Annotated in this window: 47 protein-coding genes (1 of these 47 cut by a window edge); 24 read left to right on the plus strand and 23 right to left on the minus strand. The window is 63.6% G+C overall.

Features of this window, described 5'->3' with window-relative positions:
• Window positions 1–1927: the 3' portion of a DNA topoisomerase IV subunit A gene (gene parC, locus PQQ51_RS19775; protein ID WP_408498500.1), read on the plus strand. 395 nt of this gene lie to the left of the window's left edge; only the last 1927 of its 2322 coding nucleotides appear in the window; its start codon lies off the left edge, out of view; the stop codon is at window positions 1925–1927.
• A 268-nt stretch (window positions 1928–2195) separates the two neighbouring features.
• A complete protein-coding gene (locus PQQ51_RS19780; RefSeq protein ID WP_408498501.1) occupies window positions 2196–2654 on the plus strand; it encodes a CopD family protein in 459 nt (152 codons plus the stop codon).
• A 29-nt stretch (window positions 2655–2683) separates the two neighbouring features.
• Here PQQ51_RS19780 and PQQ51_RS19785 read toward each other — a convergent pair whose 3' ends face one another.
• The 5 genes from PQQ51_RS19785 to PQQ51_RS19805 all read right to left on the minus strand — a co-directional run bounded on the left by PQQ51_RS19785 (window position 2684) and on the right by PQQ51_RS19805 (window position 9559).
• Complete coding sequence (locus PQQ51_RS19785) at window positions 2684–3892, minus strand: chromate transporter (RefSeq protein ID WP_408498502.1); 1209 nt, start codon at window positions 3890–3892, stop codon at window positions 2684–2686.
• Between the two features lie 120 nt (window positions 3893–4012).
• Window positions 4013–6355, minus strand: a complete 2343-nt coding sequence (locus PQQ51_RS19790) for a bifunctional diguanylate cyclase/phosphodiesterase (protein WP_408498503.1) — start codon at window positions 6353–6355, stop codon at window positions 4013–4015.
• A gap of 702 nt (window positions 6356–7057) precedes the next feature.
• Window positions 7058–7522 (minus strand): RidA family protein, encoded by a 465-nt coding sequence (locus PQQ51_RS19795; RefSeq protein ID WP_408498504.1) that lies wholly within the window; start codon window positions 7520–7522, stop codon window positions 7058–7060.
• Between the two features lie 76 nt (window positions 7523–7598).
• Window positions 7599–8795 (minus strand): aminotransferase-like domain-containing protein, encoded by a 1197-nt coding sequence (locus tag PQQ51_RS19800; RefSeq protein WP_408498505.1) that lies wholly within the window; start codon window positions 8793–8795, stop codon window positions 7599–7601.
• Between the two features lie 74 nt (window positions 8796–8869).
• On the minus strand, window positions 8870–9559 hold the full coding sequence (locus tag PQQ51_RS19805) for a VOC family protein (protein WP_408498506.1): 690 nt from the start codon (window positions 9557–9559) through the stop codon (window positions 8870–8872).
• A gap of 302 nt (window positions 9560–9861) precedes the next feature.
• Between PQQ51_RS19805 and PQQ51_RS19810 the strand changes: the two genes are divergently transcribed.
• Together PQQ51_RS19810 and htpG are read left to right on the plus strand one after the other, a co-directional pair.
• Entirely contained in the window at window positions 9862–11316 is a 1455-nt protein-coding gene (locus PQQ51_RS19810) for an aminotransferase-like domain-containing protein (protein WP_408498507.1), read from the plus strand.
• 206 nt (window positions 11317–11522) lie between these two features.
• Window positions 11523–13421: a molecular chaperone HtpG gene (htpG, locus tag PQQ51_RS19815; protein ID WP_408498508.1), complete on the plus strand. Its 1899-nt coding sequence runs from the start codon at window positions 11523–11525 to the stop codon at window positions 13419–13421.
• 151 nt (window positions 13422–13572) lie between these two features.
• Here htpG and PQQ51_RS19820 read toward each other — a convergent pair whose 3' ends face one another.
• Entirely contained in the window at window positions 13573–13833 is a 261-nt protein-coding gene (locus PQQ51_RS19820; protein WP_408498509.1) for a hypothetical protein, read from the minus strand.
• A gap of 371 nt (window positions 13834–14204) precedes the next feature.
• On the opposite strand from PQQ51_RS19820, the gene PQQ51_RS19825 reads away from it, so the two are divergent.
• The 6 genes from PQQ51_RS19825 to PQQ51_RS19850 all read left to right on the plus strand — a co-directional run bounded on the left by PQQ51_RS19825 (window position 14205) and on the right by PQQ51_RS19850 (window position 19734).
• Window positions 14205–14885 (plus strand): chorismate--pyruvate lyase family protein, encoded by a 681-nt coding sequence (locus PQQ51_RS19825; protein WP_408498510.1) that lies wholly within the window; start codon window positions 14205–14207, stop codon window positions 14883–14885.
• Window positions 14885–15361: a DNA-deoxyinosine glycosylase gene (locus PQQ51_RS19830; RefSeq protein WP_408498511.1), complete on the plus strand. Its 477-nt coding sequence runs from the start codon at window positions 14885–14887 to the stop codon at window positions 15359–15361. The genes PQQ51_RS19825 and PQQ51_RS19830 overlap by 1 nt, the downstream gene beginning before the upstream one ends.
• Complete coding sequence (locus tag PQQ51_RS19835; RefSeq protein WP_408498512.1) at window positions 15358–16296, plus strand: class I SAM-dependent methyltransferase; 939 nt, start codon at window positions 15358–15360, stop codon at window positions 16294–16296. Before PQQ51_RS19830 ends, PQQ51_RS19835 begins: the two co-directional genes overlap by 4 nt.
• A 285-nt stretch (window positions 16297–16581) precedes the next feature.
• Complete coding sequence (locus tag PQQ51_RS19840) at window positions 16582–16830, plus strand: DUF3311 domain-containing protein (protein WP_408498513.1); 249 nt, start codon at window positions 16582–16584, stop codon at window positions 16828–16830.
• Complete coding sequence (gene mctP, locus PQQ51_RS19845) at window positions 16830–18380, plus strand: monocarboxylate uptake permease MctP (RefSeq protein WP_408498514.1); 1551 nt, start codon at window positions 16830–16832, stop codon at window positions 18378–18380. The genes PQQ51_RS19840 and mctP overlap by 1 nt, the downstream gene beginning before the upstream one ends.
• A 283-nt stretch (window positions 18381–18663) precedes the next feature.
• The gene (locus PQQ51_RS19850; RefSeq protein WP_408498576.1) at window positions 18664–19734 is read left to right on the plus strand and encodes an FUSC family protein; all 1071 of its coding nucleotides are present in this window, start codon (window positions 18664–18666) and stop codon (window positions 19732–19734) included.
• A gap of 23 nt (window positions 19735–19757) precedes the next feature.
• Here PQQ51_RS19850 and PQQ51_RS19855 read toward each other — a convergent pair whose 3' ends face one another.
• From PQQ51_RS19855 to PQQ51_RS19875, 5 genes are all read right to left on the minus strand, one after another.
• Entirely contained in the window at window positions 19758–20174 is a 417-nt protein-coding gene (locus PQQ51_RS19855) for a VOC family protein (RefSeq protein WP_408498515.1), read from the minus strand.
• Between the two features lie 277 nt (window positions 20175–20451).
• Window positions 20452–21405 (minus strand): transaldolase, encoded by a 954-nt coding sequence (gene tal / locus PQQ51_RS19860; protein ID WP_408498516.1) that lies wholly within the window; start codon window positions 21403–21405, stop codon window positions 20452–20454.
• Window positions 21406–21678: 273 nt separating this feature from the next.
• Complete coding sequence (locus tag PQQ51_RS19865) at window positions 21679–22899, minus strand: benzoate/H(+) symporter BenE family transporter (protein ID WP_408498517.1); 1221 nt, start codon at window positions 22897–22899, stop codon at window positions 21679–21681.
• A 71-nt stretch (window positions 22900–22970) separates the two neighbouring features.
• Complete coding sequence (locus PQQ51_RS19870) at window positions 22971–24146, minus strand: vWA domain-containing protein (RefSeq protein ID WP_408498518.1); 1176 nt, start codon at window positions 24144–24146, stop codon at window positions 22971–22973.
• Window positions 24147–24239: 93 nt separating this feature from the next.
• Window positions 24240–25082 (minus strand): AAA family ATPase, encoded by an 843-nt coding sequence (locus PQQ51_RS19875; RefSeq protein ID WP_408498519.1) that lies wholly within the window; start codon window positions 25080–25082, stop codon window positions 24240–24242.
• A 266-nt stretch (window positions 25083–25348) separates the two neighbouring features.
• Here PQQ51_RS19875 and PQQ51_RS19880 point away from each other — a divergent pair, with 266 nt between their 5' ends.
• Both PQQ51_RS19880 and PQQ51_RS19885 read left to right on the plus strand, forming a co-directional pair.
• Window positions 25349–25717: a c-type cytochrome gene (locus PQQ51_RS19880; protein WP_408498520.1), complete on the plus strand. Its 369-nt coding sequence runs from the start codon at window positions 25349–25351 to the stop codon at window positions 25715–25717.
• A 58-nt stretch (window positions 25718–25775) separates the two neighbouring features.
• Window positions 25776–26159 carry a c-type cytochrome gene (locus PQQ51_RS19885; protein ID WP_408498521.1) on the plus strand — a complete coding sequence of 128 codons (384 nt, stop codon included), beginning with the start codon at window positions 25776–25778 and terminating at the stop codon, window positions 26157–26159.
• Between the two features lie 105 nt (window positions 26160–26264).
• Here the strand turns inward: PQQ51_RS19885 and PQQ51_RS19890 are convergent, their stop codons facing one another.
• The 3 genes from PQQ51_RS19890 to rsxB form a co-directional block, all read right to left on the minus strand.
• A complete protein-coding gene (locus PQQ51_RS19890; RefSeq protein WP_408498522.1) occupies window positions 26265–26699 on the minus strand; it encodes a DUF1841 family protein in 435 nt (144 codons plus the stop codon).
• A 172-nt stretch (window positions 26700–26871) separates the two neighbouring features.
• Complete coding sequence (nth, locus tag PQQ51_RS19895; RefSeq protein ID WP_408498523.1) at window positions 26872–27516, minus strand: endonuclease III; 645 nt, start codon at window positions 27514–27516, stop codon at window positions 26872–26874.
• Between the two features lie 40 nt (window positions 27517–27556).
• On the minus strand, window positions 27557–28447 hold the full coding sequence (gene rsxB, locus PQQ51_RS19900) for an electron transport complex subunit RsxB (protein ID WP_408498524.1): 891 nt from the start codon (window positions 28445–28447) through the stop codon (window positions 27557–27559).
• Window positions 28448–28894: 447 nt separating this feature from the next.
• On the opposite strand from rsxB, the gene PQQ51_RS19905 reads away from it, so the two are divergent.
• Window positions 28895–29527 carry a TetR/AcrR family transcriptional regulator gene (locus tag PQQ51_RS19905; protein WP_408498525.1) on the plus strand — a complete coding sequence of 211 codons (633 nt, stop codon included), beginning with the start codon at window positions 28895–28897 and terminating at the stop codon, window positions 29525–29527.
• A 118-nt stretch (window positions 29528–29645) separates the two neighbouring features.
• On the opposite strand, the gene PQQ51_RS19910 is transcribed toward PQQ51_RS19905, so the two are convergent.
• Together PQQ51_RS19910 and PQQ51_RS19915 are read right to left on the minus strand one after the other, a co-directional pair.
• A complete protein-coding gene (locus tag PQQ51_RS19910) occupies window positions 29646–30923 on the minus strand; it encodes a polyhydroxyalkanoate depolymerase (protein WP_408498526.1) in 1278 nt (425 codons plus the stop codon).
• Window positions 30924–31107: 184 nt separating this feature from the next.
• A complete protein-coding gene (locus PQQ51_RS19915) occupies window positions 31108–32988 on the minus strand; it encodes a glycoside hydrolase family 15 protein (RefSeq protein WP_408498527.1) in 1881 nt (626 codons plus the stop codon).
• Between the two features lie 260 nt (window positions 32989–33248).
• On the opposite strand from PQQ51_RS19915, the gene PQQ51_RS19920 reads away from it, so the two are divergent.
• A complete protein-coding gene (locus PQQ51_RS19920) occupies window positions 33249–33494 on the plus strand; it encodes a hypothetical protein (protein WP_408498528.1) in 246 nt (81 codons plus the stop codon).
• 258 nt (window positions 33495–33752) lie between these two features.
• Here PQQ51_RS19920 and PQQ51_RS19925 read toward each other — a convergent pair whose 3' ends face one another.
• Complete coding sequence (locus PQQ51_RS19925) at window positions 33753–33905, minus strand: DUF3096 domain-containing protein (RefSeq protein WP_007175701.1); 153 nt, start codon at window positions 33903–33905, stop codon at window positions 33753–33755.
• Window positions 33906–34131: 226 nt separating this feature from the next.
• On the opposite strand from PQQ51_RS19925, the gene PQQ51_RS19930 reads away from it, so the two are divergent.
• Complete coding sequence (locus PQQ51_RS19930) at window positions 34132–35448, plus strand: lactonase family protein (RefSeq protein ID WP_408498529.1); 1317 nt, start codon at window positions 34132–34134, stop codon at window positions 35446–35448.
• A gap of 117 nt (window positions 35449–35565) precedes the next feature.
• Here the strand turns inward: PQQ51_RS19930 and PQQ51_RS19935 are convergent, their stop codons facing one another.
• Window positions 35566–39435: an FtsK/SpoIIIE family DNA translocase gene (locus PQQ51_RS19935; RefSeq protein ID WP_408498531.1), complete on the minus strand. Its 3870-nt coding sequence runs from the start codon at window positions 39433–39435 to the stop codon at window positions 35566–35568.
• Between the two features lie 119 nt (window positions 39436–39554).
• Complete coding sequence (locus tag PQQ51_RS19940; protein WP_408498532.1) at window positions 39555–40094, minus strand: META domain-containing protein; 540 nt, start codon at window positions 40092–40094, stop codon at window positions 39555–39557.
• 196 nt (window positions 40095–40290) lie between these two features.
• Here PQQ51_RS19940 and purT point away from each other — a divergent pair, with 196 nt between their 5' ends.
• The 3 genes from purT (at window position 40291) to PQQ51_RS19955 (ending at window position 42238) form a co-directional block, all read left to right on the plus strand.
• Window positions 40291–41505: a formate-dependent phosphoribosylglycinamide formyltransferase gene (gene purT / locus PQQ51_RS19945; RefSeq protein ID WP_408498533.1), complete on the plus strand. Its 1215-nt coding sequence runs from the start codon at window positions 40291–40293 to the stop codon at window positions 41503–41505.
• 80 nt (window positions 41506–41585) lie between these two features.
• A complete protein-coding gene (locus tag PQQ51_RS19950) occupies window positions 41586–41798 on the plus strand; it encodes a DUF6726 family protein (protein ID WP_408498534.1) in 213 nt (70 codons plus the stop codon).
• A 71-nt stretch (window positions 41799–41869) separates the two neighbouring features.
• On the plus strand, window positions 41870–42238 hold the full coding sequence (locus PQQ51_RS19955) for an MliC family protein (protein ID WP_408498535.1): 369 nt from the start codon (window positions 41870–41872) through the stop codon (window positions 42236–42238).
• Between the two features lie 95 nt (window positions 42239–42333).
• On the opposite strand, the gene PQQ51_RS19960 is transcribed toward PQQ51_RS19955, so the two are convergent.
• On the minus strand, window positions 42334–42510 hold the full coding sequence (locus PQQ51_RS19960) for a hypothetical protein (protein WP_408498537.1): 177 nt from the start codon (window positions 42508–42510) through the stop codon (window positions 42334–42336).
• 15 nt (window positions 42511–42525) lie between these two features.
• Here PQQ51_RS19960 and PQQ51_RS19965 point away from each other — a divergent pair, with 15 nt between their 5' ends.
• From PQQ51_RS19965 to PQQ51_RS19975, 3 genes are all read left to right on the plus strand, one after another.
• Window positions 42526–44178: an acetolactate synthase large subunit gene (locus PQQ51_RS19965; protein WP_408498538.1), complete on the plus strand. Its 1653-nt coding sequence runs from the start codon at window positions 42526–42528 to the stop codon at window positions 44176–44178.
• A gap of 90 nt (window positions 44179–44268) precedes the next feature.
• Complete coding sequence (locus PQQ51_RS19970; protein WP_408498539.1) at window positions 44269–45705, plus strand: aldehyde dehydrogenase family protein; 1437 nt, start codon at window positions 44269–44271, stop codon at window positions 45703–45705.
• A gap of 402 nt (window positions 45706–46107) precedes the next feature.
• Entirely contained in the window at window positions 46108–47601 is a 1494-nt protein-coding gene (locus tag PQQ51_RS19975) for a DEAD/DEAH box helicase (RefSeq protein ID WP_408498540.1), read from the plus strand.
• Window positions 47602–47630: 29 nt separating this feature from the next.
• Here PQQ51_RS19975 and gluQRS read toward each other — a convergent pair whose 3' ends face one another.
• Both gluQRS and PQQ51_RS19985 read right to left on the minus strand, forming a co-directional pair.
• Entirely contained in the window at window positions 47631–48515 is an 885-nt protein-coding gene (gluQRS, locus tag PQQ51_RS19980; protein WP_408498541.1) for a tRNA glutamyl-Q(34) synthetase GluQRS, read from the minus strand.
• A 19-nt stretch (window positions 48516–48534) separates the two neighbouring features.
• The gene (locus PQQ51_RS19985) at window positions 48535–49398 is read right to left on the minus strand and encodes a sulfurtransferase (protein ID WP_408498542.1); all 864 of its coding nucleotides are present in this window, start codon (window positions 49396–49398) and stop codon (window positions 48535–48537) included.
• 348 nt (window positions 49399–49746) lie between these two features.
• Between PQQ51_RS19985 and dnaE the strand changes: the two genes are divergently transcribed.
• Window positions 49747–53322: a DNA polymerase III subunit alpha gene (gene dnaE, locus PQQ51_RS19990; RefSeq protein WP_408498543.1), complete on the plus strand. Its 3576-nt coding sequence runs from the start codon at window positions 49747–49749 to the stop codon at window positions 53320–53322.
• A gap of 56 nt (window positions 53323–53378) precedes the next feature.
• On the opposite strand, the gene PQQ51_RS19995 is transcribed toward dnaE, so the two are convergent.
• Window positions 53379–54140, minus strand: coding sequence for a glycosyltransferase family 2 protein (locus tag PQQ51_RS19995; protein ID WP_408498544.1), 762 nt, complete (start codon window positions 54138–54140; stop codon window positions 53379–53381).
• Window positions 54141–54403: 263 nt separating this feature from the next.
• Between PQQ51_RS19995 and msbA the strand changes: the two genes are divergently transcribed.
• On the plus strand, window positions 54404–56197 hold the full coding sequence (msbA, locus tag PQQ51_RS20000) for a lipid A export permease/ATP-binding protein MsbA (protein ID WP_408498545.1): 1794 nt from the start codon (window positions 54404–54406) through the stop codon (window positions 56195–56197).
• Between the two features lie 124 nt (window positions 56198–56321).
• Window positions 56322–57395, plus strand: a complete 1074-nt coding sequence (locus PQQ51_RS20005) for a glycosyltransferase family 4 protein (protein ID WP_408498546.1) — start codon at window positions 56322–56324, stop codon at window positions 57393–57395.
• The last annotated feature ends 80 nt before the right edge of the window (window positions 57396–57475 follow it).

The raw sequence follows: 57475 nt of genomic DNA on the forward strand, positions 1-57475 counted from the left end.
CACCGAAGCGCGCCTGACGCCGATCGCGAAGCTGCTGCTCGACGAGATCGACCAGGGCACGGTCGACTTCATGAAGAACTACGACGGCGAGTTCGACGAGCCGAGGCTGTTACCCGCGCGTCTGCCGTTCGTGTTGCTGAACGGTGCGTCGGGCATCGCGGTGGGACTGGCCACGGAAATCCCGTCGCACAATCTGCGCGAAGTCGCGGCCGCCGCGGTGGCGCTGATTCGCAATCCGAAGCTGCAGCATGCCGAATTGATGCAGCTCATCCCGGGCCCGGATTTCCCGGGCGGCGGCCAGATCATTTCGAGCGAAGCGGAAATCTCCGCGGCATACGAAAGCGGCCGCGGCAGCCTGAAGGTGCGCGCGCGCTGGAAGATCGAAGAACTCGCGCGCGGCCAGTGGCAACTGGTGATCACCGAACTGCCGCCGAACACGGCCGCGCAGAAGGTGCTCGAGGAAATCGAAGAGCAGACCAACCCGAAGATCAAGCTCGGCAAGAAGACGCTCACGCCTGAACAACTGCAGACCAAGCAGACCATGCTGGCGCTGCTCGACGCGGTGCGCGACGAATCGGGCAAAGACGCGCCGGTGCGTCTGGTGTTCGAGCCGAAGTCGAGCCGCATCGACCAGACCGATTTCGTCAATACGCTGCTCGCGCATACGAGCCTCGAATCGAACGCGTCGCTGAATCTGGTGATGGTGGGCGGCGACGGCCGTCCGCGTCAGAAGGGTCTGGGCGAAATCCTGCAAGAGTGGATCGCGTTCCGCTTCACAACGGTCACGCGCCGCACGCGGCATCGTTTGTCGAAGGTCGACGACCGGATTCACATCCTCGAAGGCCGGATGATCGTCTTTTTGAATATCGACGAAGTCATCCGCATCATCCGCGAATCCGACGAACCGAAGGTTGCGTTGATGGCCGCGTTCGGCCTGTCCGATCGCCAGGCCGAGGACATTCTCGAAATCCGTTTGCGTCAGTTGGCGCGGCTCGAGAAGATCAAGATCGAGAAGGAATTGTCCGAACTGCGCGACGAGAAGGCCAAGCTCGAAGAGTTGCTCGGCAGCGAATCGGCAATGAAGCGTCTGCTCATCAAGGAAATCGAAGGCGACGCAAAGCAATACGGCGACGAGCGCCGCACGCTGATCCAGCAGGAAAAACGCGCGACGTTCGAGGCGCGTGTGGTCGACGAACCGGTCACGGTGGTCGTTTCGCAGCGCGGCTGGGTTCGCGCGCTGAAGGGGCACGGTCTCGATACCGCCGGCTTCACGTTCAAGGCCGGCGACGGGTTGTATGCGGCGTTCCAGTGCCGCACGCCGGATACGCTGGTCGCGTGGGGCAGCAACGGGCGCGTCTATTCGGTCGCCGTGGCGCTGCTGCCGGGCGGCCGCGGCGACGGCGTGCCGGTCACGTCGCTGATCGAACTCGAGTCGGGTAGTCATCTGATGCACTACTACGCGGCCCCCGCCGATCAGGCATTGCTGCTCGCGTCGAGCAACGGCTTCGGTTTTGTCGCGAAGGTCGGCGATATGGTGAGCCGCGTGAAGGCCGGCAAGTCGTTCATGACCATCGACGCCGGCGCTGCACCGCTCGCGCCGATGCCGATGCTGCCGGCGGCGACGCATATCGCGTGTCTGTCGTCGGGCGGCCGGCTGCTGGTGTTCGGTCTCGACGAAATGAAGACGCTGTCGGGCGGCGGCCGCGGCGTCACGCTGATGGCGCTCGACGACAACGAAACGCTGACTCAGGCGCTTGCCATCGACAACGCCGGCGTGGTGCTGATCGGCACGCGCCGTGGCGGCCGCGTCGACGAAGAGAAGCTGAGCGGCGCCGCACTCGCGCCGCATATCGGCAAACGGGCGCGCAAGGGGCGCACGCCGGAGAGCAAGATGAAGCTCGACGGCATGCGTCCGGTGCTGGCCTAAGTAAGCTGAATAAGCTGAACGGAACGACACGGCGCGCTACCTTCGCGAAAGAAAGAAGCGCGCGCGCCGTGCGCCGGAAAAAACAGAATGCAGCACCGCCGTCGCATCAAACGCGCTGCAATAACAACGACAAGCAACGTCAACCCACGATAATCCCCGACGAGCGGATGGAACTGCGCGAACATCGCGCGGTCGAATGCGCTCAATAGCCGCCGCAAATATCACTCGTCATAAGCGGTGTGGCATTGTCGGGAGAGAGGAAAACAACATGAACAAAGCTATCGAACTCGCGCTCTTTCTGCACCTGCTGGCCGTCGCGGTGTGGGTTGGTGGGATGATCTTCGCGCATTTCTGCCTGCGCCCGGCGATTGCCGATCTTTCGCCGCAATTGCGGCTGCCTTTGTGGGAATCCGTGTTCGGCCGCTTCTTCAACTGGGTCGCCGCTGCCGTGCTAGTGATTCTTCTGACGGGCGGCTTCCTGTTGATGCAATACGGTGGCGGCTATGCCACGTGGCCGTTGCATGCAATGGCCGGCCTCGGCATCGTGATGATGCTGATCTTCGGGCACATCCGTTTTGCCGTGTTCCCACGCATTCGCCGCGCGGTTCAGGCGCAGAAGTGGCCCGACGGCGCGCAGGCGGTGGGCACGATCCGGCGTCTGGTGCTGGTGAACATCGTGCTCGGCGTCGTGACGATCGGCGTCGCGGTGCTGTCGCGCGGTTTCTGACGCGGGCTTCCCCTTTGCAAACCCACAGCCTACGGCGTCGCGCCGTAGGCCAGCCATAGGCCGCATGCCACGGCCACGCTGCCATACACGACATACACCGGCACCCTCAGCTTCGCGAAGCACATGCCGGAAAACAATGCGGTCACCAGATACACGGGTTTGAACGGTACGTGCCCGGCAATGCGAAGCACGGCCACCGCGAGAAACGCCGTCGTCACCGCACGCAGGATTCGCATCCCATGTTCGAAGCGCGGATTGGCCTTCAACTGATGCAGATGCCGCTGCGCCAGCACCACCAGACAGCCTGACGGCACGAACAGTGCGAGCGTGGCAATCAGCGCACCCAGCCAGCCGTCCACCAGATAGCCGAAGAACGGCACCACATTCAGAAGCGGCCCCGGCGACAGCGGCGATAACGAAAACGCCAGCGTGAAGTCGTTGTCCGAGATGCCGATTGCCGGCGTGACGAACAGCGTCTTGAGCACGGGCAGCGCGGAGAAGCCGCCGCCGAACAGCGTCATGCCCGCGCCGGCGAGCCGCGGCCACAGCAGCGCCAGTTCATAGCGATGCGGCAACGGCAGCGCGAACAGCGCGAGCAACACGCACAGGCAGGCGAGCAGGCGCCAGTCGCCGCGTCCGAGCGACACCGCAATGCGCGTATTGCGCACCGGGCTGACCAGCCAGCCGGTGCCGAACGCCGCGCCGAGCATCAGCACATACGCCGCGGGGCTGCGTGCATAGAAAAGCGCGACGCAGCCGAGCACGGCGGCAATCCATTCGAGCTTGCCGCGCACCAGCGCGCGCGTCTGTTTGTACCAGGTGATCGCGATCAGCGTGGCCAGCACCACGCTGAAGTGATTGAGCAGTGTTTCCGATGCGGCGGCGCGCACGAGCGGCGTTCGATAGAAGATCGCGAACAACGTCATCAGCGTGAAGAAGGGCAGCACGCTTGCGATGCCCGCCACCCATGCGCCCACGCGTCCACGCAGCACATGGCCGAGTTGCACGGCGACGTTGCAGCCGACCGGCCCCGGCACCAGCCACGCGAGCGCGATCAGATCGGAGAAGGCGAGGCGCGAAAGTCTCCCTTCGCGTTCGACATAGTGGTTCTCCAGTTGCGCCATCAGCGCAAGGCCGCCCCACGACAGCGCCGACAAGCCGAGCACGACGCGAAACAGCGTCCATAGCCGCTCCCGTTCACCTCGTCTGGCTGCATCCTGGCTTGTGATCGTCTGCATGGCCTCGCGGACGCCCGGTATGCAGGCGCCCGTCCTCCGGGATCATCGTTATATGAGATTGGCGCGGCCGGTGGGTGGCATCGCGCGTGCGTTGCGGTATTGCGTGAATGTCGTCGTTTTTTATGGGGCGGTGCCGGCGTTATCGGCAATATGTTCGACACGGCGTTCCGCCATTCCGCATACGCCGAACCGTTCGAGCAGCGCCGGAATCGCGTCGACCGGCACCGGACGCGAGAACAGGAAACCCTGCGCCTCGATATGGCCGAGCGCGGCGAGCCACGCAATCTGCTCTTCGGTTTCGGTGCCTTCCACGACCACGGTGAGCCCCAGCGAGCGCGCCAGATTGACGATCGCGGTGACCATCACGCAGACGCTGCGGTCGCCCGGAATTGCCTGGATGAACGAACGATCCACCTTCAGCGTATCGACCGAGAAGCGGTTCAGATACGACAGCGACGAATAGCCGGTGCCGAAATCGTCGAGCGCGATCCGCACGCCGAGGCGCTTCAACGCGAAGATTTTTTCGGAGACGAGTTCCGGATATTCCATCATCGCGGTCTCGGTGATCTCGAGTTCGAGGCGGCGCGCGGAGATGCCGGTTTCTTCGATCGCGTGCGAGACCGTTTCGTACAGGTCGCCGCGCCAGAACTGCACCGCCGAGATATTCACCGCGAGCGACAGCGTGTCGTAGCCCTGTTGCTGCCACAGCGCCAACTGGCGGCATGCAGTTTCGATCACGAAGTCGCCGATCGGCACGATCAGGCCGGTCGATTCGGCGACCGGAATGAATTCGTTCGCGGGGATCAGCCCGTGCTGCGGATGATTCCAGCGCACCAGCGCCTCGAAACCGGTAATGCAACGCCGCGTCAGATCGATCTTCGGCTGATAGGCAAGAAACAGTTGCCCTTCGGCGAGCGCGACGCGCAGTTGCTGCTCCCACTTCATCAGGTGGTCCGCGCGGTGCGACAACTGCGGCGAGAAGAACTGATAGCAGTTCTTGCCGGCGTCTTTCGCGCTGTACATCGCGAGGTCGGCTTTTTTCAGCAGGTCGATCTCGCTTTCGTTCGCGACCGAGTACAGCGCGATGCCAATGCTCGCGTGCAGCACGAACGAGCTGCCGCGCACTTCGAACGGTTTCGCGAATGCTTCGGCGGCGGCTTCGGCGAGCGTCACCGCGCGCTTTTCCACATCGTCGCCCTTGATCACGACGACGAACTCGTCGCCGCCGATGCGGCTCAACGCGCCGCCGTCGCTGACCGCGGCCGAGAGGCGCGAGGCGGTCATTTGCAGCACGATGTCGCCGGCGTTGTGGCCGAGCGTGTCGTTGACGGTCTTGAAGTTGTCGAGGTCGATGAAGAGAATCGCGAGGTGGCCGAGATTGGCCGGTTGCGCGACGTCGTGCCGCAGGCTCTGCAACGTTGCGTAGCGATTGCGCAAGCCGGTCAGCAGATCGTATTCGACGAGATGCGTCATCTCGCGTTCGCGGCCGAGCAGCTTGCCGATCAAACCGGTGGCGACCGCGAAGAAGCTCAGCATCGCGAGCGAGATGAAGCCGGCCATCAGCAGATAGACGTTGCGCGTGTGGTTGTAGTCGGCGAATTCCTCGGCTTGCGAGAGGCCGACCAGCACGCCGAGCGGATAGCCGTCGATATGCCGGTACGACACGATGCGCGTGACGTTGTCGATCGAGTCGACGTAAGTGCCCGACACGTGTTCCGAAGTGGGATACGAACCGCTCGCCGAGAACGTGCCGTTGACGCTGTCCGCACTGCCGGTGCGCCGCGCGAGCACGGTGCCGTTGTCGGAGATCACCGCGATCACGCCTTCGCGGCCGATTGCCGCGTTGTTGTAGAAGTCGCTGGTGAAATAGCTCGGGTCTTCGGACACCACTACCACGCCCGCGAACGAACCGTCCGGGTGATTCAGGCGCCGCGTCATCTGCAAGGTCCAGTGGCCCGACACGCGGCCGAGCACGGGCTTGCTGATATACAACTGGTCGTCGTTTTCGTGTTCGTGGACCTTGAAGTGCTCGCGGTCGGACAGGTCGATGTGTTTCGGATTGAGTTCGGCCGTGTTGGCGATCAAGGTGCCGTGTTCGTCGATCAGCGAGACCTGCACCAGCGTTTCGCTTTGCACCACACCTTTTTCGACCGTGCTGGCCAGATCGAAACGATTCGGCGTCTTCTCGAACTCGTATTTGACGAAGCGCGTGATCTGGTCGACCTGGTGAATCGCCTTCACCGTATGCTGCTCCAGCGCCGCGGAGAGAATTGCAGCAGAGGCCATCGCTTCACGATAGGTGGCTTCTTTCTCGACCGACAGGCGCGCGAAGATGACCGTCCAGAGCAGGATCAGCACCAGCACGCCAAGCGCGGGAATCGCAAGCAGCGCGCGGCGGCGCGACACCGCGGGGTCGCGCCGGGTTTTGGCCTCGCGCTGGTCGGAGAAGCGGGGCTGGCTCATTGGGCAGCCTGTGCGCCGGTGCTGTCCGGTTGCAACTGCTCGAACATCGACTGCGCTGATTTCATGGATGGCTGCATGGTGACCAAGGCGCCGGAACTGCTGCGCGGGGGAAGGGAGCGTGGCGGCGTGGTGCCTGACCGTCCAAAGGTCATCGGATACGTTTCGATATTACTGAATGCCACCCGTTTAAGGAAGTGCCCAACCATCGGGTATACGCGGGCGCGGGCGCGCGGCCCGAACGCCCGGTTGCGCAACGCACGCGGCTCCCCGTGGAAGCGAAATCCGGTAACCGTCCCGAATGATTTATCGGGATTCGGGGTGGTGCGCTGTGGCGGCAGGCGATCCGGGGGGCGGCATGCCTGTGGCCGGTAGTGTGCCAGCGGGTATTCCCGCGCTCCGGTGTTCAGGTGTGCCAGGCCTCTCACGCACCGCATAGCATGCATTGCGCATCCATAGTGAGTGATGCGGCGTTTTGGGGTTGAGCGCGGCTGGAAGTGGCGTCGATCTGCTTGAAACGAACGGTGTGGGCGGGCATCGGGCGGCGTCCGGCGAATCCAGCAGGGTGTGTGGTTCGCGGATTCTACCTGGGGATGGGTGAACGATCCACCTTGCCACAAATATCAAAATGCAAAACGCGTCGCGGGTGATGGACACCTCGCGACGCGTTTCATACCGCCCGGCCCGTAAGCCGGCGTAAGGGATTTACTCGACTTCGGCGATCAGCTCGATCTCGACGCACGCGCCGAGCGGAATCTGCGCGACGCCGAACGCCGAACGCGCATGCTTGCCGCGTTCGCCGAACACGTCGGCGATCAGTTCGGATGCACCGTTCGTGACCAGATGCTGCTCGGTGAACTCGAGTGTCGAGTTGACGAGGCTCATCAGCTTGACGATGCGCGTGACCCGGTTCAGGTCGCCCACATGCGCGTGCAGCGTGGCGAGCAGGTCGATCGCGATCGAGCGCGCGGCGGCTTTGCCTTCTTCCGTGGTGAGCGTGGCGCCGAGCTTGCCCGCCCACACCTTGCCGTCTTTCTTCGCGATGTGACCCGACAGGTACACGTTGTTGCCGCTTTGGGCGCTCATCACATAGGCTGCTGCCGGCGCGCCTGCGCCCGGCAATTCGATGCCCAGTTCCTTGAGCTTGTCGTACACGTTCGTTTGAGCCATGGTGTGTCCTCTGCTTCGGTAATGGATTAAGTGGCGCTGAATGGCGCGCGGACCGTTAGCCGTGCCGGTTACGGCGTCAAACCTTCGCGCGGATCAGCGCGGCGAGACGCGACACGCCTTCGTCGATCTTCGCCGGCGGCACCGTGACGAACGACAGGCGCAGCGTGTTGTGCTGGGCTTCGTTCGCGAAGAACGGACCGCCCGGCACGAACGCGACATTCTGCGCGACGGCTTCTTCCAGCAGCTTCATGCTGTCGATGTGCTGCGGCAGATCGACCCACACGAACATCCCGCCTTCCGGACGATTCCAGCTCACGCCTTCCGGCATATAGCGTTCGAGCGAAGCCAGCATCGCCGCGCACTGGTCGCGGTACAGCTCGCGAATGGTCGGCACGTGCGTGTCGAGGAAGCCGTCCTTGATCACTTCATAAACAATGCGCTGCGTGAAGCTCGGCGTGTGCAGATCGGTGGCCTGCTTGGCCTGCACCAGTTTGAAGATCAACTCTTCGGGCGCGATGATGTAGCCGACCCGCAGACCCGGCGCCAGCACCTTCGAGAACGAGCCGAGGTGGACGATGTGGTCCGGCGCCATCGACAACATGGTGGGCAGCGGTTCGCCCGCGTAGTCGAGCGCGCCGTACGGGTCGTCTTCGATCACCGGGAACGGCGCGGTCTTCGCGAACTCGGCGAGTGCGCGGCGGCGCTCCACCGGCAGACGGCGGCCGGTCGGATTCTGGAAGTTGGGTTGCGCGTACAACAGGCGCGCGCCGGCGGTCAGTTCGGGCGTGAGGCCGGCGGGAATCAGACCTTGCTCGTCGGTGGGCACCTGCACGTAGGACGGCTCGTACATCGAGAACGATTGCAGCGCGCCGAGGTAGGTCGGCGTTTCGACCAGCACGGGGCTGTCCGGGCACACCAGCACCTTGCCGAGCAGATCGAGCGCCTGCTGCGAGCCGGTCGTGATCAGCACCTGGCTGGCGCGAATCTGCGCGCCGTTGACCGAGTAACGCTTCGCGATCCATTCGCGCAACGGCAGATAGCCTTCGGTCGCACTGTATTGCAGCGCCGCGGCGGGCGCGTCGCGCAGAATGCGGTCGGATGCTTCGCGCATGCGCTCGGCGGGGAAGGTGGCCGGCGAAGGCAGACCGCCCGCGAACGAAATGACTTCAGGCCGCTCCGTGACCTTCAGAATCTCGCGAATCGCCGAGCTCGTGAGCTTGCGTGCGCGTTCGGACAATTGCCACGTAGGGGCTTTCAAGTCGCTTTGGTCCATGGTCTCCTCTGCTGGTATCGCTGGAACAGTCAAAACTTCGATTATCGCGCGAGTCGGCGACCCGCGCGGGGGGCTTATTTGAGGGTCCGTAGACCGTCAGGTGTTTCGAATTCGGCGACGAGCGCCGCGGCGTCGTCGGCGGACTGCAGCTGAATCAGATGCGTCGCGCCGAGCCATTGCAATTGAGCCTGCACGGCATCCGCGTCGCGATGCGTGGCCTTCAGCGCTTTCAACGAGATCCCGCTTTCCGGCAACAGCGCCGACGGATGCCGCGTCGAATCCCACTGGATCAGCGACGGCAGCACGCCGTCGCCAGCGCCCTGCCATGCCGGGAACGCGCCGTCGTCTGGCACGGACAAGCCCCAGCTCAACTCGCCGCGCGACATCGTCACGATCGGCGCGATGCGTTGCGGATACTGCGTTTGCCAGACCACGAGTTGCTTCGGGCGTTCGACCCGCGCGACCCAGTGCGACAGATACGGGCCCTGTTCGAGCCGTGCGTGTGTCGCCGGGTCGTCGAGCGCGAACAGACGCGGGCGGCGCGCGGCGTCGTCGGCCGGTTCGGCCGCCTGCGGATCGATCGCGATCACCTCGAGATACACGCCGCCCCATAGGCCCAGCAGGCGATTGTGGGTGCGCATCAGCGGATGCGCACCGCCGCCGGCCGGCGCGACGCCGAGCGTATCGGCGACGTACTGCGTGCCCTCGTCGAGGGTACGGGCGGAAATCACGAGGTGATCGAGACGGAGCGAATGGGCGGTCATGGCAGGTCGGGAAAGCGGTTGCAGCGGGAGCCGGCGCGCGCGCCGGGATCGGGCGGCAGCGCTGCCGGGGCCATAAGCATAACCGTTTGCCGGACCGGCGGGCCAGCAGGAGCGGCCGGCGCCTTGGCGCTCGCTATCTCCAATTCGCGGCTGTGCACCTTGTGATGCGCATCTATCAGCCCGTCTGTCAGCTCGTCTGTCAGCCGTCGCTTATCTCAAATCTAGTCTTGAATGTAACGGCGGCGACCTGCACAGTAACGGTACAATCGACTCGATACTGTTCGGTACAGTTGGAGCCCGCCATGTCCGTCTCGCTTGCCCAGATTCCCGCCCCGCACGACACCGCATCGCTGACACTGGTCGAACAGCTCGTCCAGTGGGCGCGGCGCCGGATCGAGGAACGGGTGTTTCGTCCTGGCATGCGCATGCCGTCGATCCGCAAGCTGGCGCTCGACAAAGGCGTGTCGCGTTTTACCGTGGTCGAGGCGTACGAACGGCTGGTCGCGCAGGGTTTTCTCGAATCGCGGCGTGGTTCGGGTTTCTACGTGCGCGAGCGGCTGGCGGGCACGGCGGCCGCTGAGGTTCGTCCCGCGGCCGACGCGGCGCCGCTGTCCGCCACGCTCGACGTCGTCTGGCTCCTGCGCAATATGCTGCACACGAGCGCGCGCCCCGAGCGCAGCCCGGGTCTGGGTTTCCTGCCGGCGCGCTGGCTCGACGGCGATCTGATCACCAACGCGTTGCGCACGCTCGGCCGGCAGTCCGGTGCGCAAATGCTGGGGATCGGTACACCGCAAGGCTTTCTGCCGCTGCGCCAGCAATTGCAGACCCGCCTGGAAGAGCTCGAAATCGGCGTCGCGCCCGATCAGATCGTGATGGTCTCCGGCGTCACCCAGGCGATCGACCTGATTTCGCGCATCTATGTGAAGCCGGGCGATGCGGTGATCGTCGGCGATCCGGCCTGGTTCCAGATGTTCGGGCGTTTCGCGTCGCAGGGCGCGCGCCTCGTCGGGATGCCGTACACGCCGGACGGTCCCGATCTCGACGCGCTGGAATCGCTCGTGCAGACCTGGCGGCCGAAAATGCTGGTAATCAATTCGGTGCTGCAGAATCCGACCGGCACCTCGCTGACGGCCGCGCAGGCGTTCCGCATCCTGCGTCTGGCCGAGGCCTACGATTTCATCGTCGTCGAAGACGATATTTACGGCGACTTGTGCCCGCCGGGCTATCCGGGCACACGCCTCGCAAGCCTCGACCAGTTGAAGCGCGTGATCTACCTCGGCAGTTTTTCGAAGACGCTCGCGCCGAATCTGCGCGTGGGATTCATCGCGTGCGCGCCGGAGGTGGCCACCGCGGTGGCCGATCAGAAAATGCTGGTCGGCATGACGAGCCCCGAGCTGAACGAACGCGTGCTCTACAAGATTCTCACCGAAGGCCACTATCGGCGGCATGTCGAGCGGGTGCGCGCGCGCCTCGACGGCGTGCGCGAAAAGTCCGTGCGGATGCTGGAGAAGACCGGCCTGAAATTGTTCCTGACGCCGACGGCGGGCCTGTTCCTGTGGGCCGACACCGGCGTCGATGCGGACGCGCTGGCGGCTGCCGGCCACGAGGACGGCTTTCTGCTCACGCCCGGCAGCCTGTTTTCGCCGCAACAGTCGCCCACCACGTGGATGCGCTTCAACATTGCCAACTGCGGCGATCCGGAACTGGCGACCTTTCTGTGCCGGTATCTGGACAGCGTCGCGCGGCGCGCCTCTTGAAAGCGCTGCCGGTTGTCCCAATCTAGCCGCACGATCCGGCGGCTCAGGTTCAACACGAGACCAGGCCACGGCGCAAGCCCTTGCGGCCTGCACGATTCCGGGTCCGCCAGCAGCGGCAGCGGCGACTCGCGTGGTCAGCCACCGGGCGCCAGCCCCGATTTGAATCCGTTTTTGAATCCCATTCGCAACAGAGAGGAAATCCGACCATGGCACAAGAAACCATGAGCTTTCAGGCAGAAGTGAAACAGCTTCTGCATCTGATGATTCATTCGCTGTACAGCAACAAGGAAATCTTTTTGCGCGAGCTGATTTCGAACGCGTCCGACGCAGCCGACAAGCTGCGCTTCGAAGCGATCGAAAACAGCGGCCTGTACGAAAACGACTCGAATCTGCGCATTCGCGTGTCGTTCGACAAAGCGGCGCGCACCGTCACGATCGAAGACAACGGCATCGGCATGAGCCGCGACGAAGCGATCGCCAACCTCGGCACGATCGCGCGTTCGGGCACCAAGGAATTCTTCGGCAAGCTGTCGGGCGATCAGCAGAAAGACGCGGCGCTGATCGGCCAGTTCGGCGTGGGCTTTTACTCGGGCTTCATCGTCGCGGATAAGATCACGGTCGAAACGCGCCGCGCCGGCGTGCCGGCCTCGGAAGGCGTGCGTTGGGAAAGCGCGGGCGAAGGCGATTTCGCGGTCGAACAGATCGAGCGCGCGCAACGCGGCACGACCATTACGCTGCATCTGCGTGCCGATGAGGACGACCTGCTGTCGGCGCATCGTCTGAAGGCGATCATCCAGAAGTACTCGGACCACGTCGCGCTGCCGATTTTGATGGCGAAAGAAGAGTGGGACGCCGAAAAGAGCGAGATGGTCACGAAGGACGAAGACGAGACCGTCAACCAGGCCAGCGCGCTGTGGACCCGCTCGAAGAACGACATCACCGAAGAGCAGTACAAGCAGTTCTACCAGCATCTCGCGCACGATCACCAGGACCCGCTCACGTGGACGCATAACCGCGTCGAAGGCCGCAGCGAGTACACGCAACTGCTGTACGTGCCGACTCACGCGCCGTTCGACATGTTCAACCGCAATTCGCGCGGCGGCCTGAAGCTGTACGTGAAGCGCGTGTTCATCATGGACGACGCCGAGCAACTGCTGCCCGCGTATCTGCGTTTCGTGAAAGGCGTGGTCGATTCGGCCGATCTGCCGCTGAACGTGTCGCGTGAAATTCTGCAGGAAAGCCGCGATGTGAAGGCGATCCGCGAAGGCGTGACGAAACGTTCGCTGTCGATGCTCGAAGATCTGGCCAACGCGGACAACGACGCCGACAAGGAAAAGTACGCCGGCTTCTGGAAGGAATTCGGTCAGGTGCTGAAGGAAGGCATTGGCGAAGACTTCGCCAACCGCGAGCGGATCGCGAAGCTGGTGCGCTTTGCTTCCACGCATACGGAAACGCCGGAGCAGACTGTTTCGCTCGCCGATTATGTCGCGCGCATGAAGCCCGAGCAGACGAAAATCTACTACGTGACCGCCGATACCTGGCAGGCCGCGACCCATAGCCCGCACCTCGAAGTGTTCCGCAAGAAGGGCGTGGAAGTGCTGCTGCTGACCGATCGCGTCGACGAATGGATGCTGTCGTTCCTGAACGAATTCGACGGCAAGCCGCTGCAAAGCGTCGCGCGCGGCGACCTCGATCTCGGCGCGCTGAACGACGAGGAAAAAGAAGCGCAGGAGAAGGTCGGCGAAGAGCTGAAGCCGCTCGTCGAGAAGATGAAGGAAGCGCTGAAGGACAAGGCCAAGGACGTGCGTCTGACGTTCCGCCTGACCGATTCGCCGTCCTGCCTGGTTGCCGACGACGGCGAAATGAGCGGCTATCTGCAGCGCATGCTGAAGGCAGCGGGTCAGCAGGCGCCGTCGGCGCATCCGATTCTCGAAGTGAACCCGGAGCATGCGCTGGTGAAGGGCCTGCACGCGGAGAGCGCGAATTTCGACGACTGGTGCCATCTGCTGTTCGATCAGGCGCTGCTTGCTGAAGGCGGCGCGCTGGAAGATCCGGCGAGCTTTGTGAAACGGACCAATGCGTTGTTGCTCGCGCGTGCGGGTTGAGCGCGGGTTTTTGTATAACACCGGCGTCGTTTGACTGACGCCGGTGGGTAAACAAAGTTAAAAATGCGCTGCCTCGCTGAACGGCAGCGCATTTTTTTGCCCGTGCGTTCGCGTTCAAGCGCATCGCGCGCGAGCGCTTGGCGCCCGGCGCTCAACGTGCAGGCGCCTGCCCACTCAGATGATTCACCTGCGAGAGCACGGACCCGGCCAGTTCCTTGGCTTCCGCACAAGAGTGAATATCGGCCAACACTTTGGCCGCGAGACTGCCGATCGCCTTGCTGGTTTCTTTCGACGTGTGATGCTGCGACAGTGCCGAACCGGCGAGTTCCTTTTCCAGATGCGATGCGCCCACACGACGTAGAACGACCGAAGCCAGATGTGCGATACGGGCGGATGTTTCCTTCAGGTTCATAGTATTCAAGCCTTCAATGGTTAGTGTTGTTGTCGATTCAGACGAAGCCCGTTGCGGGTGAAAAAGTCGTCTGAAAAATAATTATGGTTAACTAATTAACTATCTTCAATGACCTTAAATTGAGATTGATTTATGAGCTTAAAAAATCCGGACTCGTCCTAATTTCACGCGTTTCGGTTTCGGAGAAATAAAGCGTTTTCTGAAATTCACAAGCTGAATAAGTGCAGAATCTCGGTTTTCCGATTCAGTCTTAATGTGATCTGGTCGCGCGAAAAACCTCGGCGCGACGATCCCGCGCGCGTCACCGAACGGTTGTAAGCATTGCCCTCCACGACGATCCATTCAGAGATGCGCCGTTATAATCGGACACCATGCCTATCCGTTTCGATGCCGCCGACGCCCACTGGCGCGTCGCGCCCCTAGCCGGCTTCAGTGCCGCTCAAAAAGACTGGTTGACCCGCGGCGGTTCGCTGACCGCGCATCTGCGCGCGCTCGGCGCGGTCGCGGTGCGCGTCACGCGCGAAGCGCTCGCGCTGCCGTGGGCCGACGAGCATGCCGCGCTCGGCCTCGCGCCACGCGCACCAGTGTGGGTCCGCGAGGTGGTGTTGTCGGTCGACGGCGTGCCGTTCGTCGCGGCGCATAGCGTCGTGCCGCTCGCGGCCAGCGCGGGCGTGTGGCAGGCCACCCGGCGCTTGCGCACGCGGCCGCTCGCCGAACTGCTGTACAGCGACAGCAGCGTTGCGCGTTCGGCGCTGGTGAGCCGTCAATTGACCGCGCGTCATCCGCTATATCGGCTGGCCGCGCGGGAACTCGGCGAAACGAAACCCCACGCACTGCTCGCGCGTCGCTCGGTGTTCGAACGGCACGGCGCGCCGCTGATGGTGACCGAATGCATGTTGCCCGCGTTGTGGGCGCATCTCGCGTCGCCGGTGCAAACGGCTTCGATGCACGGGCGGACCGCGCCGTCCGTTCATCCGCGAGACCATGGGCGGCCGATCGACCATACGGCGTCGCGCGCGCATGGCGCGCCCGAGCCCAAAGAGCCACGCTGATGCTGCGCGGCTTTCCTCCCGTCGTCGCGCCGCACACGCACACGCTGATTCTCGGCAGCTTTCCGGGCGAGGCGTCGCTTGCGGCGACGCAGTACTACGCGCATCCGCGCAACCAGTTCTGGCGGCTTCTGGGCACGGTGCTCGGCGAAGCGTCGCTGCACGAATTGCCGTACGACGCACGGCTCGAGCGCGTACTCGCACACGGGATCGGCATTTGGGACGTGCTCGATGCATGCCATCGCGAAGGCAGCCTCGATTCGGCGATTCGCCATGCGCAGCCGAACGATTTCGCTTCGCTGCGCGAGCACGCGCCGTTGCTCAAAAAAGTCTGCTTCAACGGTAAAACCGCGGGCCGCTTTGCGCCGGTGATCGGCGAGGCCGGCTACGCGACGCTCGTCTTGCCTTCGTCGAGTCCGGCGAATGCTATGCTCTCGTTCGACCAAAAATTGCGTCTCTGGCGAGACATCCTTACATGACGAAACTGATCAAGCGCGCTTCCGCTGAAGCGCGTGCCTTCCGCAATCGCGACGCCGACAGCGCCGACAGCGCCGGCAGCGCAACGAACCAGCCGGCCCGACAGAAAGCCGTGCGCAGCAAAAAGCGCGCGTTCGACGACGATCTGCACGACGCACCGCAAATCGAAACGCCGCGCAAGCCGCGTTTCGCGCCGGTGACGTTCTCGGAAGAAGGCGGTGTGCGGTTCCTGCATTTCGGCACGGAATGGGTGCAAGGCGCGATGCGGCTGCGCAAGCCGGATCACATCGAACTCGAATACGCGCAGCAGATGATGGCCTGGCTGCTGTTCATCGAAACGCCGAAGCGTATCGTTCAACTCGGTCTCGGCGCAGCCGCGCTGACCAAGTTCGCGCACCGCTTCCTGACGCGCGCGAAGGTCGAAGCGGTCGAGCTGAACCCGGCGGTCGTGGTTGCCGCGCGCACGATGTTCGAACTGCCGCACGACAATGCGCGTCTGACCGTGCACGAAATGGACGCGTGGGACTTCGTCAACGACAGCGCGAATCACGGCACGATCGGCGCGTTGCAGATCGACGTGTACGACGCCACCGCGCGCGGGCCGGTGCTCGATAGCGTCGGCTTCTATCGTGCGGTGCGCGCGTGCCTGACGCCGGCCGGCGTGGTGACGGTGAACCTGTTCGGCGACCACCCGAGTTTCGTGCGCAACATGAAGCGTCTGAACGAAGCATTCGACGGCCGCGTCGTCGCGCTGCCGGAAGTGCATGACGGCAATCGCATTGCGATCGCGTTCTCGGGTCCGGCGCTCGACGTGCCGTTCACCGCGCTGCAAGCACGCGCGAAGCTGATCGAAGCCGAACTCGGTTTGCCGGCGCGCAAGTGGATCAAAGGCTTGCAGGAATCGACCGGACAGAACGGCACCTCGTTCTCGGTCTGACGACCTGAGCAGTCGAGCCGGGCAAGCCGGCTCGACCCCATGCCATGCCGCGGGCCACAACGCCTGGCCGTCGTGCCCGCGCGACGCGCATCCATCATCCCGTTCATCACGTCAAAAGCACCGTCCCGCCTCGGGTCGTCCCTGCTTGACCGCACGTTCGCGGCTCCTATACTCTTTCGATGCTTTCGGGGCGCCCGTAGCCTATCCGCCGGGGCGGCCGTCCGCTATGGACACCACCCGTCAACACACGGGCCAACAATTCAATAATAGGGAAGAGGAGACGTCATGGCACACGACGCCGACGCGAACAAGGCCAGCAAGCACTGGCTCTGGTTGCTGCTGTTGCCCTGGATCGCGATGATCTGGGTGCCGTCATACAACAAGATCGAGCCGCAACTGTTCGATTTTCCGTTCTTCTACTGGTACCAGCTGCTGTGGGTGCTGATCAGCGCGATCATTACCGCGCTCGTGTACTTCAAGACCAAGACCCGCTCGGTGGGCAACTCGGGTAAGTCGCAAGGGGGCGCACGCTAATGAACGCCACCGCAACTTTCGTCTTCGTTCTGTTTTTCATCGGCGTCACGATTCTCGGCTTCATCGCGGCGCACTGGCGGCGCGGCGATCTCGCGCATCTGGAAGAGTGGGGCCTCGGCGGCCGGCGCTTCGGCACGATCGTCACGTGGTTCCTGCTGGGCGGCGACCTGTACACCGCCTACACCTTCATCGCCGTGCCGGCGCTGGTGTTCGGTGCGGGCGCAACCGGTTTCTTCGCACTGCCGTACACGATCCTGATCTATCCGTTCGCGTTCGTCGTGTTCCCGAAACTGTGGAGCATCGCGAAACGTCAGGGCTACGTGACATCGGCCGACTTCGTGTCGGCGCGCTACGGCAGCCGAATGCTCGCTCTGGCGATCGCGGTGACCGGTATCGTCGCCACGATGCCGTACATCGCGTTGCAACTGGTCGGTATCGAAGTGGTGATCGGCGCGCTTGGTTTCGACACCAAGGGCTTCGTCGGCGATCTGCCGCTGATCATCGCGTTCGCGATTCTGGCCGCGTACACGTACACGTCGGGTCTGCGCGCGCCGGCAATGATCGCGGTGGTCAAAGACATCCTGATCTACATCACGATCTTCGCGGCGATCATCGTGATTCCGCCGCAACTGGGCGGCTTCAGTCATATCTTCGGCGTGGTGCCGCCGGCCAAGCTGCTGCTGAAGGCGCCGGACGTGTCGAGCCTGAACGGCTACAGCGCGTACGCGACGCTCGCGGTGGGCTCGGCGCTCGCGCTGTTCCTGTATCCGCACTCGATTACGGCGGTGCTGTCGTCGAAGTCGGGTAACACGATCCGCCGCAATATGGCGATGCTGCCGGCTTACTCGCTGGTGCTCGGCCTGCTCGCGCTGCTCGGCTTCATGGCGCTGGCCTCGGGCGTGAAGGACATGCCGGAATTCGCGCCGTACTTCAAGGCGTTCGGCCCGAACTTCGCAGTGCCGGCGCTGTTCCTGCACTTCTTCCCGTCGTGGTTCGTCGGCGTGGCGTTCGCCGCGATCGGCATCGGCGCGCTGGTGCCGGCGGCGATCATGTCGATCGCGGCGGCGAACCTGTACACGCGCAATATCCACAAGGAGTTCGTGAACCGCAACATGACGCACGAGCAGGAGACCAACGTCGCGAAGCTGGTGTCGCTGATCGTCAAGGTTGGCGCGGTCGCGTTCATTCTCGGTCTGCCGCTCACGTATGCGATCCAGTTGCAACTGCTGGGCGGCATCTGGATCATCCAGACGCTGCCGGCGATCGTGCTGGGTCTGTACACGCGTGTGCTCGACTACCGCGGCCTGCTGGCCGGCTGGGCGGTCGGCATCGCAACCGGCACGTGGATGGCGATCTCGCTGAAGCTCGCCGGCTCGATCTTCACGATTCATCTGTTCGGGCTGGCGATTCCGGGCTATGCGGCGGTGTGGTCGCTGATCGTGAACCTGGTGGTGTCGGTCGTGGTGAGCCTGCTGGTGCGCGCGTTCGGCATGCAGCGCGCCGAAGACCGTACCCGTCCGGAAGACTATCTGGACGTGGTCGAAAGCTGAGCACGCGGGTTGATCCCGCTTATTTACCGCTCACTCACCCGCTCGAAACGCAGCGCCCGCAGACGAAAGTTTGCGGGCGTTTGTCTTTCCGGGGCACTCCGGGCACGATAGCGGAACCGTCCTTACCGCATTGAGTCGAGCCGCCATGGCTTCTGCCGATTCTGACCAAGACCGCGACCATGACCGCGACCGCGATTCCGATCGCCGTTCCGACGCCGATCCCAGCGCCGGTTCCCACACCGGTTCCCGCACCCTGATCGGCCGCCGCCCGGCCGTGAGCCGCATGGTGCGCGCGATCACGTCGCCGTACTACCGCTACCGGCACGCGAAGGTGTTGCACAGCCTGCGCGTCGGGCTCGCGATGCTGGTGTCGATCCTCGCGACGACCGGTATCGATATTCCGCACGGCATCTGGTCGTCGGTGACGCTGCTGGTGGTGATCGGCGGTCTGCAGCATCACGGCAACATCCGCAAGAAAGCGGCGGAGCGCGCGTTGGGGACCTTGCTCGGCGCGTCGATCGGATTGTTGCTGATCGTCGAGCAGAATCTGACGGGATCGTTGCCGCTCACCTACGGGCTGATGTGCATCGCCGCGGCGATCTGCGCGTGGTTCGCAATCGGCTCGTCCGGTTATGTCGGTCTGCTGACGGCGATCACGATGTGCATCGTCGCGGGCCACGGCGACAATCTGATCGACGTCGGCCTGTGGCGCACGCTGAACGTGCTGATCGGGATCGTGATCGCGCTCGCGTTTTCGTTCGCGCTGCCGCTGCACGCGACCTACTCGTGGCGCTACGGGCTGGCCGCCAATCTGCGCGATTGCGCGCGGATTTACACGCACTTGCTGGAAGGCGGAACGATTAGCGAAGACGAGCAGGTGAAGCGCTTTCTGGCGATCAACAAGCGGCTGGTGCAGTTGCGTTCGCTGATGCCGTCGGTTGCGAAGGAAATCGACGTGCCGCAAGCGCGGCTCGAAGAAATCCAGCGCTTGCATCGCTCGATGCTGAGTTCGCTCGAATTGCTGGCCACCGGTCCGCTGACGCGTACGGATGCTTCGGCACGAGCGGCGTACGCGCAGCAATGCGGGGTTGAAGTGCAGGCGGTGCGCGGCATTCTGCTGGCAATCGCGCGGGGCTTGCGCTTTGGGCGCGCGACGCACTTCGGCATTCCGGCCACGTCGCCGCTCGCCGCGCTCAGTTGCAAGGCGCCGCCGGAGCTGCCGCCCGACCTTCAAGGTCCTTACTGGCTCGGGCAGCGGCTCGCGGAGCAGGTGGACCGGTTACGCGTGCTCCTGCTGGAAACCGAACCGAACTGGAACATCGAGCGGCATTCGCGCAGTTTGCTGAAGACCTAGCTGGCGGCGCGTAAGCGCGCTGCTTATTCTTCGGGGGCGCTCACCATCCAGCCAAGGCCGAAACGGTCCACTACCATCCCGAAGCCTTTGCTCCAGAAAGTGGCCTGAAAAGGCAGATTGATCGTGCCGCCTTCGGCGAGCGCGTTGAAGTATTTCTCCGCCGATCCCGCGTCGTCGGCTGTCAGAGACAGGCTGAAGCCGTTCATCGCCGGCGTGGCCGGGTCGCAATGGCCGTCCGAGGCCATCCAGATCGTCGAGCCGAGCTTGATGCTCGCGTGCATGATCTTGTCTTCGATGCCGGGCTTGATATTGGCTTGTGCATCCGGCGGCGCGTCCTTGTAGCGCATCTTCATCTGGACTTCGGCGCCGAGTTTTTCGGTGTAAAAGTTGAGCGCTTCTTCGCAGCGGCCGTTGAAAAACACGTAGGGTTGCACGTACATGATCGTCTCCCGGGAAGTTGGGGGTGCCACTTGTGGTGCCGCGTTCCGGCAGCGGGATACGCGACCGAATGGGCGTGAAGACGATTGTAGTCGTCAGTTGTGGCCGTGTTTATGACGTTATTGCGTAGGGTGGGCTGAAGCACCGCGAAATGTTCGCCGGTAGTGCGTCGGTAGTTCACCGGTAGTTGGCCGGTAAACGGCGCGCGGCCCTGAACCGGAAGGCCCAGAGCCGCGAGTTTCTCGCACGCCGGCAACCATCAGCCGGCGCAGGTAACGCTTAACGCAGCGCTTCGATCAGCTTTTCCAGCTTCACCGCGTCTGCGGCGAACGCGCGGATGCCTTCGGCAAGCTTTTCGGTCGCCATGGCTTCGTCGTTGACGAGGAAGCGGAACGACGCTTCGTCGACCGGCACGCGCTCGATGTCCGCACCCTGCGCGATGTCCGGCGACAGCTTGCGTTCGACCTTCTCGGTGCTGTCGTGCAGCTTTTGCAGCAGATCCGGGCTGATGGTCAGCAGATCGCAGCCGGCCAGTTCCAGAATCTGACCGGGCGTGCGGAAGCTCGCGCCCATCACCTCGGTCTTGTAGCCGAACTTCTTGTAGTACGCGTAAATGCGACGCACCGATTTGACGCCCGGGTCGTTCGCGCCGCCGTCTTTTGCTTCGTCCCACGCGCTGCCGGCGTTCTTCTTGTACCAGTCGTAAATGCGGCCGACGAACGGCGAAATCAGTTGCGCGCCCGCTTCGGCACAGGCGGCCGCCTGCGCGAGTGAGAACAGCAGCGTCATGTTGCAGTGGATGCCTTCCTTCTGCAGCACTTCGGCCGCGCGGATGCCTTCCCACGTGGACGCCAGCTTGATCAGCACGCGTTCGCGGCCGATGCCGTGCTCCTTGTACAGCGCGATCAGCTCGCGGCCCTTGGCGATCGACGCCTCGGTGTCGAACGACAGGCGTGCGTCCACTTCGGTCGACACGCGGCCCGGAATGATCTTCAGGATTTCGGTGCCGAATGCGATCAGCAACTGGTCGATGATCGCGCCGACCGGTTTGGACGCATGCGCCTTGACGGTCTTTTCGAGCAGCGGTTTGTAGTCGTCTTTCTGAACGGCCTTCAGAATCAGCGACGGATTGGTCGTCGCGTCCTGCGGCTTGTACTGCGCAAGCTGCTGGAAGTCGCCGGTATCGGCCACGACGGTGGTGTATTGCTTGAGTTGCTCGAGTGCGGTTGTCATGTTCGGGCCTTCAGGGCGCGGATGCGCCGTGGTTCGGGAGAAATGAGGTTGCCGCCGCACTCGAACAACAGCCGGGTGCCGGCGGCCGCGGGTCACGCTGCAGCGTCTGCCCGCCATGTTGCCGGGAAACGCTGCCGGATGCTTCTATTCTATGGCGTATCGCCTGATGCAGTATTGACACTTGCCCCCGGCGATCCGTTCAAACGGATTGTTGGGTGCCGGCGGCGCGATACAACCCGCAGGCGCTTATTGTCGCAGACTGTCCCGCACGATTCACGCGCGCCGCGCGTTCAGCACCAGTTGCGTCAGTACGCCTGCCACCAGCCCCCAGAACGCGGAGCCGATCGACAACAGCGTGAGGCCGGAGGCCGTCACCATGAACGTGACCAGCGCGGCTTCGCGCTGCTTCACGTCCTGCATCGCGTTGGCGAGGCCGCTCATGATCGAGCCGAACAGCGCCAGCGCCGCGACGGACACCACCAGCGCCTTCGGCAACGCCGCGAACAGCGCGGCGATCGTCGCGCCGAAAATCCCGGCGATCAGATAGAAAATGCCGCACCAGACCGCGGCGGTGTAACGCTTGTCGCGGTTTTCGTGCGCTTCCGGGCCGGTGCAGATCGCCGCTGTGATCGCCGCAAGATTGATGCCGTGCGAGCCGAACGGCGCAAGCAGCAGCGACGCGATGCCGGTTGTCGAAATCAGCGGCGCGGACGGCGTGGTGTAGCCGTCCGCGCGCAGCACGGCGATGCCCGGCACGTTCTGCGACGCCATCGCGACGACGAACAGCGGAATCCCGATGCTGATGCTGGCCGCCACGCTAAAGCTGGGCATCGTGAACACCGGATGCGCGAGCGCAACATGAAAGCGGCTGAAATCGAGCAGCCCGAGCCCGCCCGCGGCGATCGTGCCGACGATCAGCGTCGTGACGATCGCATAGCGCGGTGAAATGCGTTTGACGATCAGGTAGGTGAAGAACATCGTCAGCACGAGCGCGGTCTGGAATTGCGCGGCGCGGAAAATTTCGATGCCGATCTCGAACAGAATCCCCGCCAGCAACGCGGCGGCGATGCCCGCCGGAATCTTTTTCATCAGCGTGTCGAACCAGCCGGTCAGTCCGACCACCGTCAACAGCACCGCGCACACGATGAACGCGCCGATCGCCTCGGGATAAGCCACATGCGGCAGCGACGACACCAGCAACGCCGCGCCGGGCGTCGACCATGCGATGACGATCGGCGCGCGAAACCGCAGCGAGAGGCCGATCGTGCAGACCGCCATGCCCATCGACAGCGCCCAGATCCACGAGGAAATCTGTGCGTCGCTCAGATGCGCGGCCTGGCCCGCCTGGAACATCAGCACGAGCGAGCTGGTATAGCCCGTCATCATCGCGACGAAGCCGGCGACGATCGCGGACAGCGACGTGTCGGCGAACGGTCTGAGCGGGCCGGCGTGCGCGCGGGCAGGGGACAGATCGGGCGATGAAGATGGACTCATACGGATGCTTTTTTATAGTTGGAGTGAAAACGGCGACGCGTTGTAGCGCACAAGCTGCACAACAACGCGCACTACTTGCTCAACGCGCGCATGGCTGTCTCGAGGCCGGCGAGCGTGAGCGGATACATGCGGTGGCCGAGCACGTCGCGAATCGCGCTGACCGACTGCCGGTAGGCCCACAAGCCTTCCGGCTCCGGATTGAGCCACGCATGATGCGGGAAATGATCGGCGAGACGGCGCAGCCACACGGCGCCGGCCTCGGCATTGTTGTACTCGACCGAGCCGCCCGGCTGCAGCACTTCGTACGGACTCATCGTCGCGTCGCCGACGAAGATCAGCTTGTAGTCGGGCGTGAATTTGTGCAGCACGTCCCATGTGGGCGCGCGCTCCGCGTGGCGGCGCCGGTTGTTCTTCCACAGGAAGTCGTACACGCAATTGTGGAAGTAGTAGAACTCGAGGTGCTTGAATTCGGCCTTGGCGGCGGAAAAAAGCTCTTCGGTGCGCTTGATGTGATCGTCCATCGAGCCGCCCACGTCGAGCAGCATCAGCACTTTCACGTTGTTGTGCCGCTCCGGCACCATCCGGATATCGAGCCAGCCGGCGTTCGCCGCCGTGCTGCGGATCGTGTCGGGCAGATCGAGTTCTTCGGCCGCCCCTTCGCGCGCGAAGCGGCGCAGACGCCGCAGCGCGACCTTGATGTTGCGCGTGCCGATTTCGACCTGGTCGTCGTAATCGCGGTACGCGCGCTCGTTCCACACTTTCACCGCGGTGCGATTGCCCGCCGCGTCGCCGCCGATGCGTACGCCTTCCGGGTTGAAGCCGCCATTGCCGAACGGCGACGTGCCGCCCGTGCCGATCCATTTGTTGCCGCCTTCGTGGCGCTCTTTCTGTTCGTCGAACAGTTCCTTCAGGCGCTCCATCAGCTTGTCGAGGCCGCCCATCGCTTCGATCTGCGCCTTTTCTTCCGGCGACAGATCGCGTTGCAGCTTCTTCTTCAGCCAGTCGAGCGGGATGTCGAAGGCCAGTTCCGAAGCGAGCGCGACGCCGTTGAAATAGGCGCCGAACGCCTGGTCGAACTTGTCGAAATACTGCTCGTCCTTGATCAGCGTGAGGCGTGCCAGATAGTAGAAATCGTCCAGCGACGGCGGGATCACGTTCGCCTTCAGCGCTTCGAGCAGCGTCAGGTATTCCTTCACCGACACCGGCAGTCTGGCGGCGCGCAGCGAGTAGAAGAAGTCAATCAGCATGCTGGGTCCTCCGCTGCGTTCCGGGTGTTCCGGGTGGGATTCGGCGCGCCGCGTGGCGTGTTCGGCCACGGCGCGCTAACGGGACGCATGGCCTTAACGGTTGTTGCGGTTCATGAAGATCAGCCGCTCGAACAGGCTCACGTCCTGTTCGTTTTTCAGCAGCGCGCCGTGCAGCGGCGGGATGATCTGCTTCTGGTCGGTCGAGCGCAGCGCTTCGGGCGGAATGTCTTCGGCGAGCAGCAGCTTCAACCAGTCCAGCAGTTCCGACGTGGACGGCTTTTTCTTCAGGCCCGACACGTTGCGCAATTCGAAGAAGCTCTGCATGGCCGCGGCGAGCAGGTCTTTCTTGATGCCGGGGTAGTGCACCTCGACGATCTGCTGCATCGTCACCGGATCGGGGAATTTGATGTAGTGGAAGAAGCAGCGGCGCAGAAACGCGTCCGGCAGTTCCTTCTCGTTGTTCGACGTGATGATGACGAGCGGCCGGTGCTTTGCGCGCACCAGTTCGCGGGTCTCGTACACGTAGAACTCCATACGGTCGAGCTCGCGCAGCAGGTCGTTCGGGAATTCGATGTCGGCCTTGTCGATCTCGTCGATCAGCAGCACGGTTTGCTGGTCCGCGTCGAACGCCTGCCACAGCACGCCCTTGACGATGTAGTTGCCGATGTCCTTGACGCGCTCGTCGCCGAGTTGCGAATCGCGCAGGCGCGACACAGCGTCATATTCGTATAAACCCTGCTGTGCTTTCGTCGTGGACTTGATGTGCCACTGCAACAGCGGCATGCCGAGCGCGGCGGCGACTTCTTCGGCGAGCATGGTTTTGCCGGTGCCGGGTTCGCCCTTGATGAGTAGCGGGCGTTTCAGCGTCATCGCGGCGTTGACCGCGAGCTTGAGGTCGTCCGTGGCGACGTATTGCGATGAGCCTTCGAAACGCATGGCGAGATGCTCTTTTTCGGGAAAAAACCCAGTATAAGTCAGAAGGCCTGTTGCGCTGAACCAGGCTCGCGTATGGTTTCACCCGCGGCTTCGGGCGGCGGCAAGCCCCGGCTGGCGTGCGTCGGGCCTTGCTTGGTGGACGTTCGGCGCAGCGTCGCGGTACAATTAGCCCGATTTTTTTGGCCTGCGTGGCTACCCTATAAGAAGAACGGCGCGGGCCGTTGCCATTCCGGGCGCCCGTTTCCCCTCATGCCAGGTTATATGCTATGAATAAACTCGTCGGCAAACACGTCATGATCGCAGCGCTGTCGGTGCTCGCGGGCTATACGGTCAGCACGCAGGCAGCGGATGTGGTGGGTAATGCGAAGGTGGGCCAGGGCAAGGTCGCAATGTGTATCGGCTGCCACGGCATCCCCGAATACCGCACCGCGTACCCTGAGGTCTACCGCGTGCCGAAGCTCGGCGGCCAGAATCAGGCATACCTCGAAAACGCGTTGCATGGCTACAAGAAGGGCGATCGCCACTTCGAAACGATGCGCGCGATCACCGCGTCGCTGTCCGACCAGGACATCGCCGACATCGCTGCTTACTACGCAGCACAAAATTCCTCTTCGAAAAACAATCCCGACAAGTGATCGGCTGCGCTCGTCCATCCAGTCACTCGGCAATTCAATTCGCGGGATAGGAGAATTCATGAATAAGCCCCAACAGGCACTCCACACGGTGTTCAAGACTGCATGTGCAGCGGCGGCGGTGTTCGGTCTGGCTGCAGCGAATGGCGCGTATGCGGCCGACGCCGGCAACGGCAAGGTGTTGTCCGAAAGCCATAATTGCGCGGCTTGTCACGGCATCAACCTGAACAAGCCGGTGAGCCCGGAATATCCGAAGCTCGCGGGTCAGCACGCCGATTACGTGTACTGGGCGCTGCGTCAGTACCAGATGGGCAACGGCAATCCGCACCTCGGTCGCAACAACGCGATCATGCAGGCGCAGGTGCAGAGCCTGTCGCAAAGCGACATGAAAGACATCGCGGCCTATATCGAATCGCTGAACGGCGATCTGGTCCAGAAGAAGTAAGCTTGCTCGCGCGGTTTCGCGCCGGTTACAAAAACAGAACACCCCGCTTCGGCGGGGTGTTCTGTTTTTGGGCGGTGAAACGGTTTTAGGCGTGTTGGGTGATGTTCAGTCGCGTGTGGCGCGGCGCTCGATGCGCTGCAAATACGCGTCGGTGTCCGGCGGCGTGCCGGTGCGCTGCGCTTCCCAGATGGTTTCGCCGAGACAATCCATGATCGCGTGCTGCGCCTCGTGGGTCGAGCCGAGACGCGCCGCGAGGCGCTCGTGAGCCGCGCGGATGCCCGGCGGCTGGTCGATCGACAATTGCTCGGTGATCGCGAGATGCATCGACAGATGCAGGAACGGATTGGTCTGGCCGCGCTCGGGCGAGTATTCCTGAGACTGTGCGGCTTCGCTACGCGTGAGGTCGGCGTGGTATTCGGGGTGTTCGACGATCCAGTCGGCGGCGATCGCTTCCAGCGGCGTCAGAATCTCGCCTTGACGCTGCTTGCGCCAGGTGTCGGTGAAAAAAAGACGAACTTCGTCGCGGCTGGGATTGAACATCGTGGGACCGGTGTGTTTAGTGTGGGGCGTGGACGTGCATCAGCACGTCAAGCGGGCATTTTACGCCGGGGCTGTGTGGCTTGCTGGTGCTCGCTTGTACGGCCAGGTGGTCTTGATGGAATGGACCGCGGCTGCGCAGCGCGGGTTGCGCCAACTCACCCAGGCGCGTCGTTCAAAGATCCGGTGGCGGCGTCTTCGGCCTGAACTCGCATAGCGGCTCGATCGCGCAATGCCAGCACTCCGGCCGGCGCGCCTTGCACACATAGCGGCCATGCAGGATCAGCCAGTGATGGGCGTCCTGTTTGAACTCGGCCGGCGTGAATTTCTCCAGCGCTGTTTCCACCGTGCGCACGTCCTTGCCGGGGGCGAGGCCGGTTCGATTGGCAACCCGAAAGATATGCGTATCGACGGCGATGGTCGGATGACCGAACGCGGTATTCAGAATCACGTTCGCCGTTTTCCGCCCGACGCCCGGCAAGCTTTCGAGCGCTTCACGATCCTCCGGCACTTCGCCGCCGTACTGATCGAGCAGAATCCGGCACGTGGCGATCACGTTCTTCGCTTTGGTCCGATAGAGGCCGATCGTCTTGATGTAGCCGGTGACCCCTTCCTCGCCGAGATCGAAAACCTTCTGCGGCGTATTCGCAACCGGAAACATCTTGCGCATCGCCTTGTTGACCGATACGTCGGTGGCTTGCGCGGACAGCAACACGGCAATCAGCAGTTCGAACGGTGTCGTGTACTCGAGTTCGGTCGTCGGGTGTGGGTTGAGACTTTGCAGCGTCTCGTAGATGGCGCGGCGTTTGTTCGCGTTCATGCGCAACGTGGCGGTTAGAGAGGTTGAATGGCGGCGAGCGTCAATGTTTCGTGGACGGCGTGTCGGCTTCGTTCGCGTCGTCCGCGTTGTTCACGTCGTTTGCGGCGAGACCGAGACGGCGGCGGCGTGCCTCGGCCGCGTCGATCTGCGCCTGCACGTCGGCACTGACGCGCTCGGTGTTCAGCGGGCCCTGGCCTTTGGCGGCCAGTTCCTCTTTCTTCTGACGCGCCCGTTCGAGCGCGGCCTGAATGATCGCGCGTTTCTTCGCTTCGGCGTCGTCCGCAGCGGGGGCTGCGGGCGCGGCTGCGTTGGCGGTGGTTGTTGCGACATTCGACGCCTTCGCGGCATCGGGAGCGTCCGCTGCCGGTGCCGTGCCGATTGCTCGCCGCGCCGCAGCACGCGCTTCGGCCGCTTCGCGCTCGCGTGCGAGACGCGCTTCCCGACGGTTGTGGCGCTCGCGCGCGGCGTCGGCCTGGCTTGGGCTCCACGCGTCCCAACCGGTTGCTTCGCCGGTGACGGGCGGCATCGCGATGCAGTCCACCGGACACGGCGGCACACACAGATCGCAACCGGTGCAGAGCTCGGCGATCACCGTATGCATCTGTTTCGGTGCGCCAACTATTGCATCGACCGGACATGCTTGCATGCACAACGTGCAGCCGATGCAAACTTGTTCGTCGATAACCGCCACAGGTCGCGGCCGTTCGATGCCGTTGGCGGAATTGAGCGGAATCACCGGTTTGCCGAGCAGCGACGCGAGCCGCGCGACGCCCTCGGCGCCGCCGGGCGGGCACTGGTTGTAATTGGCCTCGCCGCGCGCGACGGCTTCGGCGTAGGGGCGGCATGCGGGATAGCCGCACTTCGTGCATTGCGTTTGGGGCAGCAGATCTTCGATGCGGTCTGCGAGTGTATTGGAATCGATCACGGTCACGACGTTGGGGCTTGCCTCGTCGCAGCACAGCTTGCGGCACCCGGTTAGGGAAAACGCGCGGCAGGCTGGGGGCGGCACATAAGCACGGCACTAGCAGTTGGCAAAAGCACGGTTGGCAAAAGCGCATCTGGCAAACGCGGCGAGCCAAAAGTAGCGTGCAAATGCGCGCATACGCATCAATATAGGCAAATACGGACAGCTATAGAGACGTCAATGGCGGCGCATTTGGCGACGAGTATGTGCGGGCGCTGGGCTTGAACTAAATAGCACATTATCGCCGATTTCCCCAATTGCCATCCGCAATCCATGTGCCATAATCGAAGCGCTTTTTCGAAAGACCGCAGAAGGGTATTCCCCCAACCAGCCCGTTCAGTGCTGTCGGTGCAAGGCCCGAGGAGAGGCCGGCGGCGCGATCCGGATAACGCGGCTCACGAAGACGATGCCACCATGAATCAGCCGAAAATCAAAAGAGATCCTGAAGGCACGCGGCGCCGCATTCTGCTAGCGGCGGCCGAAGAGTTTGCAAATGGTGGGTTGTTCGGCGCGCGCGTCGATCAGATCGCCCGCCGCGCGGAAACCAATGAACGCATGCTCTATTACTACTTCGGTAGCAAGGAGCAGCTTTTTACTGCGGTACTCGAGCATGCATTCAGCGCGCTCAACGAGGCCGAACGTACGCTCGAACTGAACGGCATCGCGCCGGTCGAGGCGGTGACCCGTCTCGCGCATTTCGTGTGGGACTATTACCGCGATCATCCGGAGTTGCTGCGGCTCATCAATAACGAGAATCTGCATGAGGCACGCTACATGCAGAAGTCGACCCGCATCCGCGAGATGATCTCGCCGATCGTTGCCACGCTCGGCGGGATTCTCGAGCGAGGTCAGCGCGCCGGCCTGTTCCGCACCAATGTCGATCCGCTGAGGTTTTACGTGACGCTGTCCGGCATGGGCTATTACATCGTGTCGAACCGCTTCACGCTCGAAGCCACGCTCGGCCGCGATTTCAGCAGCGCGAGCGAACGCGGCGAGGTAATCCAGATGAACACCGAGTTGCTGCTCGCGTATCTGTTGCGCAAGTAAGCCGGCGTGGGCGTTCACGCCTCGCGTGGTTTGCATGGCTTGCGTGGCGAGACTTTGGGATCCTGATGAAACGGCAACGGCCTCCGCAGAGGCCGTTGCCGGTATCGACGCGCGGTGTTCAGGCTTCGACTTTTTCCTTTGCTACCTTCGGCGCCTTGTTGTGCTCGAGGATGAATTCGCGCAACTGCGGATAGATGATGGTGCGCCAGCGGCGGCCTGAGAAAATGCCGTAATGGCCGCAATTTTCCGCGGTGAAATGGCGCTTGTCCTTCTCCGGAATGCCGCTGCACAGATCTTGCGCGGCGAAGGTCTGGCCGTCGCCGGAGATGTCGTCCAACTCGCCTTCGATCGTGAAGAGCGCCGTGTTCCTGATGTCCTGCGGACGCACCGGCTCGCCGTCGATCACCCACGTGCCTTCGGCAAGACGGAATTCCTGGAACACCACGCGGATCGTTTCGAGGTAATAGTCGGCGTCCATGTCGAGCACGGCGTTGTACTCGTCGTAGAAGCGGCGATGCGCTTCGGCGTCGTCTTCGTCGCCGCGCAGCAGGCTCTGGTAGTAGTCCCAGTGCGAAGCCGCGTGCCGCTCAGGATTCATCGCGACGAAACCGGTGTGCTGCAGAAAGCCCGGATAGACCTTGCGGCCCACGCCCGGATAGTTCGGCGGCACCGTGAAGATCACGTTGTTTTCGAACCATTCGAACGAGTGCTGGGTGGCGAGCGAATTGACCGACGTCGGGCTCTTACGCGCGTCGATCGGGCCGCCCATCATCGTCATGGTGCGCGGCGTGTCTTCGCCGCGGCTCGCCATCAACGAAATGGCGGCGAGCACCGGCACCGTAGGCTGGCACACCGAGATCACATGCAGATTCTTCGCGCCGATGTGGCGAATGAATTCCTGAATGTACGCAACGTAGTCGTCAAGATGAAACTCGCCCGCTTCGAGCGGCACCATGCGCGCGTCGATCCAGTCGGTCAGATAGACCTTGTGGTCTTGCAGCAGCGTGCGCACGGTGTCGCGCAGCAGCGTGGCGTGGTGGCCTGACAACGGCGCGCACACCAGCACGACCGGTTCGTCTTTCAGTTGGGTTACGGCGTCGCTGTCGTCGGCGAAACGCTTGAAACGCATCAGGCGGCAAAACGGCTTCTCGATGATCGTTTGCTCGATGATCGGAATGTTGTGACCGTCTTTGACGATCTGATGGAGATTGAACTCGGGCTTTTCGTAATCCTTGCCGAGCCGGTAGAGCAGCTCGTAACCGGCGGAGAGGCGGGTGGCGCCGGGCACATACGCCAATGGACTGGCGGGATTGGCGAACTGTTTGGACGCCGCCTGGGCCCAGGCTGTGAGAGGGCTCAACAACGCCCGCTGGAATTCATGCAATTGGTAGAGCATAGGTGCTCCGTTTTTAAGCGGTTCGCATGGGGCTTCGCAAACACGCGTGTGGCGTTGCGGCAGGCCATATTGGTTGTTGTTGGCACATTGATTTTCGGCCGACAGACTTTTCGATCATATCGAACATGGCGTACTTGTGCAATGCAGCAATTTGCGCGCACCGGGCGCGCAAACTGTCATTAAATCATGCTACTGGCGATGTTGCCGCGCCGCTATCGGGGGTTGCCGCAGCCTTCAGTTCTTCCGCCATGCTGTCGATATGCGCCGGCTGACCGGTCGCCTCGGCCATTTGCTGCTCGTGCTTCATCAGATTCAGGCCGGTATGGACCAGCGCCACATGCGAAAACGCTTGCGGGAAGTTGCCCACCAGCCGCTTCGCCGCAGGATCGTACTCTTCCGCGAGCAGACCGACGTCGTTGCACAGCGCGAGCAGCCGTTCGTACATCGCGTGAGCTTCGTCGATACGGCCTTGCAGCGCCAGGTTGTCCACCATCCAGAACGAGCACGCAAGAAAGGTGCCTTCGCCGGGCGGCAGGCCGTCGTCGAATTCGGTGGTGCGGTAGCGCATCACGAAACCTTCGTGCGTCAGATCCCGTTCGATCGCGGCCAGCGTGCCCTTGACACGCGGATCGTCCGGCGGCAGAAAGCCGACCAGCGGCAGCAGCAATACGCTCGCGTCGAGCTGGTCGCTGCCGTAGTACTGCGAGAACGCGTTGAGTTCGGGATTCCACGCTTTCGCGCAGACTTCCGCGTGGATCGCTTCGCGGGTGGCGCGCCAGTCGTCGAGCGGGCCGTCCAGCTTGAACATCTCCGCCGACTGGATCGCGCGGTCGTACGCAACCCACGCCATCACCTTGGAGAACGTGAAATGCTGGCGGCCGCCGCGCGTTTCCCAGATGCCTTCGTCGGGTTCCTGCCAGATCGTGTCGAGGTGGCCGAGCAGCGCGCGCTGCACGTTCCACGCGGTGTCGTCCGCCTGCAGGCCGCCCACGCGCGCCAGATGCAGCGCGTTCATCACTTCGCCGTACACGTCGAGCTGGCGCTGGCCGACCGCGTTGTTGCCGATGCGCACCGGTTTCGAGTCCTCATAGCCGGGCAGCCAGTCGAGCTCGAATTCCGGCAGACGCCGCTCGCCGGCGATCCCGTACATGATCTGCAACTGATCCGGCGCGCCGGCCATCACGCGGCCGAGCCAGCTGCGCCACGCGCGCGCTTCGTCGTAGTAGCCGCCGCGCATCATCGCGAGCAGCGTGATGGTGGCGTCGCGCAGCCAGCAGTAGCGGTAGTCCCAGTTGCGCGAGCCGCCGAGCTGTTCCGGCAGCGACGTGGTGGGCGCCGCGACGATGCCGCCGGTCGGTTCATAAGCGAGCGCCTTCAGCGTGATCAGCGAGCGGCGGATCGGCTCGGCCCATTTGCCTTCGACCGTGCTGCGCGACGACCACTCGAGCCAGTGATTCTCGGTACGCGCAAGCGACGTATGCGGATCGCGCGCAGGCGGAATGCGCAGATGCGAAGGGGCATACGCGAGCGAGAACGGCACGCGCTCGCCTTCGCTGACGGTGAATTCGGCCACCGTCTTCATGTTCTCGCCGCGCAGTTCGACCGGCGTGCGCAGCACCGCGTTGTCGGGGCCGACGATCGCCTTGATGCCGCTGTCGTGCTTCAGCCGGTCCACCCACGGAATCGAAAATCCGTAATCGAAGCGCAGTACGAGTTCCATCTGCATGCGCACGGTGCCGCGTTTGCCGACCACGATCCGCACCATCTCCGACCAGCCGTTGCCGGGCGGCATGAAATCGATCAGCGTGACCGCGCCTTCGGGCGTTTCGAAATCGGTCTCGAGAATCAAGGTTTCGCCGCGATAACGGCGCGTGACGGTGGGCGGCATGTCCGAGACCGGCGAGATCAGCCAGCGGCCGTTGTCGGGCGTGCCGAGCAGCGCCGCAAAGCAGGCGCCGGAGTCGAAGCGCGGCCAGCAGAGCCAGTCGACGGAACCTTCGCGGGAGATGAGCGCGGCCGTGTGGCCGTCGCCGATGAGCGCATAGTCTTCGATGAGTGCGGGCATGGAGAGCGTGTCAGGATGATGCGCGGCGCAGGGCGTCGCGCTGGAGGTCGATGTTATTACCGGACCCGGCCGCCGCGCTTTGGTTCAGTACGCAATGCGGCAAAACGCCAGTTGGTAATCTGTCAAACCACTGCCTACAATCGGATGTCGATCCGGCGCGCATGGATTCCCGGCCACGGGTTTCACGGCGTGGGTCTCGCCCCCGCGAGCGCCGGCCACGCCCATGGCGCGCACAGACGCCGTTTCCGAGGACGAAAGCCATGCTGAACCCTTCGAAATCCGATTGCATCACGATTCTTTCGGCCGCCAGCAAACTCGCTGACGATTCGATGCTGCCGCTCGACCACGGCCGTCTGGGCCTGAGCCGTAACGGCATGCTGGCCGCCGCGGCGTTTCTCGTCGAGCGGGCCTGCTTCCGGCGTCATCAGCAAGGTGACGGTCATTATGCCGTCGGCGCGTTGTCGCTACAGGGACGCTTGCGGCTCGAACAACTTTCGAACGGCTAACGGTTCGCGCCCGACGCGCGCGGCTCGGCTTCGGGCGAGTGTACGCCCATGTAGCGGGCCGCTTCTTTTATCGGCACATCGGCGCCTTCACTCAAGGCGCGCGATGGCGCGACCAGCCGCTTTCGCACGACATGCATGTGAACGCACCGGGGCCGTCGAGGCGCCCGGTGCATCTGCGTGGCCGGCGATTTTGCGCGGCTTTCTGCTGCGGCCAGAAGGCCTGGAAATGCGGCCTGGCCGTGTGCCTACAAAAGCGGCCTAGAAATGCGACGACCCGACGCCAAAGATCCCAATGATGCCGATGATGATCAGATAGAGCGCGACGATGTAATTCAGGAGGCGCGGCATGACCAGAATCAGAATGCCGGCGATCAGCGAAACAAGCGGGCCCAGGCTGAGTGTGACGTTCATGAAGACTCCGTGGTGTGTGACTGAGTTGAAATAATGACCCGTCGGGCGGGACAATGGCTACCCATGCAAACCATCGGCCCGACCTCGGCCGTTGCCACCCTGGCTACATGAGTCGATGCAACGCTTTTATACTTGCTCCGATAAGAACCATGCTCGACCGATAGCGCGGCAGACCAGCGACACCATTACAACCGCAACAACCGAATAACCGATGTCAGGAGGTCTTATGCTTCGTACCGAACGGGCCGCAGTCCGTGCCGTTTCAGGTTCCCACCTTCCCGCTGTTTTCTCTGTTCGCACTTCTACCGCTGAATCCACTTCATCACGTGTGCGTCGGCCCGTTCCTCTGCGCGCCGCCCGCTCGATAATAAAAGGTTTCGTGCTCATGGTCTCGATTGCTGCGTCGCACGCGTTTGCGCAAGATTCCGGCCCGGTCCCCGCGGACGGTGTGTATGACATGCTGGTCGGCACGTACACCGGGGGCAAGAGCGAAGGCCTGTACGTCTACCGCTTCGATACGAAGACGGGCGAAGCCACGCGCGTGTCGGTCGCGCAGACGGTCAATCCGTCGTGCCTCGTGGTGAGCCGCGACCGCCGCTTCGTCTACGCGGTCAACGAACTGCCCGGCGACAACGGTCCGGCCTCGCAGCGCGGCGGCATCAGCGCGTTCCGCTTCGACGCCGCGAGCGGCCAGTTGACCTTTCTCAACAAGGTCTCGTCGGACGGCAACGATCCGTGTTATCTGAGCCTGTCGCCGGACGGCAAGTATCTGCTGACCGCGAACTACTCGGTCGCCGCCGATCCGGGCGGCAGCTTCGCGGTGTTCCCGTTGCAGGCGGACGGCCAGGTCGGCACGTCGGCGTTGACCGTGCATCACGAGGGCGGCGGTCCGGTGAAGGGTCGTCAGGACAACTCGCATGTTCACTCCACCGTGTTCTCGCCGGACGGCCGCTATCTGTTCGCGCAGGACCTCGGCGCCGACAAGCTGTACGCGTATCGCTACACGCCGGATGGCAGCCGCGGCCTGTTCGGCCCGACCGACTGGCGCTACACGCAGGAGAAGGCGGGCACGGGGCCGCGGCATCTGGTGTTCGGCGCGGACGGCAAGCATGCCTATCTGACGAGCGAACTGGCCGGCACGGTCAGCACGTTCAACTACGACGACGGCAAGCTCACGCAGGTACAAACGCTTTCTTTGACGGAGCCCGGCTTCAAGGGCGCGGTCGGCGCGTCGGCGATTCATCTGTCGCCGGACGGGCGCTTCCTGTACGCGTCCAATCGCGGCGATGCGAACGACATCGTGATCTTCTCGGTCGATCCGACGAATGGGCATCTGAAGAAGGTCGGGCATCAGTCGAGCCTCGGCAAGTCGCCGCGCGAGTTCGCGATCGACCCGACCGGCAACTGGCTGATCGTCGGCAATCAGAACAGCGATACGGTGTATGTGTTCAGGCGCGATCAGCAGAGCGGTTTGCTTGAAGCGAATCCGAAGCGCATCGATATCGGCTCGCCGGTGGACTTCAAGCTGGTGTCGCCGTCGTGATGCGTGGCGGTTGAATACGCTGCTTGTATAAGCGAAATGGGCCGCTCATCGAGCGGCCCATTTTCTTGCTGGCTTGCCGGCTGTGTAGCGCGTGTGTCGAGTGCCGCCCGATCAGGCTTATTCCGCCGGCCCCGGCGCCAGCACTTCGCGGCTGCCGTTGATGCCCATCGCCGACACGAGGCCGGCCGTTTCCATCTGCTCGACAAGACGTGCCGCGCGGTTGTAACCAATGCGCAATTGTCGCTGCACCGACGAAATCGACGCGCGCCGCGTGCGCACCACGAACGCGACGGCTTCGTCGTAGAGCGGATCGGCTTCGGCATCCGGCGTGTCGCCGAACAGATCCTGCGCCGCGCCGCCGTCGGTGGCCGGGCCGTCGAGAATGCCTTCCTCGTATTGCGGCTCGCCGAACTGCTTCAGATACTCGACGATCCGGTGTACTTCCTCGTCGGCGACGAACGCGCCGTGCACACGTTGCGGGTAGCCGGTGCCCGGCGGCAGGAACAACATGTCGCCCTGGCCGAGCAGCGATTCGGCGCCCATCTGGTCGAGAATCGTGCGTGAGTCGATTTTCGACGACACCTGGAACGCGACGCGCGTCGGAATGTTCGCCTTGATGAGGCCGGTGATCACGTCGACGGACGGCCGCTGCGTCGCGAGAATCAGATGGATGCCGGCCGCGCGCGCTTTCTGCGCGAGCCGCGCGATCAACTCTTCGATCTTCTTGCCCGCGACCATCATCAGGTCGGCCAGTTCGTCGATCACCACCACGATCAGCGGCAGCGGCGCGAGCGGTTCGGGCGCTTCCGGCGTGAGCGAGAACGGGTTGCCGAGTTTCTTGCCTTTGGCTTCCGTGTCGCGGATTTTCTGATTGAAGCCGGCCAGATTGCGCACGCCGACCGCGGACATCAACCGGTAGCGCTTCTCCATTTCGCCGACGCACCAGTTGAGCGCGTTGGCCGCCAGCTTCATATCGGTGACGACCGGTGCGAGCAGATGCGGAATGCCTTCATACACCGACAGTTCCAGCATCTTCGGATCGATCATGATCAGGCGGACTTCCTCGGGCGTCGCCTTGTAGAGCAGCGAGCAGATCATCGCGTTGATCGCCACCGATTTGCCCGAACCGGTGGTGCCCGCGACCAGCATATGCGGCGCCTTCGCGAGATCGGCCACCACTGGGTGACCGGTGATGTCCTTGCCCATCGCGAGCGTCAGGTGCGAATGCGAGTTCTGGTAGACGCTGGCTTCGAGGATTTCAGACAGGCGGATCGTCTGGCGCTTCGCGTTCGGCAGTTCGAGACCCATGCAGGTCTTGCCGGGAATCGTCTCGACCACGCGGATCGACGTGAGACCGAGACCGCGCGACAGGTCCTTCATCAGGCCGACGATCTGGCTGCCGCGCACGCCGAGCGCCGGTTCGATCTCGAAGCGCGTGATGACCGGGCCGGCCGAGTGGCCGACTACCGTGACCGGCACCTTGAATTCCTGCAGGCGTTGTTCGATCAGCAGGCCCGTTTCGATCAGCTTTTCTTCGGAGACGGGTTCGACGTCGGTGTCGGCGCGCGCGAGCAGGTCGAGCGTCGGCAATTCGACCATCGATGCAGCCGGGGCGTGGAACTCGAAGCCGTTGGCCGGGCTGTGGCCGCGCAGTGGCGTGCGGGGCACGACGATGGGTTCCTGCGGTTCGGGTTGATCGGTCTGTTCCGTCGGCGCGTCAGGGTACTGCGGCTCTGACGCGGACTCCGCTGCCGGTTCGGCCCGCGCGATGAAGCCAGGAAAGCGGACGATATTCGACGCGCTCGGCTCAGGCGTCGCGTCGGCGACGGGCGTCGGCGTGCTTTCCGTATGGTCCGTGACCGCCGGGGGGGCGATTGGGGCCGGCTCCGCGTCCCAGGGCGCCAGCGTTTTAGCAAATACGATTTCGGCATTCGGCACGGCGGCGGATTGGCCCTCCGTGCGCTGGGTCAACGGCGAGTGTTCGATCGGGCGCCCGGACGGTTGTGTCGGTTCGACGTGGGGAACGTCTGCGTCGGTTGCCTCTTGCGTGGCGTCCGATTCGACGACCTGCGGCGGCGCAATCGGCTGATGGACCGGTGCTGGCGCTTCAGGTGCCGTGGCCGGTTCGCTGACGGTATCGGGTGTGGGCTGCGTCGGGATTTCTTCGACGTGCGCGCTTGCCTCCAACTCTGCGGCGAAGATCTGGAACGGCGTCGGAGTGGGGACGGCTGCCGTGCGCGGCACGGGAGGTGTCGGCACAGGTGCGGGTGTCGGAGCCAACGGCGGCTGGATGATCGGCGGTTCGATCGGCCAATGCACGACCGGCTCGATGGTTTCATCGTGCGGCGTTGCCAGTGACGGAGCGTCGAGCCGTGATGTGTCGAGTGCAGCGATGGGCTCTGGCGTGCCTGATGCGGGTTCGGTCTGCGGTGTTACGGCGGCAGCCTCGACCTGCGGCGTCGTGGATATGGCTTCGACCTCGGGCGCATCCAATACGGCACCCGTCGGCGTCTCGAATGCCGCATCGGGTTGCCGTGCATCGAATCCGGCTTCGCCTCGCGGCACCTCACCCATCTGTTGCGCGATGACCTTGGCGCTATCCGCGCTGCTGCTACGTGCGAGACTCACCCCGGCTATGTCCGTCCAGCGCGCGGCGTTTTCCGCGATGCTGCGCAACGTTTCCTGCACGCTGGGCGGTGGCGCGGGCTGGCGAGTCGTCGTCATCGGTCGCGTGTAGCTCGGCGCGGATGAAACGGGACCGCGAGCGGTCGGCGTCGGCGAAGTTTGAGTGAGTGGCGCAGCCGCGAACGGTTGACGGGTCATCGCAGGTCGACTGTCGCGCGAAGCTGCATTGCCGGACCCCGGCATCGCCGACGCACGATTCGCCGCTGCCGGGGATTGCCGCATCGCACCCGTCGCCGTATTCGATACTGCACGCGTTGCGCTTGCCGCCGTTGCTGCGAGCGAGGCTTGCGCAGCCGCCGCTTGCGCCGTGCCCGCGGCGGCGGCCAAACCCGCCGCGCCTGCTGCGATACCTGAAACGCCCACTGGCCGTTGCTCGCCAACCGGGCGCCGCCCTGTCGACGAGCCGTCATGGCGGGCGGCCACCGACGCTGCCGATCCCGCAGGTCCGCCAGCAGTGACGGAGCCGGCCATAGCAGGAGATGTCGTTGCACGCGGAGCCGTTGTCGATTCGCGCAGCCAGCCGGTCGGCGCGACGGGTTCAGCCGGCTGCCACGCCGCGTGGTCCGTAGCGATCGGTTGTGTCGGCACGGGGCGCGGCGTCGAACGCGGCACACTTGCCGCGGGTGTCCGCATGCCCGGCTCGGTTTGCGTAGCCGTGGCATGACGCGACTTCGCGGAATCCGCACGCCAGTTCGTCGCGGCGCCACGCGTCGCGGCGTGCGCACCGGCGGCGCCACCGACACCACCACCGACATCCGCCGCGGCCCCAACACCACCCTTGCGCCCACGCGCCGGCGGCCGCCATACCGTAGGCCGCGCATAGCGTCCCTGGCTCTTCGGCGCCATCGTATTGGTGGACGCAGAAACGTGCTGCGGCAAACCGTCATCGACACTGCGATGGCGGCGCGCTTCCTCGTCGCGTTTGGCGAGACCGCGCGACAGGCCGAGGCCGAACGCGCCGTCGGCCCAGACGGCGACATCGCGCCAGCGGAAATCGATCAGCCACGGCAGGCTGATCAGAAAGAGCGCCAGCGCCGCGAGCGGCGTACCGATATGACCGAGCAGATGACCGAAGCCCGTCGCCAGCGCATGACCGACGCCATTCACGCCGGCCACGCCGATCAGCGACGCCTCCAGCGTGCAACTCGCCACCATCACGCAGACGAAGCCGAGCCACAGGCGGATCGTGCCCGGCCCGCGCAAACCCGCGCCGCCCGGCAGCACCGACTTCACGAGGCGCCACAAAAGAGGAATGAACCAGACGGCCGACCCGCCGAACCAGCCGAAAACTACCGTGTGCATACTAGACATCGACGTATGACGGACGCGAAAAAATGCAATCCGTCGAGTTTAACCGGCGAAGCGCAGTGCTTCGAAGGCGGACGCAAGTACGCTTGCATCGAATGGGAAAGCCGCGGCGCTTACGGGTTGCTGCGATCGAAACTCAGCGTATCGCCATTGTCCAGAATCAGTTGCATCTGCTGCGGCGCGCGCATCTGCACACCCGTGCGGTCGATGTGATTCAGCGCGTTCAGATACGCGCCTTCGATCTGGCCGCCCGGCGTCGCGCATGCCATGCGCGTGCCGCCCAGCGTGCTGAAGCTCAGCTTGCCGTCCTTCAGCGCATACGAACCCATGTAGCGGTTGCAGCCGGAAAAGCCGCTGGCGTGGCGCTGGCCTTTTTCCGTCGAGAGCGTGAGCGTGATCGGCGAGCCCTGATCGGCGGACGGCACCGCCCGCGGGGAGCCGTCGGCCTGTTTCCAGCCGCTCAGCACCCAGCTGGTGTCGTCGAGCAACTGCGTCGCAGCCGGGTTGAACGGATCGGGAGCCGGAGCTGCCGAATCGGGGTGTTTCGGGATCGCACAGGCGCTGCAAAGCGCGGCGACGCCCAGCGCGGCGATGGCCGTGCGCGCATAAGGGATGAAGCGCGCAACACGTCGCGCGGAGGAGCTTTGGAGCATGAGTCGTTCCTCTTCAGACTGGCGAAGGCGTAAGGGTAACGCACCGGGCACGCCGACGGGCGCTTCGGGGTGCACCTCGGCGCGTGCGCCGGGGGTGTGCATCCGGGATGTGCGTCGGGGCTGTGCGTCGGGGTGTGCATGTTAACATCGCGTTCTACCCAATCCCACCCTCATCCGACTTTTATCTGGAGCCCCCATGCAGATCGGCCAACGGATCGGCACGCCCCTTTCTGAATCCGCCACGCGCGTCATGCTGCTCGGTGCCGGCGAGCTCGGCAAGGAAGTGATCATCGCGCTGCAACGGCTGGGCGTCGAAGTGATCGCCGTCGACCGCTATCCGAACGCGCCGGGTCACCAGGTCGCGCATCGCGCGCACGTGATCGACATGACCGACCACGTCGCATTGCGCGCGCTGGTCGAGCAGGAGCGCCCGCATCTGATCGTCCCCGAAATCGAGGCGATCGCCACCGACGCGCTCGCCGCGATCGAAACCGACGGTCTCGCCGAAGTCATTCCGACCGCGCGCGCCACGCAGCTCACGATGAACCGCGAAGGCATCCGCCGCCTCGCCGCCGAGGAACTCGGCCTGCCGACCTCGCCGTATGCATTCGCCGATTCGCTCGACGAACTGCGCGCGGGCATCGCCAAAGTCGGCTATCCGTGCGTGGTGAAACCGGTGATGTCGTCGTCGGGCAAGGGGCAGTCGGTGCTGAAGGGCGATGCCGACGTCGAGCCCGCATGGCAATACGCGCTGGCGGGCGGCCGCGTGAATCATGGCCGCGTGATCGTCGAGGGTTTTATCGATTTCGACTACGAAATCACGCAACTCACCGTGCGCGCGATCGACCCGGCGAGCGGCGAAGTGAGCACCTATTTCTGCGACCCGATCGGCCACGTGCAAGTGGCAGGCGACTACGTCGAATCGTGGCAGCCGCAGCCGATGAGCGCGCTCGCGCTCGAACGTTCGCGTGAAGTCGCGCACAAGGTGACGGCGGCGCTCGGCGGCCGCGGCCTGTTCGGCGTGGAACTTTTCGTGCGCGGCGATGACGTATGGTTTTCGGAAGTGAGTCCGCGTCCGCACGACACGGGTCTCGTCACGCTGTGCTCGCAACGCTTTTCGGAGTTCGAATTGCACGCGCGCGCGATTCTCGGTTTGCCGGTGGATACGTCGCTGCGCGCGCCGGGTGCGTCGGCGGTGATTTACGGCGGACTGGACGAAGCCGGTATCGCGTTCGAAGGTGTGGCGGCGGCGCTCGCCGTGCCGAACGCGGATTTGCGTCTGTTCGGCAAGCCGGAGAGTTTCGTCAAGCGCCGCATGGGCGTTGCGCTCGCCACCGGCGAGACCGTCGACGAAGCACGCTCGCGCGCGAAACAGGCCGCAGCGGCCGTGCGGCCGGTGCCGGCGAAGTAACGCTGCGTGACGCGTCGGCATGACTCGAAGTAACGAGAAGCAGGCCGCACGCAATCCGATTGACTGAAGCGGAGGTCCGCATGGCCCTGAAATCCCGTAGCAACACGTGGCCCGGAAGTTTAGGCCGGCTTGGCGCACTCGCGGTGGTGCTCGCGTTGTGTGCCGGGATGACGGGCTGCGGCCTCGCGGCCGCACCCTGCCGGGTCGCTTCGGCGGGCCTGAAGATCGTGCCGCTGGTCGGCCATGTCGCCGCCGCGCCGACCGACGCGTGCGCCGACGTGATCGATCCATGATCGACCCATTCGCGAACCTGCTGCATGCCGGCGCTGCCGCGCCCGTTATTCGACAACCATCGAGGGATCCGATGAAAAAGTGGTGTGTTGCGTTAAGCGTGATGGCAGGGTTCGTGGCGTGGTGCGGCAATGTGTCGGCCGCGCCGCTGCGCTTCACCGAGATTCAGACGAAAAACCGGCAGACGCAAAAATACACATGCGCGACCGGCAAGATTCTTCAGGTGACTTACTGGAACACGGTGAACGGCCAGAGCTTCGCGCTGGTGCCGGTCAAGGGCCAGCAACTGCTGTTCGTCAACACGATGTCGGCCTCCGGCGCGAAGTATCAGGCCGGCAGCTACACGTGGTGGACCAAGGGCCCGCGCGCCGATCTGTACGACGCGATGGACGGCGAAAACGCGCCGCCCATGCTGTCCGACTGCATCACCATCAATCGCTGAGCGCGACGCCACGATGCGGCGGCTTCATTCAATGCCGCCGTTGGTTCCCGTTATCGTCTGCCACACACGCATGCAGCGCTGCCCGCGAGCGCACGTCATTCCCATTCGAGTAGTAAGCTGTCCGGCGTGACATGCGCCACGCCGCATGAAGCCCCATGAAGCCGCACCAGGCTGGCGTAGCGCCGGCCGCTGTTGTCGCTGTTGTCGTCGTCTTCGATTGTCCGTTTCAGGACCTCAACGGCCGGGCCGCGCTCGTCGCCCGATCGTTTCATCAAGCGAGACCCTCCATGAAAGCATCCGACCTGTTCGTCAAATCGCTGGAAGCCGAAGGTGTCGAGTACGTGTTCGGCATCCCCGGCGAAGAAAATCTCGATCTGCTCGAATCGCTGCGCCGCTCGAAAATCCGTCTGATCCTCACGCGTCACGAACAGGCGGCCGGTTTCATGGCCGCCACGTACGGGCGGCTGACCGGCCGCACCGGCGTGTCGCTCGCCACGCTCGGGCCGGGCGCGACCAACTTCGTGACGGCCGCCGCCTACGCGCAGTTGGGCGGCATGCCGATGCTGATGGTCACCGGGCAAAAGCCGATCAAGTCGAGCAAGCAGGGGCATTTCCAGATCGTCGACGTCGTGCGGATGATGGAGCCGCTCACCAAATACACGCGGCAGATCGTGTCGGTCGCGAATATTCCGGCGGCCGTGCGCGAAGCGGTGCGCCAGGCCGAAGAGGAGCGGCCCGGCGCGGTGCACCTCGAATTGCCTGAAGACGTCGCGCATGAAGAGGGCGACGGCAAGCCGATTCCGAAGAGCTACAGCCGCCGCCCGGTCGCCGAAGAAAAAGCGGTTGCGCGCGCGGTCGAGGCGATCACGCACGCGAAGCATCCGCTGTTGATGATCGGCGCGGGCGGCAATCGCAAGACCACGACGAAGATGCTGCGCGAATTCGTCGACCAGATCGGCATCCCGTTCTTCACTACGCAAATGGGCAAGGGCGTAATCGACGAATCGCATCCGATGTGGCTCGGCAACGCCACGCTGTCCGACGGCGACTTCGTGCACCGCGCGATCGATCACGCCGACTGCATCATCAACGTCGGCCACGACGTGATCGAGAAACCGCCGTTCTTCATGCGCAGCGGCGACGCGGGCGAGAAGACGGTGATTCACGTGAACTTCCTCGGCGCGGAAGTCGATACGGTGTATTTCCCGCAGATCGAAGTGGTCGGCGATATCGCGAACGCGGTGTGGCAACTGAAGGAAAGTCTCAAGGAGCGCCAGAAGCATTGGGACTTCACGCGCTTCAAGGAGATCAAGGAGCACTTCGAAGCGCATCTGGTGAAAGGCCAGCACGACGACCGCTTCCCGATGTATCCGGTGCGGATCGTCAACGACGTGTATGAGACCACGCCGGTGGACGGCATCGTCTGTCTCGACAACGGCATGTACAAGATCTGGTTCGCGCGCTACTACCGCGCGCACGAACCGAATTCGCTGCTGCTCGATAACGCGCTGGCTTCGATGGGCGCGGGGTTGCCTTCGGCGATCGCGACCAAGATCGTGCATCCGGAGCGCAAGGTGATGGCCGTGTGCGGCGACGGCGGCTTCATGATGAATTCGCAGGAGCTGGAAACGGCGGTGCGTCTGAAACTCGATCTCGTGGTGCTGATTCTGCGCGACGACGCGTTCGGGATGATCCGCTGGAAGCAGGAAAACATGAATTTCCCCGATTACGGGATGACGCTGAGCAATCCGGATTTTGTCGCGTATGCGGAGAGCTATGGCGCGAAGGGGCATCGGATCGAGTCCGCGGCGGAGTTCGCGCCGTTGCTGCGCGAATGTTTCGTCACGCCGGGCGTGCACGTGATCGATTTGCCGATCGACTATTCGGACAACGAGCGCGTGCTCAATCGCGAGATCAAGCGGCTTTCCGCGCAACTGTGACGCGCGGTGGGGCATAGCGTTTGCTGGTTGCTGTAGTTTTCGCCGGTTTGTGTTGGTTTGTGCTAACAGCTTCGGAAAGGAGAACGTGTCATGTTGAAGAAGACTTACCCGTACTATCTCGCCAACGAAGCGGTGGCGGCCAATACCGATCTCGAAGTCACCGACAAATTCAGCGGCGAAGTGGCGACCCGCGTCGCGATGGCGGACGCCGCCGCGATCGACAAGGCGATCGGCCACGCGGTCGACGCGATGCCGGCGTTGCGCGCTTTTCCGCCGTTCAAGCGCCAGGCGGTGCTCGAGCATTGTGTGAAGCGCTTTCGCGAGCGTTACGACGAACTGGCGCTGGCGTTGTGTATCGAAGCCGGCAAGCCGATCAACGATTCGAAGGGCGAAGTCACACGGCTGATCGATACGTTCAAGGTGGCGGCGGAGGAGGCCGTGCGCATCGACGGCGAAATCGTGAATCTGGAAATTTCGCCGCGCGCGAAGGGTTATCACGGGTATGTGAAGCGCGTGCCGATCGGGCCGTGCTCGTTTATCTCACCGTTCAATTTTCCGCTCAACCTGACCGCGCACAAGGTCGCGCCGGCGATCGCCGCGGGCGTGCCGTTCGTGCTGAAGCCGGCGAGCCGTACGCCGGTCGGCGCGCTGATCATGGGCGAGATTCTGGCCGAAACCGATTTGCCGAAAGGCGCCTTTTCGATTCTGCCCGCGCATCGCGACGGCGCCGATCTGTTCACGACCGATGAACGCTTCAAGCTGCTGTCGTTCACCGGTTCGCCGGCGGTCGGCTGGGATCTGAAGAAAAAGGCCGGCAAGAAGAAGGTGATTCTGGAACTGGGCGGCAATGCGGCGGCGATCGTCGACGGCGATCAGCGCGACAAGCTCGACTACGTGGTCGACCGGCTCGCGTTCGGCGCGTTTTACCAGTCGGGGCAAAGTTGCATCGGCGTGCAGCGGATTCTGGTGCACGCGAAGCTCTACGACGCGCTGCGCGAAAAACTGATTGCGAAAACGAAGTCGCTGGTGATGGGCGATCCGAAGGACGAAAAAACGTTTGTCGGGCCGATGATCTCCGAGTCGGAGTCGAAGCGACTTGCCGGCTGGATGGAAAGCGCGGTGCAGGCGGGCGCGAAGATCGTCGCGGGCGGCAAGGTGGAAGGCGCGATGTTCGAAGCCACGCTGCTCGAAGGCGTGAAGCGCGATACCGATCTGTACCGCAAGGAAGCGTTCGGCCCGGTGGCGATTCTGGAGCGTTTCGACGATTTCGACGCGGCGCTCGCCACCGTCAACGATAGCGATTTCGGCTTGCAGGCGGGCGTGTTCACCGATTCGCTCGCGCATGCGCATCGCGCGTGGGACGTGCTCGAAGTGGGCGGCGTGGTGATCAACGACGTGCCGTCGTTCCGCGTCGACAACATGCCGTACGGCGGCGTGAAGGATTCGGGACTCGGGCGCGAAGGCGTGCGCTATGCGATCGAGGACATGACCGAACTGCGGTTGATGGTGATGCGCGAGACGTGGTGACGCCGGTTCCGGTGGCGTGTGGCGGCGGGCGGGTTGCTGTCATGCAACTGTCGTCTGGGGGAATTACGCTCGGCTGCGGGCTGCCAGGACCCGGCGAAGCGGCGCCGGCCTCTTTCGCTGCAAAGCCGTCCGCCATCCGCCGACGCCGCCCGGTCGGCGGCCGAACGGCTTTCGCAATCGTAAGCAGAAAGTCGGCAGAAGCGCCATGAGTGTTTTTGCTGAAGTGCTACAATACTGGCCTTTCCGGCGGGTGTTTCCGCCGGCCGGAGCCGGCCGCATTTTTCCCGCGAAACTGACGGGTCCCGTGCGGAACGCCGTGGCTCCGCCTTCATCCTGATGCCCTCTGCGGTTCCGACCGCTGCCGCGCGCACCGCGCCAAGCGCATTTTTAGCGAAAGCCACCATGTCCGACACAGCCGTCACGCCCAGCACTGCGACTTTTGATCAATTCGGCCTCGCGCCCGACATCCTGAAAGCCGTCAAAGAATCGGGCTACACCATCCCTACGCCGATCCAGGCGCAGGCGATTCCCGTCGTGCTGGCCGGCCGTGACGTGATGGGCGCGGCGCAAACCGGCACCGGCAAGACCGCAAGCTTCTCGCTGCCGATCATCCAGCGTCTGTTGCCGCAAGCGAGCACCAGCGCATCGCCCGCCCGCCATCCGGTGCGCGCGCTGATCCTCACGCCGACCCGCGAACTCGCCGACCAGGTCGCCGCGAACGTGCAGTCGTACGCGAAGCACACGGCGCTGCGCAGCGCCGTGGTGTTCGGCGGGGTGGACATGAACCCGCAATCCGAGCAGTTGCGCCGCGGCGTCGAAATCCTGATCGCTACGCCAGGCCGTCTGCTGGATCACGTGCAACAGAAAACGGCCAATCTCGGCCAGGTGCAGATTCTGGTGCTGGACGAAGCCGACCGCATGCTCGACATGGGCTTCCTGCCGGACTTGCAGCGCATCCTGAACCTGCTGCCGAAAGAGCGCCAAACGCTGCTGTTCTCGGCCACGTTCTCGGGCGAAATCAAGAAGCTCGCCGCAACGTATCTGCGTGACCCGCAGACGATCGAAGTCGCGCGCAGCAACTCGACCGCCACCAACGTGACGCAGATCGTTTATGAAGTCGCAGAAGGCGACAAGACCGGCGCGGTCGTGCAACTGATTCGCGAGCGCGGGCTGAAGCAGGTGATCGTGTTCTGCAACAGCAAGATCGGCGCGAGCCGTCTCGCGCGCAGCCTGGAGCGCGACGGCGTGGTGGCCACCGCGATTCACGGCGACCGTTCGCAGAACGAGCGGATGCAGGCGCTGGACGCGTTCAAGCGCGGCGAGATCGAGGCGCTGGTTGCCACCGACGTCGCCGCGCGCGGTCTCGATATCGCCGAACTGCCCGCCGTGATCAATTTCGATCTGCCGTTCAACGCGGAAGATTACGTGCACCGGATCGGCCGTACCGGTCGTGCCGGCGCGTCGGGCGATGCGTTGTCGCTGTGCAGCCCGAACGAGAAGAAGCAACTCGCGGACATTGAAAAGCTGATCAAGCGTCCGCTGGATGTGCAACGTTTGACGGTGGATGCGCCGCCGCGGCATCACCACGAAGAACGCCCGCCGCGCCGCGAACGCAGCGAAGGCCGCGAGGGTCGTGAAGGTCGTGAAGAGCGCGGTGGACGTCGCCGTTCGGGGACTTCGTCGTCGGGTTCGTTCGATCGGCCGCATCACCATCGTGCTGCGCCCGTGGACGATTTCTTCCTGAAGCCGTACGAACCGTCGCCTGCTTCGGTGCGCAAGATCGAGGAAGCGGACGGTGCTGGGTCGGCTCCGCAGAAGTCGGGTTCGAAGCAGCCGCTCGCCGCGTTGCTGGGCGGTTTTGGGATGCCGGTGCGGAAGTCGCCTTCGTCGTCCTGATCGTTGTTTGAGCTGGCCGGTGGCGTGCGTTAGCGCACGCCCATCTGTGTTGCCCACGCTGCCGTTGCGGCGGCGTAAAAGCTTTCTAACGTCGGCTGTTCTGCCGCCGTGTTCAACTCGAGTCCCAGATGCCTTGCTGCCGCGCTCAGCGCAGCCAGCGGCTCGCCGGTATTCAGCGCCTTTGCGCCATTCTGCTTGCTGAGCTTTTCGCCCCGCTCGTTCGTCACGACAGGCACGTGCAGGTACGCCGGTGTCGGCACACCGAGGCAACGCTGCAGATAAATCTGCCGCGCGGTCGAATCCATCAGATCCGCGCCTCGCACGATATGGGTGATGCCCGCGTCCGCATCGTCGACCACCACCGCCAGTTGATACGCCCATTGATCGTCCGCGCGCCTCAGTACGAAGTCGCCGACTTCGGTCGCCAGATTTTGCGTTTGCGGCCCCTGCCAACGGTCTTCGAACGTGATCGCGGCGGCGTCGCCGTCTGGCACGCGCAATCGCCACGCTCGCGCGGGTTTGCCATGCAGACCGCTGCGGCAGGTGCCGGGATACGCGAGCGTTGTGTTGCGCGCGTGCGCATGCAGCAGCGAATCGGCGATTTCCTTGCGCGTGCAGCCGCACGGATAGACGAGGCCGCCAGCCTGCAACTGTTCCAGCGCCTGCCTGTAACGCGCAGTGCGGCGGCTTTGCCAGAGAGGCGGTTCGTCCGCGTGCATGCCGAAACGCTCAAGGGTCGCGAGGATGTCCTCAGCCGCGCCAGGGATGGTGCGCGGTCCATCGATATCCTCGATGCGCACGAGCCAGCTTCCACGATGCGCGCGCGCGTCCAGCCAGCTTGCGAGCGCGCTCACCAGCGAGCCGAAATGGAGCGGCCCGGTAGGCGACGGCGCGAAGCGTCCGCGATAGGTCATGAGCCTGAAACGGCCGCGATCACGCGGCGCGTGCGGCCTTGGCGTCCGGATGGCATGCCGGACAGGTCTTGCCCGCCACATACAGCGGCGATTGCTGCTGTTCCGGCGTGACCACCGCGCGGCAGCCGAAGCAGGTCACGGTGGCGGTGGGTTCGAGCTGCGGATTGAGCGCCGTGCGGTAATCGAACACGAAGCAGTCGCCCTGATAGTGCGCGCCGCCCACTTCCTCGAAATACTTCAGGATGCCGCCTTCGAGCTGATAGACGTTCTCGATGCCGACTTCCTTCATGTGGATCGCCGCCTTCTCGCACCGAATTCCACCCGTGCAGAACGACACCACCGTCTTGCCTTCGAGATCGGCGCGATTCTGCTCGATCACTTCGGGAAACTCGCTGAATTTCGTAATGCGGTAATCGAGCGCGTTCTCGAACGTGCCGACGTCGACTTCGAATGCATTGCGGGTGTCGAGCATCACGACCGGCCGGCCTTCGTCGTCATGGCCGCGGTCGAGCCAGTTTTTCAGCGTGGGTGCATCGACGAATGGCGCGCGGCCGAGCTCGGGCCGGATGGCCGGCTTTTTCATCGTGATGATCTCGCGCTTGAGCTTGACCAGCATGCGGCGAAACGGCTGCTTTTCCGACAGGCTTTCCTTGAACTGCAAGGTCGCGAACTTGCCCTCGAACAGCGGATCGTGACGGATGTAGTGGATGAAGGCATCCGCGGCTTCACGCGTGCCGGCGACGAACAGGTTGATGCCTTCCGGCGCCAGCAGAACGGTGCCGCGCAGGCGGAGCGAATCGCAGCGCTCAGTGACGAGCGGGCGCCATGCGGCGGTGTCTTCGATGGTCGCGAAATGATACGCGGCGAGATTGACGATACTCATGTGTGTCCAGCGGTGAGAAGCGGCGGGCGGCAGGTGGCAGCGAAAGAGGGCGCATCGTGCGACCCGCATTCGGATTCCATGCGGCGTGGCCGCGTCGAACAGGGCGAAACCCGTATTATCCCTCAAGACGGTCTTTCCTCCGACCCGGCCGAATGGCCAGGTCGTTGCGATAGCGCAAAGCGCGTGCAAATCTGGGTCGCGTGTGCCGCATCGTATTCGTGTTCTGGCGTGGGCCCGGCATCGCCTGCGGCCGGATAAGCCGGCCGCACGGCGCCTCGACGCTTGCGTCCCAAGCCGAACGGCTAACGTGCGGTTTTGGCCTGAAAACTCCGGAATGGTGGAGTTACAATGTCGCCCATGTCAGATCCACGCTTCGTTCACCTCCGCGTTCACTCCGAATTCTCGATTGCCGACGGCATCGTGCGCCTCGACGACATCGTCAAGGCCGCCGCCAAAGACGGTGAGGGCGCGCTCGCCCTCACCGATCTCGGTAACGCATTCGGCCTCGTCCGTTTCTACAAGGAAGCCCGCGGCAAAGGGGTCAAACCCATTGCCGGCTGCGATGTCTGGATCACCAATCCAGACGACCGCGACAAGCCCTCGCGTTTGCTGCTGCTGGTCAAGAACCGGCTCGGCTATCTGAATCTTTGCGAATTGCTCAGCAAGGCATCGCTCACGAATCAGTATCGCGGCCGGGCCGAAATCGAAGCCGGTTGGCTCGAAAGCGGCCTGGGCGAAGGTCTGCTCGCGCTTTCCGGCGCGCAGCAAGGCGACGTCGGGCTCGCGCTCGCCGCCGGTAATGAAGAAGCGGCCAAACGCAACGCGTTGCATTGGGCGAAGGTGTTTCCGGGCGGCTTCTATATCGAGTTGCAACGCTGTGCGCAGCCGGGCGGCGAGCAATATGTGCAGCAGGCGGTGGCGCTCGCGGCGTCGTTGAAACTGCCGGTGGTCGCCACGCACCCGATGCAGTTCATGACGCCGGACGACTTCACCGCGCACGAAGCGCGTGTGTGTATTTCCGAAGGCGACATTCTGGCGAATCCGCGCCGCTCGAAGCGCTTCACTGCCGAACAGTATTTCCGCACTCAGGACGAAATGGCCGCGTTGTTCGCGGACATTCCGTCGGCGCTCGCCAATTCGGTCGAAATCGCCAAGCGCTGCAACCTCACGCTCGAACTCGGCAAGCCGAAGTTGCCGCTCTTTCCGACGCCCGACGGCATGTCGCTCGACGACTACCTCGTGCATCTGTCGAAAGAGGGGCTCGAAAAGCGTCTCGAACAGTTGTATCCGGACGAGGCCGAGCGCGCGGCGCAGCGTGCCACGTACTACGAGCGTCTCGAATTCGAGTGCGGCACGATCATCAAGATGGGTTTTCCGGGCTACTTCCTGATCGTGGCGGACTTCATCAACTGGGCGAAGAACAACGGCGTGCCGGTCGGTCCGGGCCGGGGTTCGGGCGCAGGCTCGCTGGTGGCGTACGCGCTCGGCGTGACCGACCTCGATCCGCTGCGCTACAACCTGCTGTTCGAACGGTTCCTGAATCCGGAACGGGTGTCGATGCCCGACTTCGACATCGACTTCTGCCAGCACGGCCGCGACCGTGTGATTCAGTACGTGAAGGAAAAGTACGGCGCCGACGCGGTATCGCAGATCGCCACCTTCGGCACGATGGCCGCGAAGGCGGCGGTGCGCGACATCGGCCGCGTGCTCGATCTCGGCTATATGTTCACGGACGGCATCGCGAAGCTGATCCCGTTCAAGCCGGGCAAGCACGTCACGATCGCCGACGCGATGAAGGAAGAGCCGCTGCTGCAGGAGCGCTTCGACAACGAAGACGAAGTGCACCAGTTGCTCGAACTCGCGCAGCGCGTGGAAGGCCTCACGCGTAACGTCGGCATGCACGCGGGCGGCGTGCTGATCGCGCCCGGCAAGCTGACCGATTTCTGCCCGCTCTACACGCAGGGCGACGAAAGCGGCGTGGTGAGTCAGTACGACAAGGACGACGTGGAAGCCGTCGGCCTCGTCAAGTTCGACTTTTTGGGTCTGACCACGCTGACGATTCTCGACTGGGCCGAGCGCTATATCCGCCGTCTCGATCCGTCGAAGCAGGACTGGTCGCTCGCGCAGGTGCCGCTTGACGACGCCGCGTCGTTCTCGATCCTGAAGAAAGCGAATACGGTCGCCGTGTTCCAGCTGGAAAGCCGCGGCATGCAGGGCATGCTGAAAGACGCGCAGCCCGACCGCTTCGAAGACATCATCGCGCTCGTCGCGTTGTATCGTCCGGGCCCGATGGACCTGATTCCGAGCTTCTGCGCGCGTAAGCACGGGCGCGAAGTGGTGGAGTATCCGGATCCGCGCGTCGAATCTGTTCTGAAAGAGACCTACGGCATCATGGTCTACCAGGAGCAGGTGATGCAGATGGCGCAGATCATCGGCGGCTACTCGCTGGGCGGCGCCGACTTGCTGCGTCGCGCGATGGGTAAGAAGAAGGCCGAGGAAATGGCCGAGCATCGCGAGCTGTTCCGCCAGGGCGCCGCGAAGAACGGGTTGACCGCCGAGAAGGCCGACGAAATCTTCGACTTGATGGAGAAGTTCGCGGGCTACGGCTTCAACAAGTCGCACGCGGCCGCCTATGCGCTGCTCGCGTACTACACCGCGTGGCTCAAGGCGCACCATCCGGCGGAATTCATGGCGGCGAATATGTCGCTCGCCATGGACGATACGGACAAGGTCAAGATCCTGTTCGAAGATTGCCTGACGAACAAGATGGCCGTGCTGCCGCCGGACATCAATCAGTCGGCGTATCGCTTCGAGCCGGTCGCGGAGCCGGACGGCAAGCGCTCGAAAACGATCCGCTACGGCCTTGGCGCGATCAAGGGCAGCGGCCAGAACGCGATCGAAGAAATCCTGCGCGCGCGCGAAGAAGGCCCGTTCATCGACATCTTCGATTTCTGCAACCGGATCGACCGCCGCATCGTCAATCGCCGCACGGTGGAAGCATTGATCCGCGCCGGCGCGTTCGATACGCTGCACGCGAATCGCGCCCAACTGATCGCATCCGTTTCGCTGGCCATGGAGGCCGCCGAGCAGGCTAGCGCCAATGCGATGCAGGCCGGTCTGTTCGACATGGGCGACGCGCCGTCGCAAGGTCACGAACTGGTCGACGAAGCGGAATGGCCGGAGAAGAAAAAACTGCAGGAAGAAAAAGCCGCGCTCGGCTTCTACCTGTCGGGCCATCTGTTCGATGCATATAAGAACGAAGTGCGGCGCTTCGTGCGTCAGAAGATCGGCGAACTGAAGGAAGGGCGCGACAAGCTGGTCGCGGGCGTGATCGCTTCGCTGCGCACGCAGATGACCCAGCGCGGCAAGATGCTGATCGCGCTGCTCGACGACGGCACCGGTCAGTGCGAAGTCACCGTTTTCAACGAGACTTTCGAAGCGCACAAGCAACTGTTCAAGGAAGACGAACTGCTGGTCGTGCAAGGTCAGGCGCGGAACGACGCGTTCACGGGCGGCATTCGCTTTACCGTCGATACGGTGATGGATCTCGGCCGCGCCCGTTGTCGTTACGCGGAAGCCGTGAAGGTGCAGATGAACGGCAACGCGGACCCGCTGGCATTGCGGCGTGTGCTCGAAGCACACAGCGCGGGCAAGGACGAGCCGCAAGCCGCGCCGGCGCCTGCGGCGTCGGCGCGCGGGAATGGTGGCGGTGGTGGCGGCCGTAACGGCGGCGGCTATGGCGGCGGCGGTCAGCGCCAGGCCGTGCAGATCCCGAACGGTCTCGCGGTGCAAGTGGTGTACCGCAGCGAGAACGCGCAAGGAGAAATGCGTCTCGGCGACGCATGGCGCGTCAAGCCGACCGACGAACTGCTTGCGGCATTGCGCGGCGAGTTTGCCGGCAGCTCGATCGAAATCGTTTATTGATGCCCTTGCGGCCTGCGTTCATGACACAAGCCGCAGGCCGCACGCCGCATCGGCAACTACCGCGGCGCTTTTTCGTTCAGCCGTGCGAGCTTCAGAAACCGGTAGTACACGGTTTCCGCGTTGAACACCGCGATCATGAAACCGGCGCGGCCGTCGAGAAAACCGCGCCGCAGCAGGTAGGTGCGCACGAACGCCCACAGACCGCGTAATACGGCCTTGCCGAAACTTCCCGGCTTGCCCGTCGCATGACGTTGCAGCGCCCCTGCACTCGAATACGCGTCGAGCTTGCGCACCACGCTTTCGAAGTCTTCGTACGAGTAATGCATCAGCTTGCCTTTCAGGCGCTGTGCCGGCGAGTCGAACACCAGGCGCTCGTGCACGAGATCGTCGGAGAAACGTGCGGCGCCACGCTTGAACAGGCGCGGAATCCAGTCGGGATACCAGCCGCTGTGATGAATCCAGTGGCCGCAAAAACTCGACAGCCGGTCTACCGCATACACGTCCGCAGTGGGTGCGGCGAGCGCCACGCGAATGGCCGAGGCCAGTTGAGGCGAGACGATTTCGTCGGCGTCGATCGACAGAATCCAGTCGGTGTCGAGTGCATCCACCGCGCGGTTCTTTTGCGGCCCGAAACCAGGCCAATCGGTTTCTTCGATGACCCGGGCACCATGCGCGCGGGCGATTTCGGCGGTGCCGTCGGTACTGCCGCCGTCGATCACGACGATCTGATCGGCGAACGAAACCGCTTGCAGGCATTCGGCCAGTCGCGCCGCAGCGTTTCTGGTGATGATGGCGACGCCGAGGGTGGTTTCTTGCATGGCCTGGGTTGCGTGTAGATGAAGCAGGGTGGTGAAAATCGCGACGCGCAAGTATACACAGCACAGCGGCATGACCCGCTTGCACAGAGGGCACGCTTCACCGGCGGGTTCGCAGCGGGCGTATCGGCGAAGCAACCTGACCTGTTCTGACGCCCCTGTAACCGCCCGCAGCCTCCGTCACCGTTTACAATGCTTTTTTTGATATTGCGCATGGCCGACCTTCCGTCCCGTGTGCGATTACTGCCGCATTCCCAGAGGATTCCTTGAGCGCGAAGCCTACGTTAAGCAAAACCATCGGTTCCGGTGAGGGATCGTCACCTGCGGCCGTCATGAGTCGTCTTTGGCCGTATATCAAACCGCTGATCTGGATACTCCTCGGCGCGATCGTCGCCATGGCTGTCAGCGCCGCTACGGACGCGGCCATCCCGGCGTTGCTCAAGCCTTTGCTGGACAAGGGCTTTGGCACGCATGCCAACGACAAGGCCAAATGGTTCGTGCCGGTCGCGGTGATCGGCCTCGCCGTGGTGCGCAGCTTGTCGCAATACGCGTCCGGGTATCTGCTGGCCTATGTGACCAACAAGATCCTGCTCGAACTGCGCCTGAAGATGTTCAGCCGCATGATCCACACGAGTGTCGCGTTCTTTCAGCGCGAAACCGCGAGCACGGTGATCAACGCGATCGTCTTCGAGGTGAACCAGATCCTGAACGTGCTGCTGAGTGTGCTGGTCACGCTGGTGCGCGATTCGCTCACGGTGATTTTTCTGCTCGGCTATCTGTTCTATCTGAACTGGCGTTTGACGCTGATCGTCGCGGTGCTGCTGCCGGCGATCGGCTGGCTGGTCGGCAAGATCAACCGCCGGCTGCGGCGCCTGAATCGCGAGCAACAACTGCTGACCAATCAACTGTCGTACATCGTCGAGGAATCGGTGGGCGGTTATAAGGTCGTCAAGGTTCACAACGGCCAGCAATACGAAATGAACCGTTTCGAGACGATGAGCAAGCGGCTGCGCGGCTACGCGATGCGCGTGTCCGCCTCGGGCGGCCTCGCGCAACCGTTGACGCAGTTTCTCGCGTCGATTGCGCTCGCGGTGGTGATCACGATCGCGGTGGTGCAATCGTCGTCGGATCAGACCACGGTGGGCGGCTTTGTCGCGTTCGTCACGTCGATGCTGTTGATCATCTCGCCGCTGAAGCATCTGATGGACGTCAACCAGCCGTTGCAGCGCGGGATGACGGCGTGTGAACTGATCTTCGGCCTGATCGACGAGCCGTCCGAGCCGGACGGCGGCGGCAAGCCGCTCGATCGCGCGAACGGCGCGGTGGAGTTCCGCGACGTGTCGTTCAACTACGGCGCCACGTCGACACACAGCCGGCAAACGCTCGACCGCGTGTCGTTCAAGGTCGCGCCGGGTGAGATGGTTGCGCTGGCGGGTCCGTCGGGCAGTGGCAAGACCACGCTCGTGAACCTGCTGCCGCGCTTCTTCGATCCGACCAGCGGCGAGATTCTGGTCGACGGCGTCGCGCTGCCGGAATACGGCCTGCAGGCGCTGCGCAGTCAGATCGCGATGGTCAGCCAGGACGTGGTGCTGTTCAACGACACGGTCGCCAACAATGTCGCGTACGGCCAGACGGCCGATCCGGACAAGGTCAAGGCGGCGCTGCGCGCGGCCAACCTGTGGGATACCGTCGAGGCGATGCCCAACGGCATCGAAACGCTGGTCGGCGACAACGGCATGATGCTGTCGGGCGGTCAGCGCCAGCGCCTCGCCATCGCGCGAGCGATCTACAAGGACGCGCCGATCCTGATTCTCGACGAAGCCACCTCCGCGCTGGATTCCGAATCCGAGCGTCACGTGCAGTCTGCTCTGGAAACTTTGATGAAGGGCCGAACGACGCTCGTCATCGCGCACCGCCTGTCGACGATCGAGCGCGCGAACCGTATTCTCGTGATGGAGGCGGGGCGTATCGTCGAAAGCGGCAGTCATCGCGAACTGCTCGAGCAGAACGGCCTGTACGCGCATCTGCACCGTATCCAGTTCCAGCAGACCGCGGCGTGATTCTCCACGGGTTCACTGTCCGTGCCGCATGGCGCACGGACAGGAACGCGTGGGCGTGTTTCTCCGGCCGTATAACGCCATTTCACCGTCTGTTCACGTTTGCCCGCGCGTCGTCGCCTGAATCATGAAAATTGGACTTTCCAGCAATGCGCTGAAACATAGCGGCGGCCTCGAGCGTTATGCGATGGATCTGGTGGGCGGCTTCGCGGCAGTCGGCATCGAGCCGGTGTTTTTTGCGCGCCGCTTCGATATGTCAGTGCCGGAAAGCAGGATGGTCGAACCGCACCGTATCAACGTGTCGCTGCTGCCGGGCAAATGGCGCGACGGCTGGTTTTCCTGGCGTTTGCGCAGCGCGCGCCGGGCGGCGCGGGTCGATGTGCTGATCGGTTGCAACCGGGTCGATTCGTCCGAAATCGCGATATGCGGCGGCACGCATCTCGGCTTTCTGCGCGCCACGGGGCGCGCGCAACGGCGTTCGGACCGCTGGCAGATCGCGCTCGAGCGTCGTCAGTACGAGGCGGCACGCGTGATCGTCGCGCACTCGGAGCTGATGCGCGACGAATTGCGCGAGTTGTATGGCGTGGACGACGCGAAGATTCGCGTGCTTTATCCGCCGGTCGACGGCGCGCGCTTCACGCCGGTGGACAGCGAAGCGCGCGCGCTGCTGCGGCGCAAGTTCGGTTTCGCCGATCACGAGATCGTGCTGCTGTTTCCGTCGAGCAGCCACGAGCGCAAGGGTTTGCCGTTGATCGAGGCGGCCTTGCTCGACACGACGCTGCCGGTGGTGGTCGCCGTGGCGGGGCGCCCGCCTGAGCGAACTTCGGAGCGTTTGCGTTACGTCGGCTATGTGAAGGACATCGAAGAGGCCTATCGCGCCGCCGATTTCACGATCCTCGCTTCGAAGTACGAGCCGTTTGGGCTCGTCGGCGTCGAATCGGTGATGTGCGGCACGCCGGTGATTTTCCCGTCGAGTATCGGCTGTTGCGATGCGATTGCTGAGCACGCGAAGTTCGTGTTTGCGCCGGACGATGTCGCCGGCTTGCGGGCGACCATCGAGCGCGCGGTGGGCGAACGGCTCGCCGGGCCGGTGCCGTTGCCGTCCGCGCTGGCGCGCGGCGCGGTTCTGTATGACGCGCGGGTGGCGGAGCACGTCGATGCGTTGCTGGGATTGGCAACGCAGATTTTTCAGAGCAGATAAGCGTACGGGCCGAGCCGGGTGCATGTTGCACGGTTATGGCTGAAGCGCCGCACGCGGTGCCTAAGCGATTCCCCTCCCGG

It is taken from the genome of Paraburkholderia xenovorans, assembly GCF_046030735.1.
Lineage (GTDB): Bacteria > Pseudomonadota > Gammaproteobacteria > Burkholderiales > Burkholderiaceae > Paraburkholderia > Paraburkholderia xenovorans_A.

Excerpts from the sequence above, each read along its gene's own strand:
- PQQ51_RS19835 (WP_408498512.1), top strand. The coding sequence starts at position 15,358 with ATGACGAAACTGATCAAGCGCGCTTCCGCTGAAGCGCGTGCCTTCCGC.
- PQQ51_RS19925 (WP_007175701.1), bottom strand. The coding sequence starts at position 33,905 with ATGAACGTCACACTCAGCCTGGGCCCGCTTGTTTCGCTGATCGCCGGC.
- PQQ51_RS19970 (WP_408498539.1), top strand. The coding sequence starts at position 44,269 with ATGTTGAAGAAGACTTACCCGTACTATCTCGCCAACGAAGCGGTGGCG.
- purT (WP_408498533.1), top strand. The coding sequence starts at position 40,291 with ATGCAGATCGGCCAACGGATCGGCACGCCCCTTTCTGAATCCGCCACG.
- PQQ51_RS19985 (WP_408498542.1), bottom strand. The coding sequence starts at position 49,398 with ATGAGTATCGTCAATCTCGCCGCGTATCATTTCGCGACCATCGAAGAC.
- PQQ51_RS19960 (WP_408498537.1), bottom strand. The coding sequence starts at position 42,510 with ATGAAACGATCGGGCGACGAGCGCGGCCCGGCCGTTGAGGTCCTGAAA.
- PQQ51_RS19780 (WP_408498501.1), top strand. The coding sequence starts at position 2,196 with ATGAACAAAGCTATCGAACTCGCGCTCTTTCTGCACCTGCTGGCCGTC.
- PQQ51_RS19825 (WP_408498510.1), top strand. The coding sequence starts at position 14,205 with ATGCCTATCCGTTTCGATGCCGCCGACGCCCACTGGCGCGTCGCGCCC.
- PQQ51_RS19810 (WP_408498507.1), top strand. The coding sequence starts at position 9,862 with ATGTCCGTCTCGCTTGCCCAGATTCCCGCCCCGCACGACACCGCATCG.
- PQQ51_RS19870 (WP_408498518.1), bottom strand. The coding sequence starts at position 24,146 with ATGCTGATTGACTTCTTCTACTCGCTGCGCGCCGCCAGACTGCCGGTG.
- PQQ51_RS19995 (WP_408498544.1), bottom strand. The coding sequence starts at position 54,140 with ATGCAAGAAACCACCCTCGGCGTCGCCATCATCACCAGAAACGCTGCG.
- PQQ51_RS19795 (WP_408498504.1), bottom strand. The coding sequence starts at position 7,522 with ATGGCTCAAACGAACGTGTACGACAAGCTCAAGGAACTGGGCATCGAA.
- tal (WP_408498516.1), bottom strand. The coding sequence starts at position 21,405 with ATGACAACCGCACTCGAGCAACTCAAGCAATACACCACCGTCGTGGCC.
- PQQ51_RS19965 (WP_408498538.1), top strand. The coding sequence starts at position 42,526 with ATGAAAGCATCCGACCTGTTCGTCAAATCGCTGGAAGCCGAAGGTGTC.
- PQQ51_RS19885 (WP_408498521.1), top strand. The coding sequence starts at position 25,776 with ATGAATAAGCCCCAACAGGCACTCCACACGGTGTTCAAGACTGCATGT.
- PQQ51_RS19880 (WP_408498520.1), top strand. The coding sequence starts at position 25,349 with ATGAATAAACTCGTCGGCAAACACGTCATGATCGCAGCGCTGTCGGTG.
- PQQ51_RS19790 (WP_408498503.1), bottom strand. The coding sequence starts at position 6,355 with ATGAGCCAGCCCCGCTTCTCCGACCAGCGCGAGGCCAAAACCCGGCGC.
- PQQ51_RS19955 (WP_408498535.1), top strand. The coding sequence starts at position 41,870 with ATGAAAAAGTGGTGTGTTGCGTTAAGCGTGATGGCAGGGTTCGTGGCG.
- PQQ51_RS19830 (WP_408498511.1), top strand. The coding sequence starts at position 14,885 with ATGCTGCGCGGCTTTCCTCCCGTCGTCGCGCCGCACACGCACACGCTG.
- dnaE (WP_408498543.1), top strand. The coding sequence starts at position 49,747 with ATGTCGCCCATGTCAGATCCACGCTTCGTTCACCTCCGCGTTCACTCC.
- PQQ51_RS19805 (WP_408498506.1), bottom strand. The coding sequence starts at position 9,559 with ATGACCGCCCATTCGCTCCGTCTCGATCACCTCGTGATTTCCGCCCGT.
- PQQ51_RS19910 (WP_408498526.1), bottom strand. The coding sequence starts at position 30,923 with ATGCTCTACCAATTGCATGAATTCCAGCGGGCGTTGTTGAGCCCTCTC.
- PQQ51_RS19850 (WP_408498576.1), top strand. The coding sequence starts at position 18,664 with ATGGTGCGCGCGATCACGTCGCCGTACTACCGCTACCGGCACGCGAAG.
- PQQ51_RS19875 (WP_408498519.1), bottom strand. The coding sequence starts at position 25,082 with ATGCGTTTCGAAGGCTCATCGCAATACGTCGCCACGGACGACCTCAAG.
- nth (WP_408498523.1), bottom strand. The coding sequence starts at position 27,516 with ATGAACGCGAACAAACGCCGCGCCATCTACGAGACGCTGCAAAGTCTC.
- PQQ51_RS19785 (WP_408498502.1), bottom strand. The coding sequence starts at position 3,892 with ATGCAGACGATCACAAGCCAGGATGCAGCCAGACGAGGTGAACGGGAG.
- mctP (WP_408498514.1), top strand. The coding sequence starts at position 16,830 with ATGAACGCCACCGCAACTTTCGTCTTCGTTCTGTTTTTCATCGGCGTC.
- PQQ51_RS19940 (WP_408498532.1), bottom strand. The coding sequence starts at position 40,094 with ATGCTCCAAAGCTCCTCCGCGCGACGTGTTGCGCGCTTCATCCCTTAT.
- PQQ51_RS19915 (WP_408498527.1), bottom strand. The coding sequence starts at position 32,988 with ATGCCCGCACTCATCGAAGACTATGCGCTCATCGGCGACGGCCACACG.
- PQQ51_RS19800 (WP_408498505.1), bottom strand. The coding sequence starts at position 8,795 with ATGGACCAAAGCGACTTGAAAGCCCCTACGTGGCAATTGTCCGAACGC.
- PQQ51_RS19890 (WP_408498522.1), bottom strand. The coding sequence starts at position 26,699 with ATGTTCAATCCCAGCCGCGACGAAGTTCGTCTTTTTTTCACCGACACC.
- PQQ51_RS20005 (WP_408498546.1), top strand. The coding sequence starts at position 56,322 with ATGAAAATTGGACTTTCCAGCAATGCGCTGAAACATAGCGGCGGCCTC.
- PQQ51_RS19865 (WP_408498517.1), bottom strand. The coding sequence starts at position 22,899 with ATGAGTCCATCTTCATCGCCCGATCTGTCCCCTGCCCGCGCGCACGCC.
- PQQ51_RS19930 (WP_408498529.1), top strand. The coding sequence starts at position 34,132 with ATGCTTCGTACCGAACGGGCCGCAGTCCGTGCCGTTTCAGGTTCCCAC.
- PQQ51_RS19975 (WP_408498540.1), top strand. The coding sequence starts at position 46,108 with ATGTCCGACACAGCCGTCACGCCCAGCACTGCGACTTTTGATCAATTC.
- PQQ51_RS19950 (WP_408498534.1), top strand. The coding sequence starts at position 41,586 with ATGGCCCTGAAATCCCGTAGCAACACGTGGCCCGGAAGTTTAGGCCGG.
- PQQ51_RS19855 (WP_408498515.1), bottom strand. The coding sequence starts at position 20,174 with ATGTACGTGCAACCCTACGTGTTTTTCAACGGCCGCTGCGAAGAAGCG.
- PQQ51_RS19935 (WP_408498531.1), bottom strand. The coding sequence starts at position 39,435 with ATGCACACGGTAGTTTTCGGCTGGTTCGGCGGGTCGGCCGTCTGGTTC.
- PQQ51_RS19920 (WP_408498528.1), top strand. The coding sequence starts at position 33,249 with ATGCTGAACCCTTCGAAATCCGATTGCATCACGATTCTTTCGGCCGCC.
- PQQ51_RS19905 (WP_408498525.1), top strand. The coding sequence starts at position 28,895 with ATGAATCAGCCGAAAATCAAAAGAGATCCTGAAGGCACGCGGCGCCGC.
- gluQRS (WP_408498541.1), bottom strand. The coding sequence starts at position 48,515 with ATGACCTATCGCGGACGCTTCGCGCCGTCGCCTACCGGGCCGCTCCAT.
- PQQ51_RS19840 (WP_408498513.1), top strand. The coding sequence starts at position 16,582 with ATGGCACACGACGCCGACGCGAACAAGGCCAGCAAGCACTGGCTCTGG.
- PQQ51_RS19820 (WP_408498509.1), bottom strand. The coding sequence starts at position 13,833 with ATGAACCTGAAGGAAACATCCGCCCGTATCGCACATCTGGCTTCGGTC.
- htpG (WP_408498508.1), top strand. The coding sequence starts at position 11,523 with ATGGCACAAGAAACCATGAGCTTTCAGGCAGAAGTGAAACAGCTTCTG.